General features: G+C 73.6%; 47 protein-coding genes and 2 pseudogenes. 25 read left to right on the top strand and 24 right to left on the bottom strand.

The window, feature by feature from the left end; genetic code table 11:
• Positions 1-155 precede the first annotated feature (155 nt).
• From ABT238_RS28825 to ABT238_RS28810, 4 genes are all read left to right on the top strand, one after another.
• Positions 156-1,310 carry a hypothetical protein gene (locus ABT238_RS28825; protein ID WP_350798744.1) on the top strand — a complete coding sequence of 385 codons (1,155 nt, stop codon included), beginning with the start codon at positions 156-158 and terminating at the stop codon, positions 1,308-1,310.
• Between the two features lie 68 nt (positions 1,311-1,378).
• Positions 1,379-5,212 carry an RICIN domain-containing protein gene (locus ABT238_RS28820; protein ID WP_350798737.1) on the top strand — a complete coding sequence of 1,278 codons (3,834 nt, stop codon included), beginning with the start codon at positions 1,379-1,381 and terminating at the stop codon, positions 5,210-5,212.
• Between the two features lie 529 nt (positions 5,213-5,741).
• Complete coding sequence (locus tag ABT238_RS28815) at positions 5,742-5,951, top strand: hypothetical protein (RefSeq protein ID WP_350566603.1); 210 nt, start codon at positions 5,742-5,744, stop codon at positions 5,949-5,951.
• Positions 5,948-7,501: a hypothetical protein gene (locus ABT238_RS28810; RefSeq protein ID WP_350798721.1), complete on the top strand. Its 1,554-nt coding sequence runs from the start codon at positions 5,948-5,950 to the stop codon at positions 7,499-7,501. The genes ABT238_RS28815 and ABT238_RS28810 overlap by 4 nt, the downstream gene beginning before the upstream one ends.
• A 107-nt stretch (positions 7,502-7,608) precedes the next feature.
• Here ABT238_RS28810 and ABT238_RS28805 read toward each other — a convergent pair whose 3' ends face one another.
• The 9 genes from ABT238_RS28805 to ABT238_RS28765 form a co-directional block, all read right to left on the bottom strand.
• On the bottom strand, positions 7,609-8,898 hold the full coding sequence (locus ABT238_RS28805) for a glycosyltransferase family 4 protein (RefSeq protein WP_350798717.1): 1,290 nt from the start codon (positions 8,896-8,898) through the stop codon (positions 7,609-7,611).
• On the bottom strand, positions 8,895-10,034 hold the full coding sequence (gene rfbG / locus ABT238_RS28800; protein ID WP_350798712.1) for a CDP-glucose 4,6-dehydratase: 1,140 nt from the start codon (positions 10,032-10,034) through the stop codon (positions 8,895-8,897). Before rfbG ends, ABT238_RS28805 begins: the two co-directional genes overlap by 4 nt.
• Positions 10,016-10,816 (bottom strand): sugar phosphate nucleotidyltransferase, encoded by an 801-nt coding sequence (locus ABT238_RS28795; protein WP_350798703.1) that lies wholly within the window; start codon positions 10,814-10,816, stop codon positions 10,016-10,018. The genes rfbG and ABT238_RS28795 overlap by 19 nt, the downstream gene beginning before the upstream one ends.
• 69 nt (positions 10,817-10,885) lie before the next feature.
• Positions 10,886-12,700 carry an ATP-binding cassette domain-containing protein gene (locus tag ABT238_RS28790; RefSeq protein WP_350566593.1) on the bottom strand — a complete coding sequence of 605 codons (1,815 nt, stop codon included), beginning with the start codon at positions 12,698-12,700 and terminating at the stop codon, positions 10,886-10,888.
• Entirely contained in the window at positions 12,697-14,598 is a 1,902-nt protein-coding gene (locus tag ABT238_RS28785) for an ABC transporter ATP-binding protein (protein ID WP_350798692.1), read from the bottom strand. Before ABT238_RS28785 ends, ABT238_RS28790 begins: the two co-directional genes overlap by 4 nt.
• Before the next feature lie 144 nt (positions 14,599-14,742).
• Positions 14,743-15,372: a chorismate--pyruvate lyase family protein gene (locus tag ABT238_RS28780; protein ID WP_350566589.1), complete on the bottom strand. Its 630-nt coding sequence runs from the start codon at positions 15,370-15,372 to the stop codon at positions 14,743-14,745.
• 41 nt (positions 15,373-15,413) lie between these two features.
• Positions 15,414-16,799, bottom strand: coding sequence for a class I adenylate-forming enzyme family protein (locus ABT238_RS28775; RefSeq protein ID WP_350566587.1), 1,386 nt, complete (start codon positions 16,797-16,799; stop codon positions 15,414-15,416).
• Between the two features lie 45 nt (positions 16,800-16,844).
• Complete coding sequence (locus tag ABT238_RS28770; RefSeq protein ID WP_328959074.1) at positions 16,845-17,096, bottom strand: acyl carrier protein; 252 nt, start codon at positions 17,094-17,096, stop codon at positions 16,845-16,847.
• Between the two features lie 64 nt (positions 17,097-17,160).
• The gene (locus ABT238_RS28765) at positions 17,161-18,054 is read right to left on the bottom strand and encodes a glycosyltransferase family 8 protein (protein WP_350566585.1); all 894 of its coding nucleotides are present in this window, start codon (positions 18,052-18,054) and stop codon (positions 17,161-17,163) included.
• 729 nt (positions 18,055-18,783) lie between these two features.
• Here ABT238_RS28765 and ABT238_RS28760 point away from each other — a divergent pair.
• The 11 genes from ABT238_RS28760 to ABT238_RS28710 are packed head-to-tail and all read left to right on the top strand — an operon-like array spanning position 18,784 to position 31,744.
• Positions 18,784-19,638, top strand: coding sequence for a transglutaminase-like domain-containing protein (locus tag ABT238_RS28760; RefSeq protein WP_350566584.1), 855 nt, complete (start codon positions 18,784-18,786; stop codon positions 19,636-19,638).
• Positions 19,635-20,765: a Gfo/Idh/MocA family protein gene (locus ABT238_RS28755; protein WP_350798661.1), complete on the top strand. Its 1,131-nt coding sequence runs from the start codon at positions 19,635-19,637 to the stop codon at positions 20,763-20,765. Before ABT238_RS28760 ends, ABT238_RS28755 begins: the two co-directional genes overlap by 4 nt.
• Positions 20,765-21,607 (top strand): carbon-nitrogen hydrolase family protein, encoded by an 843-nt coding sequence (locus ABT238_RS28750; RefSeq protein WP_350798651.1) that lies wholly within the window; start codon positions 20,765-20,767, stop codon positions 21,605-21,607. Before ABT238_RS28755 ends, ABT238_RS28750 begins: the two co-directional genes overlap by 1 nt.
• Positions 21,604-22,542, top strand: a complete 939-nt coding sequence (locus tag ABT238_RS28745) for a TIGR03621 family F420-dependent LLM class oxidoreductase (RefSeq protein ID WP_350798643.1) — start codon at positions 21,604-21,606, stop codon at positions 22,540-22,542. Before ABT238_RS28750 ends, ABT238_RS28745 begins: the two co-directional genes overlap by 4 nt.
• Before the next feature lie 32 nt (positions 22,543-22,574).
• Positions 22,575-24,224 (top strand): carbamoyltransferase family protein, encoded by a 1,650-nt coding sequence (locus ABT238_RS28740; RefSeq protein ID WP_350798637.1) that lies wholly within the window; start codon positions 22,575-22,577, stop codon positions 24,222-24,224.
• Positions 24,221-25,285 (top strand): nicotinate-nucleotide--dimethylbenzimidazole phosphoribosyltransferase, encoded by a 1,065-nt coding sequence (locus ABT238_RS28735; protein WP_350566575.1) that lies wholly within the window; start codon positions 24,221-24,223, stop codon positions 25,283-25,285. The genes ABT238_RS28740 and ABT238_RS28735 overlap by 4 nt, the downstream gene beginning before the upstream one ends.
• The gene (locus ABT238_RS28730) at positions 25,282-26,976 is read left to right on the top strand and encodes an HAD-IA family hydrolase (RefSeq protein ID WP_350798627.1); all 1,695 of its coding nucleotides are present in this window, start codon (positions 25,282-25,284) and stop codon (positions 26,974-26,976) included. The genes ABT238_RS28735 and ABT238_RS28730 overlap by 4 nt, the downstream gene beginning before the upstream one ends.
• Complete coding sequence (locus ABT238_RS28725; protein ID WP_350566571.1) at positions 26,973-27,908, top strand: NAD-dependent epimerase/dehydratase family protein; 936 nt, start codon at positions 26,973-26,975, stop codon at positions 27,906-27,908. The genes ABT238_RS28730 and ABT238_RS28725 overlap by 4 nt, the downstream gene beginning before the upstream one ends.
• The gene (locus ABT238_RS28720) at positions 27,905-29,125 is read left to right on the top strand and encodes a cytochrome P450 (protein WP_350798609.1); all 1,221 of its coding nucleotides are present in this window, start codon (positions 27,905-27,907) and stop codon (positions 29,123-29,125) included. The genes ABT238_RS28725 and ABT238_RS28720 overlap by 4 nt, the downstream gene beginning before the upstream one ends.
• On the top strand, positions 29,122-30,792 hold the full coding sequence (locus ABT238_RS28715) for a condensation domain-containing protein (protein ID WP_350566567.1): 1,671 nt from the start codon (positions 29,122-29,124) through the stop codon (positions 30,790-30,792). Before ABT238_RS28720 ends, ABT238_RS28715 begins: the two co-directional genes overlap by 4 nt.
• Positions 30,782-31,744: a transglutaminase-like domain-containing protein gene (locus ABT238_RS28710; protein WP_350566566.1), complete on the top strand. Its 963-nt coding sequence runs from the start codon at positions 30,782-30,784 to the stop codon at positions 31,742-31,744. Before ABT238_RS28715 ends, ABT238_RS28710 begins: the two co-directional genes overlap by 11 nt.
• Here the strand turns inward: ABT238_RS28710 and ABT238_RS28705 are convergent.
• Positions 31,707-32,783 (bottom strand): LacI family DNA-binding transcriptional regulator, encoded by a 1,077-nt coding sequence (locus ABT238_RS28705; protein ID WP_350798577.1) that lies wholly within the window; start codon positions 32,781-32,783, stop codon positions 31,707-31,709. The two genes, ABT238_RS28710 and ABT238_RS28705, sit on opposite strands and share 38 nt — an antisense overlap.
• 275 nt (positions 32,784-33,058) lie before the next feature.
• Here ABT238_RS28705 and ABT238_RS28700 point away from each other — a divergent pair, with 275 nt between their 5' ends.
• Entirely contained in the window at positions 33,059-33,331 is a 273-nt protein-coding gene (locus ABT238_RS28700; protein WP_350798564.1) for a phosphopantetheine-binding protein, read from the top strand.
• 5 nt (positions 33,332-33,336) lie between these two features.
• Positions 33,337-35,013, top strand: a complete 1,677-nt coding sequence (locus tag ABT238_RS28695) for an amino acid adenylation domain-containing protein (RefSeq protein WP_350798557.1) — start codon at positions 33,337-33,339, stop codon at positions 35,011-35,013.
• A gap of 193 nt (positions 35,014-35,206) precedes the next feature.
• Here ABT238_RS28695 and ABT238_RS28690 read toward each other — a convergent pair whose 3' ends face one another.
• On the bottom strand, positions 35,207-35,332 hold the full coding sequence (locus ABT238_RS28690) for a hypothetical protein (RefSeq protein ID WP_350798549.1): 126 nt from the start codon (positions 35,330-35,332) through the stop codon (positions 35,207-35,209).
• A gap of 370 nt (positions 35,333-35,702) precedes the next feature.
• On the opposite strand from ABT238_RS28690, the gene ABT238_RS28685 reads away from it, so the two are divergent.
• The 4 genes from ABT238_RS28685 to ABT238_RS28670 are packed head-to-tail and all read left to right on the top strand — an operon-like array spanning position 35,703 to position 41,170.
• On the top strand, positions 35,703-36,506 hold the full coding sequence (locus ABT238_RS28685) for an SDR family oxidoreductase (RefSeq protein WP_350566557.1): 804 nt from the start codon (positions 35,703-35,705) through the stop codon (positions 36,504-36,506).
• Entirely contained in the window at positions 36,506-37,534 is a 1,029-nt protein-coding gene (locus ABT238_RS28680) for a MupA/Atu3671 family FMN-dependent luciferase-like monooxygenase (RefSeq protein ID WP_350798534.1), read from the top strand. Before ABT238_RS28685 ends, ABT238_RS28680 begins: the two co-directional genes overlap by 1 nt.
• A gap of 58 nt (positions 37,535-37,592) precedes the next feature.
• Positions 37,593-40,250, top strand: a complete 2,658-nt coding sequence (locus tag ABT238_RS28675) for a beta-ketoacyl synthase N-terminal-like domain-containing protein (RefSeq protein ID WP_350798521.1) — start codon at positions 37,593-37,595, stop codon at positions 40,248-40,250.
• The gene (locus tag ABT238_RS28670; RefSeq protein WP_350798514.1) at positions 40,247-41,170 is read left to right on the top strand and encodes a transglutaminase domain-containing protein; all 924 of its coding nucleotides are present in this window, start codon (positions 40,247-40,249) and stop codon (positions 41,168-41,170) included. The genes ABT238_RS28675 and ABT238_RS28670 overlap by 4 nt, the downstream gene beginning before the upstream one ends.
• A 400-nt stretch (positions 41,171-41,570) precedes the next feature.
• Here ABT238_RS28670 and ABT238_RS28665 read toward each other — a convergent pair whose 3' ends face one another.
• From ABT238_RS28665 to ABT238_RS28655, 3 genes are all read right to left on the bottom strand, one after another.
• Entirely contained in the window at positions 41,571-41,732 is a 162-nt protein-coding gene (locus ABT238_RS28665; RefSeq protein WP_350798507.1) for a hypothetical protein, read from the bottom strand.
• A 555-nt stretch (positions 41,733-42,287) separates the two neighbouring features.
• Entirely contained in the window at positions 42,288-43,025 is a 738-nt protein-coding gene (locus tag ABT238_RS28660) for a hypothetical protein (protein WP_350798498.1), read from the bottom strand.
• Between the two features lie 123 nt (positions 43,026-43,148).
• Positions 43,149-43,394 (bottom strand): hypothetical protein, encoded by a 246-nt coding sequence (locus ABT238_RS28655; RefSeq protein WP_350798491.1) that lies wholly within the window; start codon positions 43,392-43,394, stop codon positions 43,149-43,151.
• Between the two features lie 879 nt (positions 43,395-44,273).
• Here ABT238_RS28655 and ABT238_RS28650 point away from each other — a divergent pair.
• Positions 44,274-44,621 (top strand): helix-turn-helix domain-containing protein, encoded by a 348-nt coding sequence (locus tag ABT238_RS28650; protein WP_350566545.1) that lies wholly within the window; start codon positions 44,274-44,276, stop codon positions 44,619-44,621.
• 681 nt (positions 44,622-45,302) lie between these two features.
• Here the strand turns inward: ABT238_RS28650 and ABT238_RS28645 are convergent.
• Both ABT238_RS28645 and ABT238_RS28640 read right to left on the bottom strand, forming a co-directional pair.
• Positions 45,303-45,569, bottom strand: coding sequence for a DUF4235 domain-containing protein (locus ABT238_RS28645; RefSeq protein ID WP_350566544.1), 267 nt, complete (start codon positions 45,567-45,569; stop codon positions 45,303-45,305).
• Positions 45,570-46,027: 458 nt separating this feature from the next.
• A pseudogene (locus ABT238_RS28640) lies at positions 46,028-46,390 on the bottom strand (hypothetical protein); the annotation flags it as partial.
• Positions 46,391-46,433: 43 nt separating this feature from the next.
• Here ABT238_RS28640 and ABT238_RS28635 point away from each other — a divergent pair.
• Positions 46,434-47,456: a YihY/virulence factor BrkB family protein gene (locus ABT238_RS28635; protein ID WP_350798473.1), complete on the top strand. Its 1,023-nt coding sequence runs from the start codon at positions 46,434-46,436 to the stop codon at positions 47,454-47,456.
• A 238-nt stretch (positions 47,457-47,694) separates the two neighbouring features.
• Here the strand turns inward: ABT238_RS28635 and ABT238_RS28630 are convergent, their stop codons facing one another.
• The 3 genes and pseudogenes from ABT238_RS28630 to ABT238_RS28620 form a co-directional block, all read right to left on the bottom strand.
• Positions 47,695-48,225, bottom strand: a complete 531-nt coding sequence (locus ABT238_RS28630) for a hypothetical protein (RefSeq protein ID WP_350798466.1) — start codon at positions 48,223-48,225, stop codon at positions 47,695-47,697.
• A gap of 244 nt (positions 48,226-48,469) precedes the next feature.
• Positions 48,470-50,295 (bottom strand): annotated as a pseudogene (locus tag ABT238_RS28625) (catalase).
• Positions 50,296-50,476: 181 nt separating this feature from the next.
• Positions 50,477-51,370 (bottom strand): SDR family oxidoreductase, encoded by an 894-nt coding sequence (locus ABT238_RS28620; protein WP_502891474.1) that lies wholly within the window; start codon positions 51,368-51,370, stop codon positions 50,477-50,479.
• A gap of 231 nt (positions 51,371-51,601) precedes the next feature.
• On the opposite strand from ABT238_RS28620, the gene ABT238_RS28615 reads away from it, so the two are divergent.
• Positions 51,602-52,075: a hemerythrin domain-containing protein gene (locus ABT238_RS28615; protein WP_350566538.1), complete on the top strand. Its 474-nt coding sequence runs from the start codon at positions 51,602-51,604 to the stop codon at positions 52,073-52,075.
• A gap of 233 nt (positions 52,076-52,308) precedes the next feature.
• Here ABT238_RS28615 and ABT238_RS28610 read toward each other — a convergent pair whose 3' ends face one another.
• The 5 genes from ABT238_RS28610 to ABT238_RS28590 form a co-directional block, all read right to left on the bottom strand.
• On the bottom strand, positions 52,309-52,767 hold the full coding sequence (locus tag ABT238_RS28610; protein WP_350566536.1) for a P-loop NTPase family protein: 459 nt from the start codon (positions 52,765-52,767) through the stop codon (positions 52,309-52,311).
• A gap of 147 nt (positions 52,768-52,914) precedes the next feature.
• Positions 52,915-53,241 carry a MazG-like family protein gene (locus tag ABT238_RS28605; protein WP_350798434.1) on the bottom strand — a complete coding sequence of 109 codons (327 nt, stop codon included), beginning with the start codon at positions 53,239-53,241 and terminating at the stop codon, positions 52,915-52,917.
• 145 nt (positions 53,242-53,386) lie between these two features.
• A complete protein-coding gene (locus ABT238_RS28600; protein ID WP_350798424.1) occupies positions 53,387-54,298 on the bottom strand; it encodes a hypothetical protein in 912 nt (303 codons plus the stop codon).
• 295 nt (positions 54,299-54,593) lie between these two features.
• Positions 54,594-55,433: a class I SAM-dependent methyltransferase gene (locus ABT238_RS28595; protein WP_350798415.1), complete on the bottom strand. Its 840-nt coding sequence runs from the start codon at positions 55,431-55,433 to the stop codon at positions 54,594-54,596.
• 161 nt (positions 55,434-55,594) lie between these two features.
• A complete protein-coding gene (locus tag ABT238_RS28590) occupies positions 55,595-56,488 on the bottom strand; it encodes a spermidine synthase (protein WP_502891473.1) in 894 nt (297 codons plus the stop codon).
• A 106-nt stretch (positions 56,489-56,594) separates the two neighbouring features.
• On the opposite strand from ABT238_RS28590, the gene ABT238_RS28585 reads away from it, so the two are divergent.
• Entirely contained in the window at positions 56,595-57,554 is a 960-nt protein-coding gene (locus ABT238_RS28585) for an alpha/beta hydrolase (RefSeq protein WP_350566529.1), read from the top strand.
• Positions 57,555-57,671: the final 117 nt, after the last annotated feature.

Genomic DNA, 57,671 nt, shown 5'->3' with positions numbered 1-57,671 from the left:
CACGTCAGGAACCCGGTGGCCGCCGGCGCGGCCGGTGCGACGCGGCGGCCGCGCTGACGCGCGGGGCGCCGACGCCCTTGCCGCACACCGCGGTTCGGCCCCCGCTCCCGGGCGCGCCGCGCGCACCCCCGTTCGAGAGCAAACCGGAGGAAGAAATGCCCAGCAAGCCGAACACCTTCCGCACGGCGGCGGTGGCGCTCGTCGCCGCCCTGGCCGCCGCGAGCGCCGTCACGGTGCCGGCCACCGCCGGGGCCGCACCGGTCGCGGCCGCACCGGCCGGCACCGCACCGGCCGGGGCCGACGCCGGCATCTCCGCCCTGAGCTTCCCCGGTGAGGGCAGCGACTGGAAGCCGGTGACGTACGCCGGCGGGGCGATCACCAGCAGGTCCACCCCGGGAGAGGCCCGCGACAACCGCGGCAACATCCTGCACGCCTGGCGCGGCGGGGACAACGACACCATCTGGATCTCCTTGAACAACGGGCCCGCCCGCGCGCTGCCCAACGCGCAGACGTGGACGTCCCCGCGGGTGATCTGGACCGACGACGGCGGCCGCGGCAACTTCCGGATCTTCCACACCGGCACCGAGGGCCACGTCTACCAGCACCGCGTCCAGCTCGACACCGGCTACCAGCTGCCCGCCACCCTGCCCGACTGGACCAGGATCCCCAACGACACGCGCACCACCGACACCGTGCCGGTGGCGGCCGCCGCGCTGCCCGGAAACTCCTTCATGCTGGCCTGGAACAGCCAGTCCAACGACGACATCTGGACGATGTACTACAACGGCCAGACCGCCTCCTACGGCACCCCCTCCCTGGTTCCGGGCGCGCTGAGCAAGGACGCGCCGGCCCTGGCCGCCCAGGTGGACACCGACAACAACGATCCCGCGCCCTGGAACCAGGTCGTCCTCGCCTTCACCGGCACTGACAACCGCGTCTACCTGTCCCGCCAGCGGTACGGGACCTCCAGCTGGACGACGCCCCGTCAGATCTTCGCCGCGAACTCCTACGGCTGGACGAGGCAGGCCCCGTCCGTCGCGCTGTCCCGCAACGGCTGGGGCGTGATCAGCCTCACCGAGGACCGCGACTCCACCATCGGCAGCTACCTGATCTCCCGCGACGGCGGGTGGAGCGGGTACTACGAGGAGCCGAGCTTCGCGAGCACGTACGGCAGGACGCCCCTGGCCGTGATCGCCGGCACCGAGCTGTACTACGTCATCAACGGCACGGGCGGGGGCCACAACGGCGTCCTGTGGAAGCGCGTCTACGACCTCGCGGCCCTGCCCAAGCCCTCGGCCCCGCAGTGGTGATCCCGGGCCGGTCTCCCGCGCTCCCCCGCATGCGCGCGACACGACGAGAACGCCGAGGTGGACATCACGTGAAACCGCTCCGACCGGCGGCCGGGCTGCTGTCCGGCCTGCTGCTCGCCCTGCTGATACCCGGGACCGCCGCGGCGGTGCCCGTTCCCGTTCCCCGGGATACGGTTGCGGCGCCCGTCCCGGCGGCGGACCCGCCACCGGCCGGTCCCGGCGCGTCCGGACCGGACCTGAGCTCCGCCAACCGCACCGGCCCGCCCGACGGCATGCCCGACTGGTCCCGCGTCGGCTACCGGGGCGGTCGGCAGCCGCCCAGCGGCGAGACCTCCCGGAGCACCGACGCCGCCTGCCGGATCACCCCGGCCGAGCTCGCCTCCGGCTACCAGGTCCGGCCGGACGACGGGGTCGACGACACCGCCGGGCTGCAGAAGGCGATCGACGACATCAGGAGCGCCTGCTCGCCGACGGCCAACTTCGACCGGCTCTCGCTCATCGAGCTGCCGGCCGGACGCGTCGACCTCTCCCGGCAGGTCTACGTCGACGCCGACTTCCTGACGCTGCGCGGTCAGGGCTCCGGCGAGGGCGGCACCCGCCTGGTGTTCCGGCCCGACCTCAGCACCCGCTACGACACGGTGATCAACGGCCGCTGGGACCAGGACGGCATGGTGGCCGGCACCGGGAGCGACGTCGGCACGGGCGGCTGGATGTGGCCGGGCCGCGGCATGTTCCGGGTCCAGACCCGCGACGTGGCGGAGCGGTACAAGGACGACTGGGCGGCCGCCTCGACCCTCCCGATGCGCAAGGACATCTTCGAGGGCAGCGTCAACCAGCACTGGGTGTCCGGCATCAAGGTCGCCGCCCGGGACGGCGACCCGGGCTTCGCGGGCCGCCAGGGCCACACCGTCGTGCGGCTGGACCCGAAGGCCGACATGAAGAAGTTCCGGCTCGGCGGCTACGTCTGGGTGGGCGCGGCCAACAGCAGGAAGTTCTACGAGCAGCAGGGCGTCACCGACCCGGGCATGATCGAAGCCCTCCACATGCGCCAGCAGATGTTCCGGGCCACCGGCGTGGACGTCAACAACAAGACGATCACCCTGGACCGCCCGCTGGAGTGGGACCTTCCGGTCAACTCCGAGTCGGACGGCTCCGATCCGCTGACCGGCAGCGGCACGCCGTACGCCAGCAAGGTCACCCCGCTGAAGGCGGTCGAGGGCGTCGGTTTCGAGGACTTCGCCTTCACCCAGGACATGAACGGCCTGCCGAAGATCGGCGGTCAGGGAACGTACGACCTGACCCCCGATCAGGCCGTGCACAACTACGGCAACCTGGCGCCCGAGTACGCGATGCACGGCATCGTCTTCAAGTGGGCCGCCAACAGCTGGGCGCGCGGGCTGAAGGCCGAGATGACCGGCTCGCACCCGATCGTCACCGAGAACGCCCGCAACCTCCAGATCGAGCGCAACAGCTTCGACGGCGCCTGGAACAAGGGCAAGGGCGGCAACGGCTACCTGCGCGGCAGCCGCGTCTGGGACTCCCTGTGGGCCCACAACCTCAGCCGCAACCTGCGTCACTTCACCTTCCAGTGGTCGGCCGGCGGCAACGTCGCCTTCCGCAACGACCTCGACTCCGACCTCAACCTGCACGGCGGCTGGGAGCACAACAACCTCTTCGAGCAGAACACCGTACGGATCCCCTACGAACACCGCTCGGGCAGCTGCCGGGCCAACTGCGGCGGCGAGGGCGGCGAGATCGACGAGGGGACCTGGTACCCGATCTGGTGGGCGGCCGGCCCCAAGGCGGGCAAGTGGTCCGGCTCCTCCGGCCCGCAGAACGTCTTCTACAACAACACCCTCGTCAAACAGACCACCCCGGGCGGGCCGTTCGAACCGTACGCCCCGTACGGCACCCGCTCCGGCACGGCCTTCCGGTTCGGCTCCGCCGACGACGACCCCCGCCGGTTCCTGCCGCTCGGCCAGGCCGGGCAGCCCATCGCGGACTGGACCGGCCGGGAGGCCCTGGACTACCGGGGCCAGGGAGTGGCGACCCTCGACGTCGGCAAACGCCATTCCCTGTTCCTGCGCGACACCGGCGGCGAGATCGAGCCCCGTGACGAGGCCCGCCGCAACGCGATCACCTGGAACATGCTCGGCTCGGGCGTCAACCGGGGCAACTTCAAGTGGACCTCGGGAGTGCGCGCCCTGGCGGACACCAACGACGCCGACGTCATCGCGCTGCAGGAGGCCGGCACCCCGCCCCCGGGGAGCGAGTACCAACGGCCGGGGACACTCGCCCTCATCGAACAGTCGGAGTTCGGCCGGACGTACGGGGACGATCCGCGCGTGAACTATCCGCCGGTCCGGGAGTACCGCATCGGCACGGCGGCCCAGACGCACGGCTACGTGTACTGGCTCCACACGGACACCAACAGGCTGGCGAACACCGCCCGGGCGAACCTCGCCGTCTGGACCAGGGACCGCGTCTACGATCCGATCCTGGAACCCAACGCGGAGGGACGCGTCTTCGTCGTGCCCGGAAGGACCGCCGCGGGAGTGCACACCGGCCGGCCGGCGCTCGGCGTCCGCGTCGGCGACGTCGTCTACTTCACCCTGCACGGGGACTCGCAGGCCAACGGCACCGACGTCCCCGTGCTCCTGGCTAACATCGAGGCGCGGATGCGGACCGCGGGCCCCAACGGGACGCCGCTGCACTGGGTCGCCCTCGGCGACTTCAACCGCGAGCCGCTCGGCCTCGCCCTGGAACTCGGCGGCGTCACCGCCCCGTACCGGGTGCGCGCCGGCGAGGAGCCCACGTATCCGGCGGGAAGGCCCGTCAGCCGGTACGACTACGCGGTCCTGCCCCGCACCGTCGGCGACGCCCCGAACGCGGTGAGCGCCGCGCACATCACCCGGCTGGACCTGCCCTCCGCCGGGATCTCGGACCACCATCCCGTCCTCTACGAGTTCAGCAACCTGCCCAACAGCGGTCCGCGGCCCGTGCCCCGGCCCCTGGCCCGGACCGTGCCGACGGACACACCGGTCGTGCTGCGCAACGCCGGCAGCTCCGCTGCCGCCGCCCGCTCCGGCAGCGGCACCGGCCAGGTCGTCGACCTGCCGGTGAACCGGGCCAACCGGGCCGCCCAGGAGTTCACCCTGCAGGCGGATCCCGAGTACCCCGGCTACTTCCGGGTGCTCCACACCGCGAGCGGCGCCTACCTGGGCCAGTCCCTCCCCGCCACCGGAGCACCGGTGGTGCTGCAGAACGAGGACCGGGGGCCCACCCAGCTGTGGCTCGTCGTCGACCAGGGCGACGGGACGTGGGTCCTGGAGAACATGGCCACCAGTCAGATCCTCACCGCCGTCCCCTGGAGCACCGGCGAGGAGCCGCAGGGCCGCGAGTTCGACCAGGCCGATCCCGCCCAGCGCTGGTTCCTCCAGCCGCCAGACGAGGCGGAGGCCGTCGACGAGATCGACCTGGTGGACGCCACCACGGTGCCCCTGGTGCTCAACGTCGAGTACGGGGACACCGCGGAGGGCACCCCGGTGAACGTGAGCCGTGACCAGGACCTGCCCAGCGAGCGGATCCGCTTGATCTACGCGGGCAGGAGCGGCAACGACAGCTGCTACTACCTGACCTACGGCGGGAAGTACATCAACTCGACGGCGGCCGGTTCACCGCCGCAGTCGGGCAACACGGTCACCCTGAACGCCTTCCGTCCCGACGACGACGGCTTCATGTGGCGCGAGTCGCCCAACCGGTCGGGTGTGTCCCTGAGCAACCACACGGCGTCCGGTGAGCGCCTCCATCTGGACACGCACGGGATGGACGCCCAGCTGACCGTCCGCCTGTTCGGCCCCGACGAAGTCCCGCCCGTCTGGAGGTACGAGCGGACCAGCTGACCCGCGCACGCGTGACGGCCCGCCGGCCCCGTCGGCGGGCCGTCACGCGTTCCCGTCACGGCCGGCCGGGGCACTCGGGCCGCTCGGCGAAGTCCAGGACGGTGACGGAGGGACCGCGGACGGCCAGCGGGGGGACCGCCGAGGCGAGCCGCAACAGGGCGCCGAACGGGCCGCGGCCCTGAGGTACAGACCGGTGCGGTTGGCCGTCCTCGCACCTGTTCGGGCGGGCGGCGCGAGAGACGGGCCCGACCCAACGAGCACCCGCCTCAATGAAATGTCACCGGTCACACCTTGACAAGTCACCCACAGCTCGGAATCATCCACCATCAAGAAGTCTCCCCCCAGGCCGCGTCCGCACCCGGCCGCAGCACCGGCGGACGGCGGCGCGATCACGCGGCGGCACCACATCGCACCACGGGAGCGGGTTCGGCCCCACGGCGAAGCCCTCGCTTCTCTGGGCCCGGGAACCTTCGAATTACCCTTCCGGCAGCGATTTCTGACTGCACGGCGCCCGAGAGAGGTGAGTGACATGGGGATCCTCGACGCGGAGTTCATCGACCTGGAGCCACTCGGTGCGGACAAGGCGGCCGACGCACGCGACCCCATCGCCGAGGCCGAGGTGCTCGCCGGCCTCACGGGCTCCGGCCGCACCCTTGTGGTGATGGCCCACCCCCTGAGCGCCGGCCGGGTCATCACCGTCGGGTCCGGGCGGATCCACCGGCCCTCACCCGCCTCATGACCGGGACCCTGCGGATCACGTCGGACTGTGCGCGGCTGGTCGCGATGTTCGACTGGGCGGTACGCACGGCCCGGACCCATGTGTACCCCGCCGGGTGGACCGGCCCGGTGAACGCCGACGAGCATCGGCCGCTCGGCACCGGGACGGCGCCCTACCTCCCCACCTACCACGCCGGCTACCGGCACCGGAGCGCCTTCTACGCCCGCGACTTCGCGCACCAGGCGGTCGGCGCCCATCTGCTCGGGCTGGCCCTGGAGAATGCCACCATGCTCCGGGCCTTCGCCGCGTCGGCCACCGCCGGGCACGGCCACCACCCGGTCTGGGCCTGCAACTTCGACGGCACGTTCCACACCATCGACTACCACGGGCCCGAACGATTCGTACGTGAACTGCCCGCTGTCTTCGAACTCGTGGAGACCGTCCTGCGCCTGTACCGGTGGACCGGGGACCGCACCCTGGTCGACGACCCCGTGCTGTGGGCGTTCTGCCGCACCACCGTGACCGAGTTCGTCCGCCGCCGCACCGCCGGCTCGCCAGTCGCCCGCGGCACCGGCGGCGGCATCTTCGACGGCACCGCCAGCTACCACGAACTGAGCGAGGAGCGGCTGGTGGAGGCGGGCGACGGAATCGCCACCCAGTACCGGGCATACCTCGCGGCGGCCGAACTCGCCACCGCCCGCGGAGAGCACGCCTTCGCCGCCCGGTGCGCCGAGCTCGCCCGAGAGCTGAAGCGCTACTTCAACGAGGAATGGAGCCGCGTCCGCCCTGCGGACGGCCAGGCGCGGCGGAACGGCCGGGGCGAGCACCCGGCCGACACGGTCCGCGGGTACACCGGCGACGGTCGGCCGGTCACCGGCTGGGGCCGAGAAGGCAGTTGGTTCATGCCGCTCAAACGCATCATCGACGCGGGCCCCCGCAACGAGCGGTACCTCGACTACATCGACGAGGAAGCCGCCGGTGCCGACGCCCCGCCCAACGCGGAGGCGTACACCTACCTGCCAGAGGTGTTCTTCGCCCACGGCCGCGCCGAGACCGCCTGGCGCTGGATGACCGCCGTCCACGACCTGCGGGACCGGCCCCACCCGGTGCCCGAACAGGGACGCAACGGCGACTACCCCGAACTCTCTTTCACCCTCGTCGGCCAGACCGTCGAAGGGCTGCTCGGCCTGCTGCCCGACGCGCCCGCACACCGCCTGTCCACCCTGCCCGGACTGCCGGGCGCCATCGGCCGGGTCGAGGTTCGGGACATCCCCTTCGGAGACGGTCTGTTGACGCTCCGACACGACGGCGACGGCAGCACGCTCACTCGCTCGACCGGCGCCGAACTGAGCTGGGAGGCCCGGCTCCCCGGTGCGCACACGGCGCTCACCGTGGACGGGCAGCCACGTACGCCGGAGGTCAGGACCGATGGCGGGGTGACATACAGCCGCACCACCGTACGCGTCGCGCCCGGCCGGGCGTGCACGGTGCGCGTCGCGCGCCCGGCCGAGGCCGTCCCTCCGGTCGGCCCAGGTGGTCGGCGGCCGCGGGACGCCGACTCCGGGCGGTGAGCCTGCCGAGAGCCAGTAGGGCTGGAGGCGGCCTTTGTGCTGTCCTGGCCACAGTGCGGCCACAAGCACCGGCTCGCCCCGGCGGGCGCGGGCCGGGTGGTGCCCGCTCAGTCGGTGGCCTCTGCGATCAACCGGTGTCCCAGGGCTGACATCTCCCGGCCGAAGCGGTCGTTGGTGAAGCGGTCCAGGACTCGGTCGCGGGCCCGGGCACCGCGGGTGGTGGCCTCGTCCGGGGTCTCCAGGGCGAGGCGGAGCGCTGCTGCCAGGTCGGCCGGGTCGAGGCGGCGGCTGCCCGACGGGCCCCCGACCGGGACGGGGTAGCCGACGGAGTCGTCCGGGACCAGTTCGCGCAGGGAGTCCACGGCGGTGGCCACCACCGGGCGGCCGAAGGCCATCATCTCGGCGCACACGTAGCAGAACGACTCCCAGAGACTGGGCACCACCGCCACGTCGGCCACCGACATCCAGCCGAGCGCCTCCGCGCGGCTGATGTCGCCGAGGAAGGCGACCTGCCCGGTCAGGTCGAGCTCCGCGGCGCGCCGCCGCAGGTGCTCCTCCTCCGGGCCGACGCCGACCAGCGCGAGCCGGACCGGGACGGGGGCCGGGCCCAGGTCCGGCCGGTGCACGGGACCCAGGCGGGCCAGGGCCGTCAGCAGCGCGTCGAAGCCCTTCACCGGGACCAGCCGGCCGCAGGCCACCACGAGCGGCTGCTCCCAGGCCCGGGCGCCCAGCAGAGCGGCCCGCCGCTCGAACCGGCCCGGGTCGGCCTCGACGGCGGCGATCTCGGCCGGGTCGACGCCCAGGTGGACCACCGACCGGGTGGCGTCGTCGGCGCCGTAGCGGGCGGTGATGGCGTCGCGCAAGGCGTGGCTGATGAAGACCGTGTGGTCGCTGCCGTGCAGCGCCTTGGCCTCGATCGCGAGCAGGTCCGCGCGGTCGGCGGTGGTGCCGTTCGTCACCCGGTGGCCGTCCCGGTCGTAGGGCGTGATCGCCTCGAAGTCCTGGAGCAGCACGTTGACCAGCGGCGCGGAGTGCTCGCGGGCCAGGACCGCGGCCTCCGGGAAGCAGAACAGGTCGGGCAGGGCGACCAGGTCCGGCGGGCCCACCTCGCGGACGAGCTGCTTGGCGGCCACGAGCAGGCGGTGGTGGGTCCGCAGGCTCTGGTCCCGCAAGCCGGTCTCGCTGTTGTAGAGGACCCCGGTGCCGGTCCGCAGCACCCGCACGCCGTCCACCTGCTCGTGGATGTCACCGGATCCGGTGTGGCTGGTGACGACGTGGACCTGCCACCCCTGGGCGGCCAGGCCCGTCGCCAGGCTCCTGGCCACCGTGCTGGTGCCGCCGACGGTGAGCGGCGGGTACTCGCGGGAGAAGACGAGGACGCGGGGTGCGGGACTCATGAGCGGTTGCCTCCGGCGGGGTCGGCCAGGTCTGGGACGCGGGTGAGGAACCGGTCGATCTGCGCGCGGGTCGCCAGGTCGGCGCCCATGCCGCGGTCGACCGTGCGGTGCCACTCGACGATCGCCGCCGCGGCCCCGTGCAGGTCGAAGTGGTGCTCCCAGCCGAGTTCGGCGGCCGCCCGACGGCCGTCCAGGCGGAGCACCGCCTCCTCGGCGAAGCCGGGATCGGACTTGGCCAGGACGGCCGGGGCGTCGAGTCCGGCGGCGGGCGCCGCGGTGCGCGCCCAGTGGGTGCGGAGCGCGCTGACGAGCTCGTGGACGGTGGCACCGTCGCCGGGCGGGGCGAAGTTGAACACACGGCCGGCGGGCACCCGGCCGGCGGCCAGGGCGTCGGCGAGGCGCAGCAGGCCGGCCGTGACGTCGAGGACGTGCTGCCAGGGCCGCACGGCGGACGCGTTGCGCAGCTCGATCGGCGCCCCGGCGGCCAGCGCCGCCATCGTGTCGGGCACCAGCCGGTGCGCCGCGTGGTCGCCGCCCCCGATCACGTTGCCGAACCGCACCGAGGCGGCCAGGGTGCCCTGCCGACCCCCGGTACCCTGCTGGTCGAAGAGCGCCGCGTACCCCTCGAAGACGAGCTCGGCCGCCGCCTTGGAGACGCTGTAGGGGTCGCCGCCGCCGATCTCGTCGGTCTCCCGGTAGGGCCAGGGCCAGCCGAAGTTGCGGTAGCACTTGTCCGAGGTCACGTGGACCAGGACGCCGGGCCCGGTGCTGCGGGCGGCCTCCAGGACGTTGACCGAGCCGCCGATGTTCGTGGTCAGGGTGGTCCGCGGATCCTCCAGGCCGGCGCGGACCAGGGGTTGGGCCGCCAGGTGGAAGACGCAGTCGTAGGGCGCGCCGCCCATCAGCCGGTGCACGGTGTCGTAGTCGCGGATGTCGCCGACGTGGCCCTTGACGCCGTGCTCCGCCAGCCAGCGGGAGCGGGTGCGGGTCACCGGGTCGGCGTTGTGGGCGATCCCGTCGACCTCGGCGCCGAGTCGACGCAGCATCAGGGCGAGCCAGGAACCGACGAATCCGGTGTGACCGGTGATCAGCACCCGGCGGTCGCGCCAGGCTCCGTTCAGCTGGGTGTCGGCCACGGGAACTCCTCTCGCGCGATGAGGTCCTCGACCTCGGTGAAGTCCTTGAAGGTGTCCAGGGGGTGCCAGCGGCCCTCGTGGACGACCGCCCGCAACCGGCCACCGGCGGCCAGCCGGGGCAGCACGGTCTCTTCGAACTCACCACACGGCTCCGCCAGTTCGTCGAAGACGGCGGGAGTGCACAGGAAGTAGCCGGCCGAGATCAGCTCGGGGCGCAGCGGTTTCTCGACGAAGGAGGTGACCAAGGCGTCCGGTCCGACGGTCAGTTCGCCGTAGCGCGCTCTGACCCGGGTCGCGGCCATCACGGCCATCGCGCGGGTGGCCTGCTGGACGCTCTGCAGCATACCCAGGTCGAAGTCGGAGAGGACGTCGGCGTAGCCCAGGAAGAAGGAGCGCTCCCCGATGTGGCCGCGCGCGTCCCGCAGGCGCCGGGACTTGGACGCCAGCGGGCCGCTGTCCACCAGGGTCACCCGGACCCCGCTGGTGAACCGGGTCCAGCCCGGACCCGACTCGACCGCCTCCGCGGGGACGTGGAACTCGGCGAGCAGGGCCCGGCGGATCGCGTCCGCGCCATAGCCCACGCAGAGCACGAACTCGTCCGAGCCGAAGGCGCGGTAGTAGTCGATCACGTGCAGCAGGAGGGCGCGCCCGTCCGGCAGCGGCCGCAGCGGTTTGGGGGTGTGGTCGTCATGGGTGCGCTGGCGCAGGCCGAGGCCTCCGCACAGCAGCAGGACCGGTGGGCGGCCGTCCGCCCTCGTCGCCTGCCCGGGTGTGGCGGTCATCAGGGATTCCCGTTCTCGTTGATTCCGGTCCGGCGCCGGGGCGAGTCCGGCGGGGTCGCCGGACTCGCCCTAACGCAGACCGGTTCGGTAGGCCTCCGCCTGGATCCCGTACAGCTGTGCGTAGTGCCCTCCGAGTGCGATCAATTGGTCGTGGGTGCCGAACTCGGTGACGCGGGCGCCGTTCAGCACGAGGATGAGATCGGCCGCCCGGACGGTGGAGAAGCGGTGCGACACCAGCAGGGTCACCCCGCCCGTGCCGGACCGGGTGCCGCTGCGGGCGAGCACGGCGTAGCGGTCGAAGAGCGCGTGCTCGGTCTCGGCGTCGACCGCGGAGGTCGGCTCGTCCAGGACGGTGAGCAGCGGTTGTTCCCGCATGAAGCCCCGGGCGAGGGCGACCCGCTGCCACTGGCCGTGCGAGAGGTCCACTCCCCGCGGCCAGCCGGCGCCCAGCCGGGTCTCCGCTCCGTCAGGCAGGGCCCGCGCGATGTCGTCCGCCCCGGCCCGCTCCAGCGCCGTGCCGACGGCCTCCGGGTCGTCCGCGCGCGGCAGGTCGCCGATGCCGACCGAGGTCCGCAGCCGGAACTCGAAGGCGAAGAAGTCCTGGAAGGTGCCGGTCACCCGGCGGCGCCAGGAGACCGGGTCGGTGCGCGCGAGGTCCTGGCCGTCCAGGGTGATCCGCCCGGAGGTCGGCGGATACAGACCGCACAGCAGTTTCACCAGGCTCGACTTGCCGGCGCCGTTCTCGCCCACGACCGCGATCACGGCTCCGGCCGGCAGCAGCAGGTCGATCCCGTCGAGGACCGGGCGGTCCGTCCCGGGGTAGGCGAAGGTGACCGCGTCGAGCCGGATGCCCTCGGCCAGGCGCTCCGGTGCGGACCACTCGGCTTCCGCCCGGTGCTTCGCGGCGTAGTCCTCCAGCCAGGCCAGCTTGCGGGAGCAGTCGAGCCAGATGGTCCGGAAGAAGTGCAGCTGGGTCATGGTCTGGCCGATGTACCCGGAGAGCCGGCTGCCCGCCGCGAGGACGAGCAGCACGGCGGCCGTGCGGTTCGCGGCGTGCGCCGCCGTGTAGGCCAGGGCCGCGATGAAGGCCGCCGCGAACAGGGCCTGCGCGCCGGCCTGCCAGGCGGTGCTGACCCAGCGGGCGCGGGCGAGCGGGCGGTGGCCCTGCTCCCAGGCCCGGTGCCGCAGTCGCCGGATCAGCGGGCCGGTGCGGGCGACGCGCAGTTCCTTGCCCGCCGTCGCGGAGGTGGCCAGCAGGAACAGGTGGCGGGCGAGCCGGTCGTGCCGGGCGCCGGCCTCCTCCACCCGCTTCTCCGCGGCGGCCCGCCGGCCCGAGACGAGGAGCGTCGGCAGCGGGAAGAGCCCGAGCAGCACCAGGAGCGGGTTCACCGAGGCCAGCAGGCCCAGGGTGATCGCCGCCCGGAGCAGCACTCCGATGAGGGTGAACAGGTGCCGGTACAGGTCGCTGAGCGCCGAGGCGTGGTCGCGCAGTACCGAAATGCGGTCGAGCTGGGCGGGCCGCTCGTGGTGCTCGATGGTGGCCACGCCGGCCTGCAGCTCGGCGATGTGCGACTCGACGACGACGGCGGCCCGGTCGGCGAAGCGCTGGTTCACCCGCGAACTGACCGTCTCTAGCAGCCAGTTGCCCGCCGCCATGGCGGCGAGGAGCCCGCAGCCGGCGGCGATCTGCGTACCGCTGTGGGCGATCACCGCGGTGGCGAAGGCGGTGAGTCCCCAGGCGAACATCGCGTCCGGCACGGCGCTGAGCACCTCGGTGCAGAAGGCCGTGGCGATCATCGCGGGGCTGGAGCGCCAGCCCATGCGCAGCGAGCGGCCCAGGGAGCGCCAGGCTCCGGGCAGCGGGTCGAGTTCGTCGGCGGTCACGGCCGGACCTCCTGTCCGTGGTCGTCCTGGGCGCTCCCGGCCGAGCGCGTGGCCGGCACCAGGCCCTCTGCCGGCTCGGTGCCGTCCGACGACTCGATGCCGTCGGCGGCCGGCTCGTCGAAGCGGGAGGCTTGCAGGGTGTAGAGGTCGTGGTAGCGGCCCTGGGCGGCCATCAGCTCGGCGTGGCTGCCGAGTTCGACGATCCGGCCCTGTTCGAGCACGCAGATCCGGTCGGCCTGGCGCACGGTGGAGAACCGGTGCGAGATCAGCAGGGTGGTGACGCCACGGGTGGCGCGCAGCAGGCGTCCGAAGATCTCGGCCTCACCGCGCACGTCGAGCTGCGCGGTGGGCTCGTCCAGGATCACCAGGCCCGCCCCGGAGCGCACGGCGGCCAGCGCTCGGGCGATGGCCACCCGCTGCCACTGGCCGCCGGACAGCTCGGTGCCGCCCTCGTACTCGCGGGCGAGGACGGTGTCGAGCGGCGCGAGCCCGAGCCCGCCGGCCTCCCGCAGCACGTCCTCGACCACGTCGTCGTCCGCTCCGAGCGGGGCGACGTTGTCCCGCAGCGGCAGGTGGTAGCGGAGGAAGTCCTGGAACACCGCCGCGACCTGCCCGCGCCAGGCCTCCAGGTCGAACTCGCGCAGGTCGGCGCCGTCCACCTCGATGGCCCCGCCGGTCGGGTCGTGCAGCCGGCAGAGCAGCTTCGCCAGCGTGGTCTTGCCTGCCCCGTTGACGCCGACGACGGCGAGCGAGGTGCCCGCCTCGATCGTCAGGTCGACCCCGTCGAGGACCGGTCCGGTGCTCCCGGGGTAGCGGAACTCGACCCCGCGCAGCCGGATCCCGGCGGCGGGCAGGCCGGCCGCCGCCTTCGTGCCCGACGGCAGCCGGCCGATCTCGGCCATGGACTCCCGCAGGGCCAGCGCGGTCGCGACCGATTCGGCGGTCGGCGGCAGTGCCCAGTTGATCCCGCCGAAGGCCACGGCCGAGACCCCGAGGGCGGCCTGGGCGAACATCGCCGCCCGGCCGACCGACAGATCGCCGGCGGTCGCACGCTGGGCCAGCGACCAGAACAGCAGGCCGTTGGCGGCCAGCAGGACGAGCACCGCCCAGCGCACCGGCCTGCGCCGCAGCCGGGTCGCCTGCCCGCGCAGGTCGCCCAGCTTGCGGCGGTGCGCGGTGAACCGGGCGACGGTCCATTCGCTCAGCCCGAAGATCCGCAGCTCCTTGGCCGCCGGCGCGGCCACCGCCAGGCGGTAGGAGTAGTCGGCCTCGCGTTGGGCCGCGAGCACCTCCTCCTCGGTCCGGTCCCAGGAGCCGCTCTCGCGCAGCAGCCAGTGCGTGGACAGCCAGGCGCCGGTGAGCAGCAGGGCGGCCCACCAGCTGTAGGAGAGCAGGACCACCGCCTGGGCCAGCCCGGCGGCCGCCTCGACCAGGCCGCCGGCGATCAGCCCGATCGCGATGACCATCGGCGGGCCGGACATGCCCTGGTCGAAGTCCTTGGCGAGGGTGAGGCGTTCGGTGAGCTCCCGGGACTCCAGGTGGGCGAGCGCGGGCGGTTCGGTCGAGGCGCCGGCCAGCACGTCCTGAAGCCGGTCGGACATCCGCTCGCCCAGGCTGCTGCTGACCTGGGCGTGCACCGGGGCGAGCAGTTGGACGAACACGAACGCGACGCCGACGGCCACCAAGGGGCCGAGGTAGGACCGGCCGACGTCGAGCGCCCCGACCAGTCGGCCGGTCAGGACGGCGAGGACCGCCGGCAGTGCGCCGCGGCTCGCGATCAGGCACCACCAGGCAATGCCCAGGCGTAGGTGGGTCCGGGTGAGGAAGGCGAAGAGGACGGGCTCCTGCCGCCGCCGGATCGCGGCGATCACCGCTGCCTCGCGGTGAAGGGGGTGCACATGCGGTTCGTCGGTCCTGTCTGGGGAGGAGGCGGTCGGTACGGTTCCCGGACGGCGCCGGGGGCCGCCCGGGTGGCAGCGCGTGCGCCGGTCGGCACGTCGGCCGGCGGCACGTCACGTGGTGACACGTCACGTGGTGGCATGTCAGGTGACTTCCCTTGCGGCGGACTGGTGCCGATCCGGCGCCGGGGCGTCGCCCAGTCGCAGGCAGGCGGCGGTGAAGACCTCGCCCACGACCATCGCGGGGCGCCCGCCGATGAACACCCGGTAGACGCGCTGAGCACCGGTCACCGTCCGGTCCGGTCCGCGGTTCGGCCCACAGTCCGGCCCACAGTCCGGCCCGCGACCCGGCCCCGAGGCCCGCACCCACGCCTGCGCCTGGTCCAGCGGGTCGGCGCCCTCACCACCGAACAGCACGCGGATGCACAGGAGTTCACGGAAGGTCTCGACCCGCCGACGGCGCAGCACCCGGCCGATCGGCTCGCTGGTCGTGGTGAGGTCGCGGTGCACCGGTCCGGGCAGCGCGTCGGTCGACAGCACGGACCGGGCGCGGACCAGGGTGGTGCCGGAGCCGGCGGCGACCAGCTGCGTGGAGCGGGTCAGCACGGGGCCGGTGCCGGGGCCGGGGCCGTCCGCCAGGGCGGCCAGCGCCCCGGCGGGCGCCGGACCGCCGTGCCGCAGCTCGGCGAGCCGGACCGGCCCGCCGAGCAGCTCCTCCAGCAGCGTGGTGACGGTTCCGTCGGTGGTCACGAGCAGCCGGCCGAACGCGCTCAAACGGTCGACCGGGAGCTGTCCCGCCGCAGGCCCGGCGGGGCTCACCGGTCGTCCTGCGGCGGCTTGCGCAGCGCCTTCCCGGTGGCCGACCGCGGGATCCGGTCGACGGGTTCGAAGGCGCGCGGCATCTGCTGGGGGGCCAGTTCGGCGCGGCACCAGTCGACGAGACCGCTCAGCACCGCACCGGGGCGCAACACGACCCGGGCGACCGGGACCTCGCCGCGCACCTCGTCGGCCGCGGCCGCGACGGAGACGTCGAGGACGCCGGGGTGCCGGGCGATCACCTGTTCCACCTCGGCCGGCGAGACCTTCTCCCCGGCGACGTTGATGACGGCGGCCGCTCGGCCGTACAGCAGCAGCCGCTCCGGTGAGGTGACCGACCGGCGGGCCAGGTCGCCGGTGCGGTACCACCCGTCGGGTCCGGCGACGGGCACCAGCCGGCCACCGGTCCCGGGTCCGAACCGCCCGAGGGCGAGTGAGGAGCTCTGCACCTGGAGCTCCCCTTCCGTGAGCCGGACCCGCACGCCGGGCAGCGGCTCCCCGAGGTCACCGGCTTCCTGACCGGGCTCGACCCGGGTGAGGGTCATCGCGCCGGCTTCGGAGGATCCGTAGCAGTTGTAGAGGGGCAACTCTGCCATGCCGCCTGCGCGTTGCCGAACGGCCGGGGGCAGGGCGGCCCCGGCCGAGACCGCGGCGTTCAGCCGGGCCAGGTCCTGGGCGACCGTCCCCTGCCGCCCGGCCCCCTGGGCCAGCAGGCCGTAGTGGGCCGGCAGTGCGATCAGGGTCCGGGCGTCGACTGCCCGCACCGCTGCGGCGCAGGCCGAGGGCAGGCACCTGCTCGGCAGCAGGCGCACGGGGGCACCCGACACGAGCGGTCCGAGGAGGCCGTAGTTGAAGCCGTAGGCGTGGAACGTCGGCGCGGCGCAGACCACGGCCGCGTCGGGCCGGTAGCCGAGGAAGTCCGCGACCCGCCGGGCGTCCGCGAGCACGGCGGCGCTCGACCGGACGACCGCCGTCGGCACTCCGGTCGAGCCGGAGGTGAAGAACACCTGCGCGTCGGCCGGCAGGCCGCTCGCCGCCTCCGGGCCGTCGGCAACGCGGACGGACCCCAGGTACGGCGACTCGTCGGCGCCGGGCCGGACCGCGGCGCCGGGCCCGGACGGGCCCGCCCCGGTCGCCGGGTCGCGGTGCAGCAGCGGGAGGCCGGCCCGGTCCGCGGCGAGGGTCAGCAGGACCGTCGCCACCGGATCCCGGGTCTCGACGACCACGGCGCCGCCTGCGTGGCGCCGGAGCAGCGCCTCGGACAGCTCCGCCGCCACGGCCAGCAGCTCGTCACGGCTCCACGAGCGGTCGCCGGTGATCAGCGCGGGATCGGTGGCGCGGCCGGCGGCCGCGGCGACCGCGGCGAAGATTCCCGGCGACATCATGACGGCTCCTGGAGTGCGGTTTCGGCTGGGGGCGGACCGGGTCGGTCAGCCTCGCGCGACGATGTAGTCGGCGATCTTCGCGGGCGTGCTGAAGCTCTCCACCGTGAGTTCCTCGTCGGGGATCGTGAGGGAGAACTCGTTCTCGATCCAGACCAGGAGTTCCAGGACGCCGAGCGAGTCGAACTCGGGGTAGTCGCGCAGGTCCGTGTCGGCTTCCGGGGCGGCGTCGCGCAGCGCGGGGATCACCTCCCGCAGGCGCAGCGAGATCGCGTCGAGGACGTGCTGACGTTCTGCCATTCCTGGTGACCACCTGTCTGGTTGGGTGTGGTGGGGCGGGGGTGGGGCCGGGGCGGGTCCGCGTTCAGGCCGTGGCGGTGAACCCGAGCTCGGCATCGCGCACGGCCGACAGCAGCGCGCGGTACGCGTCGGCGGCCGGCCCGTCCGGCAGCAGGTCCTTCCAGGGCTTCGCCGGGCTCGCGAAGTGCAGCACCGCGGCCGTCTCCTCCAGCCGGGCGAGGTCCTGCAAGGGCACCAGGTCCTCCGTGGTGTAACGGACCCAGGGGGTCCGGACCAGCGCCGACAGCGGGAAGGCGTTCCAGTGCGGGTCCAGCCGCTGCCACCGGTCCGCCGCGGCCCAGTTGAGTGCGTCCTGGTCCCAGAGTCGGATGTGCTCCGGGTGGGCGGCGATGAACTCGACCGCCCGGGCGAACAGCCGTTCCTCCCGGCAGCGGGCCGGATCGATCAGCAGCACTCCGGAGTTGAAGTACTCCTGCCCGGGCGGGATGCCGAGCCTGGACCAGCCGGGCAGGGCCCGGCCGCGTCCGACGACCGGGTTGAGCGGGTCCCGCACGGCGGCGATCGGCCGGCCGTCGAGCCCGGTGTCGAGCAGCGCACGCAGGTCCCCGCGGACGACCAGGTCCGCGTCGAGGTAGAGGACCCGCTCGCCGTCGAGGTACAGCTCGGGAATGACCAGGCGCAGGTAGTTGGCCTGGGCCCCGCCGAACGCGGTCGGGTAGCGGATCGGCTCCAGCCGGACGGGGCGCAGCCGCACCCGCAGGCCGAGGAGTTCCGCGTGCCACCGCAGCCGCTCGATCGTCGGCGGTGAAAGCTCCTCGTAGAGCACGTCGATCGTCAGACGATCCGTCAATTCCGAATTCGACGCACGGAGCGAGTGCCATGCCACGGTGAGCGGGAGGCTGTAGGCCTCGTCGATGGCGAAGACCAGGCGGGTCGCTTCTCCGTCGCTCGAAGGCATTGTTTCGGGCACAGGCGCTCTCCCCCGGATTCACGGCAAAGGATGGGTTCCGCAGCGAACACCGCCGGGCTCCGCCGACCGGCCCCATCACGCGGCCGGAGTCGCAACTACGCCTCCACCTGCGTCGGCTGACTGTTCGGCGAGCCTCGTGAGCGATCACGTGAACCTTCCCGGAAACTATGATCCGGGCCGTCCGCCGCTGTCAACAACCGCTTGTGAAGCATTCGCGGACGGGTTGGTCGTCATCCGAACTGACTGATTGACAGCTCTCCCGGCCTGAGCCATAGTTCCGTGAACGGTCACGTGAACGATCACGGATAGCACTGTCCACTCACTCCGATTACCCGCTCCGCGTGTTCCGCACGTTCCGCACGGTCCACGCAGTCCGGAAGAACGGGCCGGATCGCGGACCCGCCGGAACACCGAGCCGGATCGCGCCGCCGCAGACCCCGCGACCGGACCGCGCCGTGCGAGGCGCGCCGCACGCCGGACCTGCTCACCATCCCTTTCCCGCCGCGGACACCGGTCGCGTTCGGGCACGTCACGAGAATCGAGGGAGTCATGACACGGCCTCGGACGGCACGGGCTGACCGGCCGCTCCCCGCTCCCGGCCCCGCCGCCCCGCCCTCGCCGCCGACAACAGCGACAGCGACAGCGACGCCGGCGACGGCAACGGCGACGGGTGGGCCGGCCGACCGGCTCGCCGAGGCCGTCGCCCGGGTCCGCCTGGTGCCCGACCGGTACCGCGAGTTCCGCCAGGACGGGCGTCAGGCGGCCCGCGAGCACGGCATCGGCCCGGCCCTGATCGAGGAGCTCGGCGAGGCCGGACTCCCCTCCCAGGTCCGCGACGGCGTCGGCTACTTCGACCGGGTGGACCTGGCCAACATCGCGCTGGCGCTGCGCCTGCCCAACGCGCGCACCCTGGCCATGCGCGGCTGGGCGAAATCGCTGCGCACCGCGTCCGGCGCGGCCGCCGGCACCTTCGAGGTCGAGGTGCGCGCGCACTGCCCGCAGCCGGGGCACCCCGGCGAGTGCGAGTACACCCGCAGTGAGGCCCTGCGCTCCCTCGACGGCTACACCCCGGCGGCCGTCCCCACCCTCGGGCAGCTGCGCCACCGGGCCACCGCAACCGAGTCCACCGGGCGGCTGCCCGAGGCGGTCGCCGGTCTGCTGCGGCCCTTGCACTTCCACCTGCTTCCGGAGCCGCTCCGCGCCGACCTCGGCTTCCTGGCCGAGACCGGCCTGGCCGACTGCGACCTGGCCGCCCTGTACCTGACCCGCGAGGCCGGCCGGCTCGGCCTGGCCGCCCGCTACGGCTTCGGGTTCTTCCTCGCCGCGCCCTACTCGATCATCCACGCCTGGACGGAGGTGCTCGACGGCGGCGAGTGGCACGCCTTCGACCCGCACCTGCTCAACCTGCTCGGCGACTGGTCACTGCTCGACCCCGAGGAGTGGCCGTCCCACCGGTCGATCGGGAGCTGCACGGCGCGGGTCAGCAACCACCACCTCTGGTTGACCACCCATCACGGGGCCTGCGCCCCGCTGTCGCTCGCCACCCACTGGGCCGAGGCGGACGCCGCATGAGCGACCGACCGCGGAACGCGGACCGGCCGGTCCGGATCGTCCTGGTGGGCGCCGGTGCGATGGGCCAGGCCTGGGCCCGGGCGCTGCACGGGCACCCCCGGTGCCGGCTCGCGGGGATCGTGGACGCCGATCCGCGCCGGGCGCGCGGGCTGGCGCTGCGCCTGCGGCTGCCGGAGCTTCCGGTCGGCACCGCGCTGGACGCGCTGCCCGGAGTGGCAGCGGACGCCTGCGTCAACGCCACCCCGCCGCAGGTCCACCGCTCAGTGATCACCGAAGCCCTCGGCAGCGGCCTGTCGGTGCTGACCGAGAAGCCCTTCGCCATGGACGCCTACGAGGCGGCCGAACTGACCAGGGCGGCCGAGCGCCACGACCGACTGCTGATGGTCAGTCAGTCCCGCAGTCTCCAGCCCGGTGTGGCCGCCTTCCGGGCGGCCATCGACCGCCTGGGCGGCCTGGACCGGCTGGAGGCGCGGTTCAGCCGCGGCTACCCCGCCGACGGGTTCCGCGCGGACCTGGACCAGCCGCTGCTGCGCGACATGGCGGTGCACGCCTTCGACACGAGCCGCAGGCTCACCGGGAGCGACGCGCGCTCCGTCTACTGCGACGCGCCCGCGCGCCCCGGCACCGGCTACCGCGGCCCGGCCGAGGCGACCGCCCTGTTCACCATGCTGAACGGCGCCCGCTTCCTCTACCAGGGCAGTTGGTCCGCCCCGGCGATGCCCACCGCCTGGAGCGGCAGCTGGCGGGCGACGGGCCGGCACGGCACCGCGACCTGGAACGGAGCGGGCACCGTCCGGCTGGCGCTGGTGAGCGGTGCACCGGCGCCCGTCCCGGGAGCGGGAGCTCGCCCCGAGCCCGACCCCGGCGCGGCCGGGACGGTCCTGGCCGAGGCCGAGGCCGACGACCAGGGCTTCGACCGGGACCCGGTCCGCCAAGTGACGCCGCCGCTCGACGAGTTCCTCGACGCCCTGGCCACCGGCGCACCGGGCTGGGGCAGCGCCCGCAACAACCTCGCGACGATGGCGATGCTCGACGCCGCGATCGCGTCCGCGCGCTCCGGCACGCCCGTCGCGGTCGCACCGGTCGCAGAGGTCACGGCGCGGCCCTCCGCCGGACCGGGCCGCTGATGCGCCTCGCCCTGGTGCAGAGCGCCGCCAGCCCCGGTGATCCGCAGGAGAACCTGCGGCGCGGGCTGGCACTGTGCGAGGAGGCCAAGGCCGGCGGCGCCGACCTGGTGGTCTTCCCCGAGCTGTGGCAGACCGGGTACGCCCCCTGCCCGGGCGACGCGGCGGGCGGGCAGCGCTGGCACGACCAGGCCACCTCGGTCGACGGTCCCTGGCTGGGCGCCTTCCGGGCGGCCGCGCGGCGCCTGCGCCTCGCCGTCGTCACCACCTTCGTGGAGGCGCACAGCACCGGCCCGGGCAACGCGGCGGCCGTGATCGACGCGGCCGGCCGGGTCACCGACGTCTACCGGAAGGTCCACGTCTGCGACTTCGGCTGGGAACGGGTCTTCACCCCCGGTCCCGGGTTCACCGTCAGCACCGTGCGGACGGCCGCCGGACCGGTCAGGCTCGGGGTCATCATCTGCTTCGACCGCGAGCAGCCGGAGGCCTGCCGGGCGCTCGCGCTGGACGGCGCGGAACTCGTCGTCTGCCCCAACGCCTCGCTGCTCTGCGACGACCGGATCGGACAGGTCAGGACCAGGGCGTTCGAGAACTCGGTCGCGGTCGCGGTCGCCAACTACCCGCTGCCGCGGATGAACGGGCGCTCCTGCCTGTTCGACGGGCGGGCCGTGCACCGAAACCGGCCGCGCGACCACACGGTCGCGCTCGCCGACGGCCGCAGCCGGCTGGTCCTCGCCGACCTGGACCTCGCGGCCCTGCGGGAGTACCGCACCGGCTCCATCTGGGGCGCCGCGCACCGCCGTCCCACCGCCTACGCCTCACTGACCCGGGAAGTGGCCCGATGACCCAGTCACCCGAGATCCGGCCGTTCCGCTTCGGCGTGCTCGCCGGCCGTGCCGCCGACGTCGCGCAGTGGGAGGAGCTGAGCCGGCGGCGCGAGGAGCAGGGGTACGGCTCCCTCCTCGTCCCCGACCATCTGAACCGCGAATGGGGCCCGCTGGTCGCCCTGACCCTGGCGGCGCGGGCGACCCGGACGATCGCCGTCGGCCCGCTGATGCTCGGGGCTGCGCTGCGGCAGCCGTCGGTGCTCTACAAGGAGCTGGCCACGCTCGGCCTCGTCGCCCCCGGGCGCCTGGAGATCGGGGTCGGCGCGGGCTGGCTGGCCTCGGACTTCAGCCGGGCCGGCGTCGTGATGGCGTCCGGCGGCGACCGGGTCCACCAGGCCGTGGAGGCGGTGACGGTGCTGCGCCGGCTCTGGGAGGAGGGAAGCGTCAGCTTCGAGGGGCGCACGCAGCGGGTCCTCGACGCGGTCGGCGAGCCCCGGCCCGGTCCGGCCCGGTGGACGATGGGCGGCGGCGGCCCGCGGATGCTGCGCGCGGCCGCCGAGCTGGCCGACATCGTCTCCTTCTCCGCCCGGCTCTCCTCCGGCAGCAAGGACAACCGGTTCGGCCCGTCCGCCCTGGCGGCCGAGTTCGACCGGCGGGTGCGCTGGGTGCGGCAGGCCCGGCCGGGCGCGGCGGCACCGGAGTTCCAGTGCCTGCTCTTCGCCGCCTCGATCTGCGCCTCCAGCACCCGCTACGCCGAGCGGGTCCTCACCCACATGTTCGGCCTGCCGCCCGCCGAGGCGCTGGACTCCCCGCTGGCCCTGGCGGGCAGCGTGGCGGAGGTCTGCGAGCGCCTGGAGGAGCGGCGGCAGCGGTACGGGATCTCCTACTGGGTGCTCCCCGCCGCCCAGGCGGACGCCTTCGCGCCGGTGGTCGAGCGACTGGCCGGCAAGTGACCCCTGCCCGACGAGAACGATCAGGAGCAACGTTGCGTGTCCTAGGACTGGGCGGATCACACCACGACTTCTGCGCCGCCCTGGTGGTGGACGGTCAGGTCGTGTCGGCCATCGAGGAGGAACGGCTCACCCGGGTCAAGATCGCCTACGGGCTCGGACCGCGGCTGCAGCGGTGCCTCGCGGCCGACTACGTGCTGCGGGAGGCGGGCCTGGGCGCCGACGAGGTCGACCTCGTCATCGCCAACGACTTCGTCAACCCCGTCTACACCCTCCGCCTGCGCGACCGGGTGCGCTGGATGGGGCACCACCTCGCCCACGCGGCGAGCACCTTCTACACCTCGCCCTTCGAACAGGCCGCCGTGCTGGTCATGGACGGCCGCGGTTCGACCGTGGTCGAGCACGGGCAGCCGCACGGCGAGACGGTGACCTGCTACCAGGCCGGAGCGGGCGGTCTGGAGGTGCTGCGCGCGCAGCACGGCCGGGTCACCCTCACGGACCGGCGCTCCGAGGACCCCTACGAGGACTCGGTCGGCTGGATGTACGAGGCGGTGTCCAAGGCCATCGGCCTGTTCACCACCGGAGGCATGGGCGCGCCGGGCAAGACCATGGGGCTGGCCGCCTACGGGACGCCGCGCTACGTCGCGCGGCTGGGCGGGTTCTTCCGGCTCTCCTCCGGCGAGTTCCGCCAGTCCACCGCCGAGCAGATCGCCATGCGCTCCTTCATCGACCGGGAGCTCGCCGAGGCCGGCGGCGCCGCCGAGCTGGCGGCCCGGCGCGCCGACCTGGCCTACGCCGTCCAGCACCACACCGAGCGGATCGTGATCGAGTTCGCCCGCTGGCTTCACCGGCGCACCGGTCTGACCGACCTCTGCCTGGCGGGCGGGGTGGCCCTCAACAGCGTCGCCAACTTCAAGCTCCTGTCGGAGACGGGCTTCGAGCGGGTGCACGTGGTCCCGGCCGCGGGCGACGGCGGCACGGCGCTCGGCTCGGCCCTGTACGGCTACCACGAACTGGGCGCGAACCCGTGGAAGCCGGCGGCGGGGCCGTTCTCCCCCTACCTGGGGCGCGCCTACGGGGCGGACCGGATCGAGGCGGCGCTCGCCGCCGAGTCCGGCCGGCTGCGCATCGTGCGCCCGGACGACCTGTCCGCCCTGGTGGCTCGCGAGATCGCCGACGGCGCGATCGTCGGCTGGTTCCAGGGCCGTTCGGAGGCGGGTCCGCGGGCCCTGGGCAACCGCAGCATCCTCGCGGACCCCCGGGACCCGGGCATGAAGGACCGGATCAACGCCCGGGTCAAGCACCGCGAGGCCTTCCGGCCGTTCGCCCCGGTCGTCCTGGAGTCCCGCCAGGCCGAGTACTTCACCACCGCCGTCCCGGCCCCCTACATGCTGATGGTCCCGGACGTGCGACCGCAGATGCGCGCGGTCATCCCGGCCGTCACCCACGAGGACGGCTCGGCCCGCCTCCAGACGGTGCTGCCGGAGCTCAACCCGCGCCTGGACGCCCTGCTGCGGGCCTTCGACGACCGCACCGGCGTCCCCGTGCTGCTCAACACCTCGTTCAACGACAACGAGGAGCCGATCGTCGAGACGCCCGAGGACGCCGTGCGCTGCTTCCTCAAGACCCAGATCGACGTCCTGGTGCTCGGTGACCTCGTCGCCTACAAGACCGCGGCCCCGTGACCGGCGGGCCGGCCTCGATCGACGCGCTCTGCGCGCTGGTCGGACCGACGGACCGGCAGGCGGGCCGGCTCGGGGCGCTGCGGCTGCGGACCCTGGCCCGCCCGCACGGTGCGCTCGGCCGGCTCGACGACCTGGTGCCCAGGATCGCGGCGATCCGCAGCGACCCGGACCCCGGGCCGCTGCCCGCGCTGGTCAGCGTGCTGGCGGCCGACCACGGGGTGGCCGGGCAGGCCGTCTCGGCCCTGCCGCAACCCGCCGGGGGGCGGATGCTCGCCCTCGTGCGGTCCGGGCGGGCACCACTGAACCTGATCGCCGACCGGGTGCCCGCTCGGGTCGTCAGCGCCGACTTCGGCCTCGTCGAGCCGGTCGGCGAGGCGGAGTTCCGGATCGGACCGGGCACCGGGGACATCTGCCTGCGCGACGCGATGACGCGGGCCGAGGCCGAACGCGCGGTGCTGAACGGCGCCCGGTTCCTGCGCGGCCGGCTGGACGCGGAGACCGCGGTCGCGGTCGGCGAGATCGGGGTCGGCAACACCACCGCGGCCGCCGCGCTGACCGCACGGCTGCTGGTACTCCCGGCGGCCGAGGTGGTGGGAGCGGGGTCGGGCATCGCCCCGGCCGCCGCGGCCCGCAAACTGGTGCTGGTCGAACGGGCGCTGGCCCGCACCGAGGGCGGGCCGGCGGCGGACCCGCTGGCGCAGCTCGCCGCCCTGGGCGGCTACGAGATCGCCGGGAACGTCGGGGTGATCCTCGCCGCCGCGGCGGCCCGCCGGGTGGTCGTCCTCGACGGGTTCATCACCGCCGTCGCCGCCCTGATCGCGGTCCGGCTCTGCCCGCCGGCCGGCCACTACCTGGTGGCCGCCCACCGGTCGGCGGAGCCGGGCCACCGCCCGCTGCTGCAGGCGCTCGGCCTGGACCCGCTGCTGGACCTGGGCCTGCGGCTGGGCGTGGCGAGCGGCGCCGCCCTCGCCCTCGGCCTGGTCAACACCACGCTGGAGCTCGCCCACCGGACGCCGCGCGCCCGTGACGTGGGCCTCGCCCTACCCGCGGAGGACCGATGAACCACCCGGCCGCCGGACCAGCGGGACCGCACGGGGTCGTCTTCGACCTCGACGGCACCCTGCTGGACAGCTGGCAGGTCCACGAGCACTGCCTGCGCGAGGCCGTCCACCAGGTCACCGGGTCGCCGCCGGGCCGGGTCGGCCTCTGGCGGGCCCAGCGGCCGACCGACCTCGCCACCCTCGGCGAGCTGGTCGGCGCCGACCGGGCCGAGCAGGCACTGTTGGCCTATCACACATTTCTCACACGGGAACTGACGATCCGCCATGTCCTGCCGATGCCCGGGGTCGAGGCGGCGCTGGCCGGGCTGCGGGCCCGCGGGATCCCGGTCGGCGTCTGCACCGGACGGTCCCGGGAGGACGCGCAGGCCCTGTTGAAGGCCGCGCGGCTCGACATCCCGCTGCTCGTCGCCCGCCAGGACGCGCCGCCCAAGCCCGCCCCGGACGCCCTGCTGCTCGCCCTGCGACGCCTGGGCCCGGCCCACCACGACGTGCTGTTCGTCGGTGACAGCGAGTGGGACCGGTCGCAGGGGCGGGCCGCGGGCGTCCGCACCCTGATCGTCGGGCGGGCCGGCCTGCCCGACGAGCTGGCCGCCGCGAGCTGGCCCGCAGGCACCCATCCAGCCGCTGCCGCCGTCTCCAGCAGCGCCCCCAACCCCCACTGGGAGTCGGACATGGAGATCAGTACAGGGAACAGCCGGCCGGCCGACGCCCCCGCGGGCGAGGGCCCCATCGCCGTCCTCGACCTGGCGCAGGCGCACGACCCGGCGGGCCGGGCTCGGCTGGCCACCCGGATCCGGGAGGTCTGCGAGGACCTCGGCGCCTTCCTCGTCGTCGGGCACGGCATCCCCGACCAGGTGGTGACCGGGGTCCGCGACGCGACCGCCGCGCTGTTCGGCGGCCCAGAACGGTTCGCCGCCGAGCTCGCGGTCGACCCCGACGACCCCTTGCAGCGCGGCCTGGTGGCCGGCCGGATCGAGCCGCTGCTGGCCTTCACCGTGAACAGCCTCGGCGAGTCGGGCCGGGCCGCCCGCCTGCCGGAGGACGTCCCGGCGGCCCTGACCGCGCCGAACAAGTGGCCGCGGATCCCGGGCTTCGCCACGGCATACCGCGCCTACCTGGCCGAAGTTCGGCGGCTCGCCGATCAGTTGATGGAGCTGTTCGCTCTCTCACTCGACCTCCCCGAGGACTGGTTCCGGTCCGGCTTCACACCCGACATGTCGGGGCTGAGCGCCAACTGGTACCCGGCCCCCGCACCGGGCGGTACCTCGGGCCTGCTCAAACTCGCGCACCGGGACTGGAGTTCGCTGACCGTGCTGCACCGGGACCAGGCCGCCACCGGGCTGCAGGTCCTGGACCGCGACGGGGCCTGGCACGAGGTGCCGCTGGTCCCGGGGGCGTTCGTGATCAACGTCGGCGACCTCATGGCGCACTGGACCGGCGGGCGTTGGCACAGCGCCGTGCACCGGGTGGCCGGCCCGCCGGCCGGCCACCCCGCCGGCGACCGCTTCTCGCTCGCCTACTTCCACCAGCCGGGCCCGGCCACGATCGTCACCCCGCTGGCGGGACCGGGCGACCCGGTGGCCGGGCACGCGTACCGCCGGGTCCGGGTCGACGACTACTTCGCGGCCAAGCGCCGCCTCGCGCGCGCCTACGAGCGGCTGGTGGCCTCCTCCGACAGGCGCCGGCCATGAGCGGGGAGCTGGTCCTGGTCACCGGCGGTGCCGGCTTCATCGGCAGCCACCTCGTCGAGGCGCTGCTGCGCGACCGCCCCGAGGCGCTCGTGGTGTCCGTGGACTCGTACGCCACCGGGTCCACGGACAACCACACCGACGATCCCCGGGCGCGCTACCTGACCGGGGAGACCGGGGAACTCGGCCGCCTCTGGGCCGAGAACGGCCTGCTCTCCCCCGGCACGGTCTTCCACCTGGGCGAGTACTCCCGCGTCGACAGCTCCTTCGACGACCTCGACCTGGTGTGGCGGTCCAACCTGCACGGCACCAAGGAGGTCGTCGACTTCTGCCGCCGGCACGGCGCCCGGCTGGTCTATGCCGGGTCGAGCACGAGGTTCGGCCAACCACCCCACGACGAGCACTCAAGCCCGTACGCGTGGATGAAGGCGAAGAACGTCGAGTACATCCGCAACACCGCCCGCTGGTACGAACTCGACTACGTCATCACGTACTTCTACAATGTGTACGGACCACGGCAGATCCGCCAGGGACCGTATGCGACGGTCATCGGCGTCTTCGAGGAGCAGCGGCGCCGGGGCGTCGACCTGACCGTCGTCGAACCCGGTTCCCAGCTGCGCGACTTCACCCACGTGGACGACATCGTCTCCGGGCTGCTGGTGTGCGCCGCCCGCGGTGCGGGGGACGGCTACCTGCTCGGCCGCGGCGAGGAGCACCGGATCATCGACGTCGCCCGGATGTTCGGCGGCCCGGTGTCCATGATCCCGGCCCGCCGCGGCGACCGCGTGCGCAGCGCGTCGGACTTCTCGAAGGCCCGCGCCCTGGGCTGGACCCCGACGATCCGGCTGCGCGACTACATCTCCGGGCTCGACCACCCGGATCCCCGGCCCGGGCCCGGCACGGCCACAGAACTCGACCGAGGAGCGTGCGAGTGAGCATCACCGAGAGCACCGAAGCACCGGCCACCTGCCCGGTGCGGTTCCCCGCCGCGCGGGAGAACCCCGTCGCCCCGCCCGGCGCCTACCGCCCCGAGGGCCACGACGGCGGACCGATCGAGGTCGACCTGGCCTACGGGGGCCGGGCCTGGCTGGTCACCCGGCACGCCGACGTGCGGGCGCTGCTCGGCAACGGCCGGTTGAGTTCGGACGCCACCGTCGAGGGCTACCCGCAGATCCCGCTCTCCTACGGCCGGCAGCGGCCCGGCGTCTTCCTCTCGATGGACCCGCCGGAGCACGAGCGCGTCCGCAACCTGCTGAGCCGGGAGTTCAGCGCCGGCGCGGTGGCCGCCCGCCGGCCGGCCGTCGAGCAGCTGGTGGACCGGCTGCTCGACCGGTTCACCGCGGACGGCCGCCGCTCGGGCGACCTGGTCAAGGAGTTCGCCGACCTGCTGCCCTGCTACGTCTCCGGCTACCTCTACGGCGTCACCGACGACTACGAGGGCTTCGTGCGGCAGTGCATCAACGCCCGGGCCACCCACGACGGGTCGCTGGCCAAGCGGCTGGTCGCGGGAGAGCGGATGCGGCGCTTCCTCGGCGAGCTGCTGGACGCACGGGACCGGGAGCCCGGCGACGACCTGCTCTCCCGGCTGCTCGCCAACGCGCGTACCGCAGGCCTCGGCCGGGAGGACGTGGTCGGCGCGGCCACCCTGCTGCTCGCGGCCAGCCTGGACGCCACCGCGGCCGTCACCTCGATGACGGTCCTGGCGGTGCTGCGGGACCCGGCGCTGACGGAACGGCTGCGAACGGACCCGCGCCGCTGGGCCGCCGCCGCGGTCGAGGAGAGCCTGCGGTACTGGACGGTGATCCAGCACGGTCCGGTGCGCGCCGTCACCGAGGACATCGAGCTGGCCGGCCGGACGCTGCGCAAGGGCGAGTTCGTCATCCTCCACCTGCACTCGGCGAACTGGGACCCGGCGGTCTTCCGGCACCCCGAGCAGTTCGACATCGACCGCCCCGCCAACCCGCACCTGAGCTTCGGCCACGGCATCCACCGCTGCCTGGGCGGGGGCCTCGGCACCCTGGAGGCGACCATCGCCCTGGAGCGGATCTTCACCGCGCTGCCCGGCCTGCGGCTCGACATCGCCGAGGACGACCTGGCCTACCGTCACGACGACCTCGTCTACGGGGTCCGCGGCCTCCCGGTCGCGTGGTGACCGGGGCCATGGGCCTGCCGGCGGACGGCGCCACCGGCGGAGTCGAGCGGATCGGGCCGATGACGCTCGGTCAACTCGCCCAGCTGGTTGAGCTCGAAGAGATCGCCGACCGCGCACCCGATCGCACCTGGACCCGGGTCCTCGCGATGCGCTGGCCGCTGCCGGACCGGGTCGCGCCGGAGACGGTGCGCGAGGCACTGCGGATCCTGGTGCGGCGGCACGAAGTGCTGCGCAGCACCTTCACCCGCGACGCCTCGGGAGCACCCGTTCAGCTGGTGCACCGCCCCGGCCGGGAGCGGATCACCCTGCGGGACCTCCCGCCCGGGGCGGGCGAGGAGTGGTCGGCCGCCCTGGCCGACCGCGCCTGCCACCGGCCGATGAACGTGGCGGCCGAGCCCCCGGTCGAGTTCGAGGTGCTCAGCGACCGCGCGGCCGCCCGCGAGGTGCTGGCGGTCCTCCACCACGTGGTCGCCGACCTGCGGACCAGCCAACTGCTGCACCGGCAGCTGGTGGAGCTCGTCGAGGCCCTGCGGGACGGCGCGCCACCGCCCGTGCCGGGCCCGGTGACGCAGCCGATCGAAACCGCGCTCGCCCAGTGGGCCGGCGCCGGCCGGAGCACCGGGCTGGCGCGCTGGCGCGAGGTGCTCCGGGCCGCACCGCCCAGCCAACTGCCCGTGCTGGACGACCGGCGCCGCGACAGCAGCTACACCGCGACCTTCACGTCCGGGAGCCTGTACGGCTCGGTGAAGGTGCTGGCGGACCGTCACCACCTGCTCCCCGCCCAGGTGCTGCTGGGGCTCTACAGCTTCGTCATGGGCCGCTACACCGGCCTGGACACCTGCGTGATCTGCGTGATCAGCTCCAACCGGTTCGCCTACCCGTCGGCCGTGCACTGCTGCGCGCTGCGCTACCCGTGTGCCGTGGCGGTACCGCGCGAAGCCGACGAGGCCGCCCTGATGGCGGCGGCCCGCGCGGCCACCGGCGGGCTGCTGCGCAACTGCGACCACGACGTCCGGGAGCTGCGGGCCCTGTTGGAGGAGCACCAGCGCAGCACGGGCGGCAACACCCGGTTCCGGCTGGAGTACAACTACATGGTGCTGGAACCGTTCCCCGATGCGCCGGCCCCGGAGCGGGCGGAGCCGGCGCAGCGGCCCGTGGAACGGTTCCGCAGCGACCCCACCGACCCGGCCGACCCCGCGCTCAGCTACCTGCTCGCCGTCCCGGACGCCGCCGCGGGCCTGATGATCCTGGAGCTGGAGTCGAACGAGGCCGTCATCCCGCTGCCCGCTGCCCAGGACCTGCTGGCCGGTCTGGAGTCCCTCGCCCGGGAGCTGGCCGAGGGCGTCCCGCACGGCTGGTCCGACCAGCTGGCGAACGCCCGGCGCCGAGGACCGGTCGGCACCGACCTGGTGCCGTACCGCAACGGCGTGGTCGACGCGTCGCGTGCCGCGCGGGCGGTGGCGGCCGAGCTGGGCCTCCCGGACGGCGTCCGGGTGCTGGTCAGGGGGCGCGGGTCGGACCGGGAACGCCTGGTGGCGCTGCTCCCGGTCGAGCTGCGCCCCGCCGAACTCGACGCGCTGGTCGACCGGTTGCACCACCGGACCCGCAGCGACCCGGCACTGGTCGTCCCCGTCGAGTTCGTTCGGGAGGCGAACCGTGCACCCTGACACCCGTCCGGCCGTCGCGGTCGAGCGGGCCCGCCTGGTCCCGGACCGGTACCGGACCTTCATCGCCGAGGCCGCCCGCGACGCCCCGGTGTTCGGCCTCCAGGACGCACTGCTCCAGGAGCTCCTCGACCTCGGGCTCCCGCACGAACGGCGCGACGGGCGGCTGTTCCTCGATCCGATGGACCTGGAGAACACCACCAACCTGCTCGGCCTGCCCTCGCCGTACCGCAGTGCCCTGGAGCTCTGGGCCAGGTCGATGCGCGCCCCCGCCGCGCTGACCGGGAGCCGCTACGAGATCACCCTGCGCTGGACCTGCCCGGCCCCCGGGCACGCCGCCCGCTGCCGCTTCGTCCCGGCCACGCCGGCCCTGGCCGGGGCGGTCCCCGGGGACGGTTCGCTCACCGTGCGGGTGGACACCCCGGACAGCCGGCACGACTTCGGCGCGGCGATCGAACCGCTGGTGGCCGCGGCCGCGGAGCTGACCTTCCACAAGGTCCGCTGGCCGCTCGCCGGCGACCCCGGTTTCGTCCGGGAGACCGGGCTGGCCGAGTGCCGGCTGGCCACCCGGTGCCTGCTGCGGGTGGCCGAGGAGGCGGGCATCGCGACCCGCCCGGCCTGCGGCTTCTTCCTGGGTCTGCCGTTCCCGGCCCCGCACTCCTGGCTGGAGGTCCGCACCGGGGACGGCTGGGCCGCCGCGGACCCGTTCTTCCTGGCCACGCTGCACGGGTGGGGCGTGCTGGACCCGCAGGACTGGCCGGTCCGCGGTTCGCCGCGCCAACTCCTGTGGCGGACCGGAGCGGAGTTCCGCTCGCACGTCCCGCTGCTCACCCACGACGGGCGGCCCGCCGCGGTGCGGGTGACGGCGCGGCGCACCGGGCGGCTGCACCGGCCGGGTCCTGCGGGCCGGGGCGGGGTCAGTCCGGGACCGCCGCGCCCGCCGTCGATGCCCTGACCACGAGTTCGGGACGGACCACGGACACCCGCGGCTCGCGATCGGACGGCCCGCGATCGGACCGCCCGAACTCGGCCGCGACCAGCCGGACCGCCTCGGCGCCGAGGCTCCGCTTGTCCACGTACAGGGTGGTCAGCGTGGGCTCCACGAGTTCGGCCAGCCCCAGGCCGTCGAAGCCGGCGACGGCGCAGTCGTCCGGCACCGACCGGCCGAGCGCGCGCAGCCCGCGCACCGCACCGACCGCGACGATGTCGTTGTAGGCCAGCACCGCCGTGACGCCCGGCCGCTCCTCGGCCAACCGGGCGACGGCGCGCTCCCCGCCGGCGACCGAGTTGGCTGCGCGCTGCAGGCACCCGGGGTCCGCGGCGAGTCCGGCCTCCCGGAGCAGGTCGAGCATGATCCGCCCGCGCGGGCTGACAGTGCCGCCCGGCTCGACCGGCCGGCCCGCGTCCAGTATCCCGATCTCGCGGTGGCCGAGCCCGACCAGGTGACGGATCGCCGCGGCCAGACCGCTGCCGAGGTCGATGTCCACCCGGTTGACCGCGGCCGCCGCGCTGCCCGAGCCCTCATAGCCGAACAGGGCGAACGGAATCCCGATCTCCGTCGCCCGGCGCACCGACTCGTCGAACTCCAGATAGCCCACGAACGCGTCGGCCTGACCGGCGAACAGGTCCAGACCCACCTGCTCGCCCTCGGGCGTGGCACCGGTCTGCTGGATGACGACGTGCCAGCCCCGCTCCGCGGCGGACTCCAGAATGCCGTTCGCCACCTCGGGGAAGAACGGATTGGTGATGTTGGGCAGCAGCAGGCCGAGGGTGACGGTCTCCTGCCGCACCATGGCGCGCGCGAAGCGGTTCGGGCGGTAGCCGAGCGACCTGGCGACGTCGAGCACCCGCTGCCGCGTGGCCGGGTCGATCTCGCCCTTGTCGTTGGTCGCACGGGAGACCGTCTGCCGGGACACTCCGGCGGCCCGCGCCACGTCCTCGATGGTGACGCGCCGAGCGGTCGGCTCGAAGACTCCCGCACGCGAAGTCTTCAACTGGGGCGAACTCTTCAACTGGAACTCCTGGCGAGCGGCCGGACACCGCCCCTCTGGCACGGGCTGCGACGTCGTCGACGCAGCACCAGCATACGCGGCCGGCCATTCCCTCCGTGGCCGCCCTCGAATCCCGAACTACGCCCACGAACGGACCGGCTGACAGTTGTTGACAACATTTCAGGGCATGGGTGAGACTCTGATCCACGTGAACGCTCACGTGAACGCTCTCAAATCCTGTCCTGCTCGGCTGCACCGCTCAGAGACGAGGTATCGCAGTGACGTTGGAAGCGGACATCACCCCGCCGTGGGACCCGGCGTTCGAGGAACTGCTCCGGGCCACCCTGGTGGACCTGCCGGCCGGGCCCGCGCTGCACGCCGACCTCGACCTCCCGGCGGCCGGCCTCGACTCGATGCGCATGGTGGTGCTGCTGAGCCGGATCGAGGAGCGGTACGGGCTGGTCCTCCCCGACGAGTACCTGGCCATGGAGACCTTCGCGAGCCCCGGGGCGCTCTGGCAGGCGCTGGTGGCCGCCGGCGGGCGGGGCTGAGGCCGGTGCGGCCCGAACTCCCCGACGCCCCCCGGCCGCCGGCCCGTGCCCTGGCCCGGCTGCCGCTGCACCCGGGCACCCTCGACGCGGCCCGGGCGAGGGCGCTGCGCTCACCGCTCCCCCGGACCGACCCCTCGACCGGCGTCTGGGCCCACGTGCGGGAGTGGGCGGAGCGGGACCCGGACCGGGTGGCCGCCGTGTCGGACGCCGGGACCACCACGTACCGGCAACTCGCTCACCGGGTCCATCAGTTGCGGGCGGTCCTGACAGCCGGGTCCTGTACCCCCGGGAGCCGGGTCGCCGTGGCCGGCCCCCGCAGCACCGACACCATCGCGGCGTTCCTCGCCATCGAGAGCCTGGGCGCGGCCTACCTCCCGCTCGCCCCCGACTGGCCGCAGGCCCGGGCGGAGGCGGTGCTCCGCACCGCCGGGCCGCACTGCGTGCTGGTGCCCGACACGGCCGACGCCACGTCGGTGACCGCCGCCCGTGCGGCGGCCGGCACCGCCGTCCCCCTGCTGGTGTTCCCGCCGCCCGCCGCCGCGCAGCCGGGCGAGCGACTCGCACCGGCGCGGGTGGCCGCGGGCGACGAGCCCCGCTACGTCATCCACACCTCCGGGAGCACAGGCGGCCCGAAGGGCGTGATCGTCGACCAGCTCGGAATGCTGAACAACCTGCGGTTCCTGGTCGGCCGGTTGCAGCTGACCGGCGCGGACCGGGTGGCCTTCACCGCCCCGCCGGCCTTCGTGATCTCGGTGTGGCAGATGCTCGCGCCGCTGCTGGTCGGCGCCACGGTCGTGATCGTCACGGACGCCGACCAGCGGTTCGCCCGGCGCCTGGCGTCGACCGTCGAGCGCACCGGGGTCACTGTCCTGGAGCTGGTGCCGACCGCGATCGACTGGACCGTGCGGGAGGCCGCGCGGCGCGGCGCAGGCCGGGAGTTCGCGCGGCTGCGCTGCCTCGTCTCGACCGGCGAGCGGCTCGACCCCGGGATCGCCGGCGCCGCCCTGCGGCTGCTCCCGCACGTCGAGCTCGTCAACGCCTACGGGGCGACGGAGTGTTCGGACGACGTGGTGCTCCACCGGATCACCGCCGACGACCTGGCCGCACCGCTGCTGCCGGTGGGGCGACCGGCTCCCGGCGTCGTCCTCTACCTCCTGGTCCACGAGGACGGCGCGTGGCGCGCCGCGGAACCCGGCGAGGCGGGCGAGCTCTGGGTCGGCGGCGACGCCGTCAGCGCGGGCTACCTGCACGATCCGGAGCGCACCGCGGCGGCCTTCTACGCCGACGGGTTCGACCCGGCCTCGCGCACCGGGCGGCTCTACCGCACCGGCGACCTCGCGCGGTTCGCCGACGGGATCGCCCACTGCCTCGGCCGGACCGACCGGCAGGTCAAGATCGGCGGGGTCCGGATCGAACTGGACGAGGTCGAGGCGGCCCTCTCGGCCCTCCCCGGCGTGCTCGGGTGCGCCGTCCTGGCGGAGGTCCAGGACGGTACGGCGGGGCTCGTCGCGTTCTTCGTCGCGGCACCGGGGGTTTCGCGCGACACGGCGTCCGACGCCCTGCGCGCCGCCCTGCCCGCGGCATTCGTCCCGCGCCGCTGGGTACGGCTGGATTCCCTTCCGGCCAATGGCAGCGGAAAGATCGACCGGCTCGCACTGCGCAGCCTGGCCGGAGCCCCGTGAATTCCTTGGCCTCGTCAATTCCGAGGCCTCGCCGATGTCGATGACAGACGCCCGGGATATTCCGGCGGAATTCTGCTCTCCGGGCCCGTGCACCGGGCCGCGCCGGCCGTGCTTCCGCGCGGGGATTCCCGTCACGGAAGCACGGCCGGCGGTGGGACGCGTCAGCGCCGGCGAAGGAATTCGCCGGTCACCACTACGGCTTCCCCATGGTGAACTTGCGCTCGTCGGCCTCCTCCAGCTCAGTGATCCAAGCCTCGAAGTCCGCGATCTCCTCGACGGTCAGCGCCGTCCGGGTCTCCTCGACGAGTGCGACGGACATTTCTTCCACCCCCCTTCTCCTCGAAGTTGGGATCGAGATTAGCAGTTCGTTCCTGAATTGCAAGGATTGATTCGGGGCCGCCGGCCGAGCCGCTTCAGGCATTTCGGGCCAATGGCCCGCGGCACGGCTCGCGATGCGGGCCATCGACAGGACGACCCCGATCATCTATCGTGACTTCCGGCCCCGGCCCCGGGCGCGCCGCGCGAAGGGGAATTTCCGGAATGCCGCAACAACGGGGCAATCGGAATTCCCGTGCCGGATTCCCGGATTCCCGTGGAATCGAATCGCATCCCGCAGCACGCGCCGCCGAGGCAGGCGGACCGCCGGCCTCCGGGGTGCGCCGCACGGGTGACTCGGAAGGGTGGAGCAGGTGACGGGTGCGAAGGACGTCGAGGAAACCGGGGCCGGCCGGCCGGGGGCGCAGCGCCCGGCGCCGGCGCCGCTGACCGGCAAGTCCGCCCTGGTGACCGGTGGTTCGCGCGGTGTCGGCCGCGGGATCGTCGAGCGCCTGGTCCGTGACGGCGCGGTGGTGGTGGTCGGCTTCCGCCAGGACGCGGACGCGGCCGCGGCGTTGGCGGCCCGCCTGGCAGCAGCGGGCGGCCTGGTCCACCCCGTGCGGGCCGACCTGACCCGGCCCGGCGCGGTGGCGCGCCTCTTCGCCGAGGCCGAGGAACTCACCGGCGGGATCGACATCCTGGTGAACAACGCCGCCACCATGCTCCGGGGCAAGTTCGCCGACACCACGGAGGAGGACTTCGACAGGATCATGGCACTCAACGTCAAGGCTCCGTTCCTGGCCATCCAGCAGGCCGCCCACCGGCTCCGGGACGGCGGGCGCATCGTCAACATCTCCTCCACCGCCACCGCGCTGGCGCACCCGTCGCAAGCCGCCTACTCGGCGAGCAAGGCGGCACTCGACCAGTTGACCAGGGTCGCGGCGAAGGAGTTCGCCCGGCGCGGCATCACCGTCAACACCGTGTCGCCCGGTGGCGTGGAGACCGCGGAGGTGACGGCCGGCGTCCGCCCCGAGGTACTGCAGCAGTGGCGCCGGGCGAGCGCCTTCGGCCGGCTCGGGCTGCCGCAGGACATCGCCGACGTGGTCGGCTTCCTGGTCGGCCCCGACGCGCGGTGGCTGTCCGGCCAGAACCTGCAGGCCGCGGGCGGGGCGGTCTGATGGCGGCGGACCGTGGCGAGCGCTCGCTGGGGCTGTACTTCTTCTCCGCCCTGCAGGACGGCGCCGCCGACGACGCCGCGGGCTACCGGCTGCTGCTCGACGCGGCACGGGCCGCCGACGACGCGGGGCTCGACTTCCTCTGGCTCCCCGAGCGCCACTTCACGCCGTTCGGCGGCGCCCACCCGAACCCGTCCGTGGTGGCGGCCGCGGTGGCGGTGGCCACCCGGCGGATCCGGATCCGCGCGGGCAGCGTGGTGCTCCCGCTGCACGATCCGCTCCGAGTGGCGGAGGAGTGGGCGGTGGTGGACAACCTGTCGGGCGGGCGGGTGGAGATCGCCTCGGCCGCCGGCTGGAACCCGCGGGACTTCGTGCTGTCGCCGCAGGCCTACCAGGACCGGGCCGCGCTGGCCGACGAGAACCTGCGGACCGTGCGCGAGCTGTGGGCCGGCGGTGAGGTGCTCCGCACCGGCCCGCTCGGCGAACGGTACGCCGTGCGCTCCTACCCGCGACCGGTCCAGGCCGTGCTGCCCCACTGGGTCACCGCCGCCGGCAGCCCCGAGACCTTCGAGTACGCCGGCCGGATCGGCGCCGGAGTCCTCACCGGCTACGGCGCTTTCACCACCACCCAGCTCACGGAGCGGATCGCGCGCTACCGTGCCGCCTTCGCGGAGCACCACGGCGGGACGGGCCGGGTGTCGGTGATGGCGCACGCCGCCATCGGGACCCCGGGGCAGCAGATCCGCAGCGAGGCCGAGCAGCCGCTCCGCCGCTACCTGGCCGGCTACGCGAGCCAGCAGGAGGCCCGCAGCGACCAGCGGACGGTCGACAAGGGCCTGGACTTCGCGGTGCAGCGCTACCTGCGGGGCCGGTCGCTGATCGGCGACCGGGAGGAGGCGCTCGCGGTCCTGCACAGCGCCTTCGCCGCCGGCGCCGACGAGGTGGCCTGCCTGGTCGACTTCGGCGTGCCGCGGCGGACCGTGCTCGGCACCGTCGACGAACTCGCCGCGATCCGGTCCACCCTGCGCTGACCCGAGCCCCGCACCGTGTCCGGCAGGGCCGTGACCGTGCCGAGAGGAAAGGACCACCATGCCCCGCGAATCCCGAGCCGCCGACCCGGTCGAACCCGGGCAGCCGCTACCGCTCCCGTCGGTGCGGTCGTACGTGCGAGAGGTCGTGGCGGCCGTCGTCGGCGGCGCGGCGGCGGACCTGACCGGCCCCGACGCACTGCGGGAGCTGGACATGGACTCGCTCACCCGGCTGAACATCACCCTGCGGTTCGACCAGGACCTCGGCGAGATCCCGACCACCCTCATGTTCGAGCACCGGACCGTCGACGACCTGGCCCGCTACCTCCTCGCCGAGCGCGCCGACGGCCTGCGCCGAGTGCTCCCACCGCCGCCCGGACCGAGCCGAACGCCGGACCACCCGCGCCCGGAGCCGGCCGTTGCCGTGGACGCCCCGGCGACCGGGTCCGCCGGGTCCGCCGGGTCCACCGACGACATCGCGGTGATCGCGGTGACCGGGCGCTACCCGGGCGCGCCCGACCTGGAGACGCTCTGGCGGAACCTGCGCGACGGCGTGTCCAGTATCGGCGAGGTGCCGGCGGACCGCTGGGACTGGCGCGAGTTCGCCGACCCGCACCCCGGACAGCCCGGCCCGAGCCGCGGGCGCTGGGGCGCCTTCATCGACGGGGTGGCCGAGTTCGACGCCGAGTTCTTCAACATCCTGCCGGTCGACGCGGTGAACACGGACCCCCAGGAGCGGCTCTTCCTCCAGACCTGCTTCCACCTCCTGGAGCAGGCCGGCCAGTTGGGCCCGACCACGCACGAGCCCTCGACCGGTGTCTTCGTCGGGACGATGAACGCCACCTACGGCCGGATCGGCGCCACCGCCTGGCCGTCCGGCCGACTGACCGGGGCCAACTCCGCGCCGTGGTCGATCGCCAACCGGGTCTCCTACTTCTTCGACCTGCACGGCCCGAGCTTCGCGGTCGACTCGGCCTGCTCCTCCTCGCTCACCGCCGTCCACCTCGCGGTGCAGAGCCTGCGCAGCGGGGAGTGCCGCACAGCGATCGTCGGCGGGGTGAACCTGATCCTCCACCCCGCGCACCTAGCCGGCCTCGCCGCGGCGGGCATGCTCTCCTCCGACGAGGCCTGCAAGGTCTTCGACGCGGCCGCCGACGGATACGTGCCGGGTGAGGGGGTCGGAGCCGCGCTGCTCAAGCCCCTCGCCGCGGCAGTGGCGGACGGCGACCGCATCTGGGGCGTGATCAAGGGCACCGCGCTCAACGCGGCCGGCCGGACCTCGGGCTACGCGGTGCCCAACCCGGCCCGGCAGGCGGAGGTGGTGGCCGCCGCGCTGCGGGCCGCCGGGGTCACGCCGGGATCCGTCTCCTACGTCGAAGCCCACGGCACCGGAACCGGGTTGGGCGACCCGCTGGAGGCGGCCGGGCTGGTCCGGGCGCTCGCCCCGGACCGGGCACCGCGGGCCCCGTGCGCCGTCGGCTCGATCAAGGCCAACATCGGGCACCTTGAGGGAGCCGCCGGCATCGCCGGCCTGACGAAGGTCCTGCTACAGCTGAAGCATCGCCAGATCGCCCCGAACGCACAGGTGGCGACCCTCAACCCGAAGATCGTCGAATCCTCGGCGCTGCGCTTCCCGCGCGCCCTGGAGGACTGGCCGGCCGACGGCCCGCGGCGGGCCGGTGTCAGCTCCTTCGGCGCAGGTGGCGCCAACGTCCATCTGGTCGTGGAGGAGTACCAGTCCGTACCCCCGGATCCGACGGGCGAGCCGGCCGAGCCCGCCGAGTCGGCTCACCTGGTATTGCTCTCCGCCCGCACAGAACCCCAACTACGGCACCTGGCAGCCGCGTTAGCCCGGCAGCTGGCGGATCCCGGCCAGCCGGACGACCTTGCGGCGCTGGCGCACAGCACCCAGACGGGACGCCGGGAGCTCCCGGTGCGACTGGCCGTGACCGCCGCCGACACGGCCTCGGTCCGAGCAGCCCTGACCGCCTTCGCCGACGGTGACCGGACCCCCTCGGTCCGCACCGGCCGTCTGCACCCGGACCGCGCCCCCGGCGAGCTGCTGGACGACGAGGACGGGCAGGCGTACGTCGACTCCCTGCTGGCGAAGCGCCGGCTCGGCAGGCTCGCGGACCTGTGGGTGGACGGCACCCCGATCGACTGGTCCCGGCTCTGGGCCGGCCGCCCGCCCGCCCGGGTCGAGCTGCCCCCCTACCCGTTCGAGCCGGTGCCCTACTGGGTCCAGGCCGCCCGGGAGCCCGCACGGACCACCGATCTCCAGCCCGCCGCCCCGGCGGCGACGGTGCCGCCCGCCCGCACCACGCCGAGCGGGCCGGGCGGGCCGGGCGGGCCGGGCGGGACCGACGGCCGGGCCGGAACCGACGGCCGGGCCGGAACCGACGGCCGCCGTGCGCTGGTCGAGAGCGACCTGCGGCTCGCGGCCTGCGGCTTCCTGCTGATCGACCCCGCCGACGTCGACCTGTCGGCCGACCTGATGGAGCTGGGCTTCGACTCCGTCTCCCTGGTCCAGCTGACCGGCCGGATCGGTGACACGTACGGCGTGGAGGTGGAACCGGTGGTGGTGTTCGACCACCCGACGCTGGCCGACCTCGGCCGCCTCCTGCTGACGGGCTTCGCCGACGCGGTCGACGCGCGCCACCGGAAGCTGACCGACGGGACGGCGGACGCCGCGCCGGCCGTCGGGGACGAGCGGCCGTGACGGTCCAGACGACCGCCCAGGTGGTGGAGCGAACCCGGTGGATCCCGGACCGGTACCGGAACTTCGAGGTCCCGTCGGACATGGTGCTGACGGTCTACCGGGTCCCTCGGCCGCTGCTGGACGAACTGCTGGAACTCGGCTTCCCGCACCGCGACCGGGACGGGGAGCGCTGGTTCGACGTCTTCGACCTGGAGAACCTGACCAACGCGCTGGAGCTCAACGCGCCCAACTGGCTGCTGATGCGGGCGCTGGGCCACACCTACGACCGGGACCTCGGCCGGTTCGACGACGCGTACCACCTCCAAGTGACGGCCCGTTGCCCGGATCCGGGCCACCCCGGCGACTGCGAGTTCGGCCCCGGCCGGCTGCTCCTCCCCGCGCCCGGGGAGGCGGACGGCCTCCACCGGACGTCACCGGGGGCCTTCGTGCGGCGAGTCACGCTGCCGGCCGACGAGTACCACTTCGACGACTCGCTGCTCCCGCTCTTCGAATCCGCTGCGCGGCTGACCTTCCACCTCATCCCCACCGACCTCGCCGGCGACCTCGGCTTCGCCACCGAAACCGGCCTGGCGGACTGCCGCCTGGCCAACCGGCTGCTCCTCGACCACGCCCGGAGGTCCGCCGTCGAGTGCCGGATCGCCAGCGGTTTCGTGATGGCCGCCCCGCTCCCGCTGCGCCACATGTGGATCGAGCTCAGGGTGGGCGGGCACTGGATCGCCGCCGACCCGTTCTTCATCGGGACGCTGACCCGCTGGCGGATCATCAGCCCCCGCGACTGGCCGCTGCGGCGCTCCCCCCGGCGCATCTACTGGCCCGTCACCGGCTCGCCCCTGCCCGAGGACATGGCCCTGCTCACCCACCGCGGCGCGGACCTGCGCGGATCCGCGCGGATCACGAACTGGCGGCAGGCGCAAGCCTGACGGCCCCGCCCCGCCGCACCGGCTGCTGATCGTCACTGCGGGCGGCATGCTCGTCGACGACCGGGAAGTCGTCGCCCAGCCCGGTCGGCGAGCCCGCGAGCGCGGCGACGGTCGGGCGGTCCAGCAGCCCCCGTCCTCGGGGGGACCACCGCGGCGGCGTGGGTCCGCGCCCGGGCCTGGTCGCCGGCGCCCCGCATGCTCATCACGGCCGCGACCAGCCTCGCCGCCACCACCCCCGGGGTGACGGTGGCGGCGGTTCGGCGCCTGGCGTTGAGGGTGTTCTGGCGGACGATCGGCGGGCCGGCGGCGGGCCGCAGCAGCACCGGCGCGAGCAGGGCGAGGCCGCGGTGATCGTCCAGCCGGTGGCGACGGCACCGGCCGGCAGGCCGACGGCCAGTACTCAGCGCAGCGGCGTCGGCCGGTTGAAGAATGTCCCGCAGCGGTCCGCCTGCTGCGGCAGGCAGTTGCCGCGGCTGAAAGCGATCACGTCTGTCGGGACCTCGACATGCCAGCCAGCCGGGCCTGTTCCTGCCGTAACGCCGGAATCGACCGCTTCCACCAACCCCCCGATCTTGAGCGGTGGCACGGGTGGCCGGCAAGTCTTCGAACCATATCCGCCACGAGGGAGGTAGGCCGTTGAACACCGCATCCGCCCCACAGCCGAGCCAATTGGTACAGCACCCGGCTGGCCGCGACGGCGAGTCGCGGGAGGCTGGCGTGGAGCAGGTTGCCAGTGCCGGGAGGAGCGGCCCCAGGATCACCGCGTCTACCCGGCCGCTGTATCACCCTGCTGGCTTGGAAGATGCGTTGCGGGCTGCGGTGGACGACCTGCGGGTGGGGCGCTGGTGGTCGACCGGCCGGTTGCTGGCGGCAACTGGCGAGGCCTGGGAGCGTCGCACCTCTCGTACGCAGGTGCTGGCACTGGTGGCCGCCGGTCCACCGTGCTCGCCGACCGGGGGCGCGAGGACCCGGAGAACCCGGGCCTGGCCATCCTTCGGGCGCGGGTCGCGGTCGAGCTCGCCTCAACTTCCGGGATGGGTGAGCTTGCCGCCGTTGCCCCGCGGCTGGAGGGCATGGACGGTCATCGACCCGTCGACGGGCAGTTCCGTGCTGAAGATCAGGGCGGGTGTGTCGGTCCACCCCCGATGCGCACGGCGTCGGCATGGACCGACGCGGAGGCCAGTTGGGTGTGGGAGGCGGAGGCGCCGCTGTGGTCACCTTTGCAGACGATCGGGAAGACCCGCGACGGCTGGCCGGGCTTCCACACTTCGGCGAAGTACTGCGGCCGGTGGCGGTAGCCGACGGATGTCCCGGCGTCCCTTCCGGTCACGGCGAATCCGGCCCGAAGTGCGGTGTCGGCGGGAACGATGGACACGCTGTGATCCGGATAGCGCCTGGTCAGCACGGACTCGGCCAGGGCGAGTGCGAAGCCGACACCGAGCTCGTCGGACTGGAGAGCCTTGTAGTGGTCCGCGGTGTCGCGACCCTCGGCCGACAGCGCCATGAAGGTGCCGAGAGCGCCCTCCAGGGCCTGGCTGCACGTGAGGCGGCCCCAGTGCTCCGCGAGCCCGCGGCCGGCGCCACGCCGCGAAAGCGCGATCGCCCACCCGAGGGTGTGCAACACCTCCCACGGCGTCAGCTGGACCCCGTCGCCGAGCTCCTTGACCGGGACGGGCTGGAGGCCGGGCTTGCGGCGCAGTGCATCGAGTTCCTTCGCCGCCCGCTCCTCGTCGTCCTTCGCCGCGACCGCCTCCACCTCACCGAGCAGCTTGGCGCTGGAATGGACTGCGACATTCGATCGCTGGGCAAGCTGCCGGAACACCTCTCCCAGGTCCTTCAGTTCGTTGCCCTCCATACGGTTCCCCAACTCTCCAGTCCCGCAGAGCAGATGCCGCACCTCAGGCCGCACTCGCAGGGCGCATGCCAGGGGCGTATACGAGCACGGACGCGCTTTGGGCCACCGCGCGCGTGCCGCTGGTCACGGTTCGGAGCCGGCCCCGGGTGGGCATGCGCGCGCGGGGCGGTCGCCATGCTGACCGTGGGCGTCGAGGGCGTCCCGCAGGGCGGGCAGGTCCGTGAGGGCGGCCTGTTCGGCGAAACGTGCCAGCAGTCGGCGCAGGACCCGCTCGTCCCGGTCTCGTACCGCCTCGGCGATGGCCGCGGTCAGCGACGCCTGGGTATGGGGGTCGGGGGTGCGCGCCGCCGCGCGGCCTTGCCCTTCCACCGCTCTCCTCCCTTTCACTCGCGGTCCTGGCCGCCGGACGCGGCGCCCTCCGTCCTGGTGCGGCTGCGGCCACCGGCCGCTCCACCGCGTGCGGGCGCAGACTACCTCCCCGACCGACACCGGAAAATCTATGCCCGCCGGAGTAGACATTGCCGTGCACCGCGGTTAGTGTTTCTCTCGTAGACAGCAGTCGATCGGTACCCGCCAGACATGAACTGGCGGGCAGCAGTACAGAAGTGCGCAGGTCGGCACGGTTGCAGGGTCCTGAAGCCAGGGTTGGTGCAGTAAGGCGACAGGGCCGGTGGCCGGGCCGGGCGGCCCGCAGGCATCAGGGGCCGCCATCGAGCGGTACCGCGGTTCAGCAGGAGCAGTACCCGTAGGTGAAGCTGAGTCGAGTGGTACCGGCAGTCGCAGTACGCGGTATCCCGGTGAAGGCGCCCCCAGACTGCGGGCGCGCGTGCCGGGAGTCCGGCAGCGGGGTTCCAAGCCGAGCAGGTTGAGCAGGACGGGCGACGGGGCTGGCTGCCGGAGTCGGCGGGACCGCCAGGGACCGCCACAGCAGTACCGGGTAGTTGGCACGACCAAGCAGTTCGCAGTAACCGGCCAGTACAGAGGATGAATGGAGGGACAGCGCGCCATCAGGATCGCCCGGCCCGCGAGGAATCAGCCCGGGCGGACTCCGTAGACCCCAAGGCAAGGACGGTGGTTTCCGGTCACGCATACGCGATCCCCGCACGCCCCCTCCCACGGGGCTGTGCGGACATAAGGAACCCGGCCCCAGAGCCGGTAGATGGTGTAAAACCCTTCGGGGCCCCGGGAGCCGCTATGGCCCCGGGGCCCCTCAGCGCGTCCCCGGACACAACAGCAAGAAGAGGTGCAGTGACCACGGCAACCATTCGACCGCACACCCCCGACTCCCTCGACGACGACGACTACCCCGCCTACACCATGGGCCGCGCCGCCGAGATGACCGGCACCACCCCCGGCTTCCTACGCGCCCTCGGCGACCAGGGCCTCATCACACCCCTGCGCTCCGAGGGCGGGCACCGCCGCTTCTCCCGTTACCAACTACGGATCGCCATGCGCGCCCGCGACCTCGTCGACCAGGGCACCCCCATCGACGCCGCCTGCCGCATCATCATCCTCGAAGACCAGCTCGAAGAAGCCCTGCGCATCAACGAACAGCTCCGCCGCGACGCCGGACAGGAACCCGCCACCGACACCTGACCCACCCGCCAGGCCGACGAGACCGGCCCGCGGTGAGCGGCACCGTGCTCACCGCAGGCCGCCCCGGACACGAGCACCCCAGCCCTCCGACCGCCGGCACCGTCCGACACGACGGCTCATCGCCCCGTTGGAGTGCCCACCCGGGGGTGTCCAGTACCGTTCCGCCCGGGTCATGAGGTGTACCCCGCCGCGTGGGCCGGACCGGTCTCCCCCTGACCAGACCGAGCCCACGCCCCCACCACCTCCACTCCCGGACTTCGCGTTGTTCAGGGAGCGCACGAAGCCTCACACGGTGGCGCTCACGGCACAGGTCCGACGTCTTGAGGCCGAGCAGCCTCAGCCCTTGCAGCGGGTCGTCCGGGCGTTGTGCGCTCTCAGCAAGGCGGGGGGCGTGGCGGGGCGGGTTGCACCCGGCGGACATCGGTCGCCGCGGGCAGATCGCTGTCACCGATCGCCTGTTCGCAGCCGGTCCTGCTGCCGTCCTCGAGTTCCCGGCGCGTGCCCGGGGCGAGCGCCCCTGAAGGCCCGCCCACCTCCTGCTCCGTCCGCACACCACGAAGGAAAGTCGACCACGCCGCGCCGCGCACGCTACTGACGCCTGGCCGTCACAGGGCCGAACGAGTGGCCTGCCACGGGCCACGCGCCTGGACCGGGCGCCGGGCGTAGGGAGCCGGGCGGAGGTCAGTCGGGCCAAGTGCCGGTGAGCCGGCGGGCCCCGGCCGCGCCCCCGCGGTCGATCGCCGCCTTGACCAGAGCGAAGACCACCCCTTGCAGGGCGGCGGCGAGCAGCACCTCTCTCCAGCTGCGGTCCTCGTCGGTGGCCCGGGGCGCCTCCTCCTCATGGCCGAGGACCGCCCACAGGCGCTTGAACACGGCGCCGGCCACGACGCCGCCGAGTGCGCCGAACAGCAGGCCGAGCGGCTTGTACAAGATCTTGCCCATCGTCATCATCTCCAATGTGGACCGCACCGCCGCTTCGCGGTTCGGAAAGCACAGCCGAGCGGTCCCCGAGAACGGCTTCGCTTCACCGGCGGTGTCGGCGCGAGCCCGGCACCGCCGCGTCGGCGATCCTGGTCGGCGGGGTCTCACAGCCTCTGGGAGTCGGCAGGTCGGGCATAAGCGGTGCCGGCCGGGGCGGTGGCCGCCCCGGAAGGGGTGGCGCGGGCGGCAGCGGCGCTGTTGCTGTGGTTCCGGCGGTCATGGTGTCTGCTCTCCTCCGGGTCGTCCCGCCTGCACCGCGTCTACCCGGGGCGGGTGCCGCCACGCGCCGCGGCGGACGTGGCCTCACCGCGACGGCCCGCGCGACCTGTGCACGGCGGGCGTGCGACCCGGACCGCCGGCCTGCGGCCCGGGTTTCGCCCCTGCAGGCCCGGGACACAGGGCTGCCCTCCCGGCACGGAAGGCGTGAGGGGTGCACGACGGTCGACGACGGTGAGCAGGGGAAGCGGGTCGGTCATGCCGCCGTACTCGCCGGACAGCGAGATGGTCCCGCTCCGTCGGACGATGTCGATGTCGATGGCGAGGCAGAGGGCGTGGAGGCGGTCGACCCCCACGTGTTGCATGATCCTGGCGGCCAGTGCGCTGGGCAGCAGGGCCGTGGACTGCTGGGCGAGCGCGGCGGCCGTCGGGGACGGCGGCGTACTCGCCGGCCTGCCAGGCGGAAGGACGTCCGAGAGGACGACGTACCGGTCGTCGGGAGGGCCTTCGGGGACCTTGATCGGCAGGGTGCTGCCGAACGACACACGAAGCAGTTCGGCCTGCCCGCCGGGTCTCCCCGTGGTTGGCCGGCGGCATCGCGGACAGACGCCCGGCATGACTCCCTTGTTCAGACGATCACACCGGAACGGCAATGGGGAGGACGGCAACCGCCCGGGCCCGAGCCGTCGCGTGGAGGCGGCCGCCCCTGACACACTCGGCGAATTGCCCCGGCGATCCTGGTGGGCGGTACTGCGGCGGACCGGCAAGGAGTTCTTGGAGGACGAACTGCCCGACCGCGCCGCCGCCCTCACGTACTACAGCGTCCTGGCGATCTTCCCGGCGCTGCTGGTCCTCGTCTCCGTGCTCGGCGTGGCCGGCACGTCGGCGACCACCGCCGTCCTGGACCACGTGGAGAAGCTCGCGCCGGGCGCGGCCCGGGACATCCTGCGCAGCGCCGTCGACCAGTTGCAGAACAACACCGGCACCAGCGCGGTCCTGCTGGTCGTGGGCCTGGCGGCCGCCCTGTGGTCGGCCTCCGGCTACGTCGCCGCGTTCATCCGCTCCTCCAACGCCGTGTACGACATCCGGGAGGGCCGGCCGGTGTGGAAGACCACCTCGTTGCGGCTCTGGCTGACGCTGCTGCTCATGGCGCTGCTGACGGCCAGCGCGGTCATCGTCGTGTTCACCGGGCCGCTGGCGGACCACGTCGGCCGGGCCCTGGGTCTCGGCAGCACCGCGCTCACGGTCTGGTCGATCGCCAAGTGGCCGGTCCTGGTGCTCCTGATCGTGCTCATGATCGCCGTGCTGTACTGGGCCGCACCCAACGTGCGCGACCGCGGTTTCCGCTGGATCTCCCCGGGCAGCGCCCTCGCAGTGGCCCTCTGGATGGCGGCCTCGGCCGGGTTCGCCCTGTACGTCGCGAACTTCTCGTCCTACAACAGGACATACGGCACGCTGGCCGGCGTCATCGTCTTCCTGGTCTGGTTGTGGATCTCCAACCTCGCCATCCTGCTCGGCCTGGAGTTCGACGCCGAACTCTCCCGCGAACGCGCCATCGAGGGCGGCCTTCCGAAGGACGAGGAACCGTATGTCCGGCCCCGGGACACCAACACCTGGCCCGAGGACGAACAGCCCTGATCGGAGCACCGGCGTTTCGGACGTCGCAGGGCCGGCGCAGTGCGCGGCCGAAGTCTCCCGCCCCTGGCGTTCCGCGCGGTTTCCACAGGAGGATTACTCCCAAGGTGATCACGATGGACTCCATTGTCCGTCCCCCTCAATTCTCGCTCTCCGGGCCGGGCGCTTCAGACCGCGAGCGTCACCCGTCACGACCGGCGGCAGCTGCCACTCCGCCCCCGTACGGTGCTCGTCGTCGGCCTCACCCGGTGGGCGCGGAGCGGTGGTACCCGGCGCCGTGCGGGGCGAGGACGTTGACGCTGACCTCGTGATGCCATCCGTTCAGCAGACGGGCCTGTTCGTCGGCCCGCTGTGCGAGGCGGTCCAGGTCGTCCGGGTCCAGGCGTGCGTCCTGGTCGGCGATGGCACGCAACGCCCGCCACAGCGCGGCCTTGCCCTCGACGCCGACGCGCATCGTCTCCAGCTCGATCAGATCGCTCAACGGGGATCGGCGCACCAGCGTGCCGTTCGGCTTGAGACGCGCGAGCCGTTCGCCGGCCACGCCCAGCCAGGTGCGGTAGTGCCGGACCGGTACGCCCAGCCGGTTCATGATCCGTACGAGGTCGTCCCGGTCCTGCTCCACGTCTAGGGCCAGCTGGCGCAGCGCGGAGGCGCGCGTACGGTGGGGATGGGTGTCGGCCATGCGGCGGGCGAGCGCGCTTCCGCCGAAGGCGCCCGTGAGATGGTCGTTCAGGTAGACGTTCAGCGGATCCGTCCGCAGCTGCGCAGTCATCGCCTGTCCTCCGAAGACCTGGGACTGCTGAGTGACAGCCCCGACGGGGCTGTCACTGTCCATCGTTGCGCACACGGCCGATGGACGCCTGCGCACCGGGGCCGCCGCCGGGGAGGCGGCCTGGGGCCCAGCCGCCTGTTCTCCTGTTCCTGACCCGCTCGTCCGGGGGCGCCCGGGCGCGACGTGCCCGCCCGCGCGGGTGGTGCTTCAGCGCGCACGCGGGGCACGTCGACGGACATCAGGCCTACGCCGGAAACCGCTCCCAGACGCGGTGGGTGCCGAGCAGGTCCACGAGCTGGGGGACGGCGTCGGTGTCTTCCGTGGCGGTGATCACGCCGGGTGCCTGTGGGTCGACTCCCGCGGCTGCCCACAGGGCGCGGGAGTCGGCGAGGCCGGCGATCGGCTTGGCGTGCCGCCAGGCCTCGTTGACGAGCAGGACGGCGCGGGAGTCCAGCGTGGACTGCCCGCCCGCGACGGCGCCGGACTTGGCATCACGTGCCCCTCGGTCGTCCGCGCCCGGCGCGGGTGCGCCGGCCACCAGGAGCGCGTCGAACTCGACGGACCGGGCCGCGGCGTAGGTCCTCTGCACGGCGAGGCCGCCGGCCAGGGGGGCACCGGTGGGGGCGATGATCAGCGGGAGCAGTCCGGCGTCGAGGGCGGCCTCCCGCAGCTGCCGGACGACGGCGGGGTCGCTGGTGGCACCGGTGAGGATGCCGAGGACCCGGCCGGTGGCCGGCCAGCGCCGTCCGACCTGTGACAGCGCCGCGCTGGGCGCGACCTCGGCATGGACGGTGACCGCCCGGGGCGCGGGCAGCCCGAGGCCTGCGGCGACCTCCGCGCAGAGCACCTCGTCGACTCCGGCGAGGACGGTCAGGACCCGCTCCCTGATGGCCGGCTCGTGGACCTTCGACAGCTCGAAGGTGTAGGCGGCGATGATGTGTTCGCGCTCGACCGGGCTCATGCTCAGCCAGAACAGCCGCGGCTGGCTGAAGTGGTCGGCGAACGAAGCAGGCGCTTCGCGGACCTTGGCTGCGGCTGCGATCGGGGTGGGGTGTTCGATGAAGGCGTGCTCGGCGGCACCGGCGAAGAACGGGCAGCCGCCGTCGAGGGAGTTCGGCTTGTAGGGGGCGACGCCGCTGTGGACGGCGTCCTGGTGGAAGCCGTCGCGGAGCATGTCGTTCACCGGGGCGTGGGTGCGGTTGATCGGGATCTGCGCGAAGTTGGGGCCGCCGAGGCGGGTGATCTGCGTGTCGAGGTAGGAGAACAGGCGCCCGGCGAGCAGCGGGTCGTCGGTGACGTCGATGCCGGGCACGAGGTGCCCGGGGTGGAAGGCGACCTGCTCGGTCTCGGCGAAGAAGTTCGTCGGGTTCGCGTTCATGGTCATCAGCCCGATCGGCCGCACCGGTGCGAGCTCCTCCGGGACGAACTTCGTCGGGTCGAGCAGATCGATGCCTTCGAAGGTCTGCTCGGGAGTGTCGGGGAAGGCCTGGACGCCGAGTTCCCACTGCGGGAAGTTCCCGGTCTCGATGGCGTCCGCGAGGTCGCGGCGGTGGAAGTCCGGGTCCATGCCGTTGATCAGCTGCGCCTCCTCCCAGACCAGGGAGTGCACGCCGGCCTTCGGCTGACGCCGGCGGCGGTGCCGTACCCGCGGAAGATCCCGTGCGCGGCGGCGCCCCGGGCGTGGACCACGCGCTCGGGGATCCGCTCGTGGTCGAAGTGCGTGATCTTCTCGCGCAGGTGGTGGTCCTGCAGCAGCACCGGACCGCGCGGCCCGGCCTTCAGCGAGTGGTCGGAATCCGGCAGCCGCGTACCGTTCGCAGTCGTCAGGTAGCCGCCGTTCTGCGCGGCAGCGTCCGCAGGAGCGCCGGTCTCCCGGCCGGTCGGGGACTGCGAAGCGGGCGCCCGCTGGTCCGGCTTCGACGGCAGCGGCGCCCTCGGCTCGGTGGGCTCCGCGAGCGGCGGCGGCTGGACGCCGGGAGCGCCGGGCACCTCCACGGTCGGCCGCTCGTCGTCACGCACCGCTTCGGAAACTGCGTCGATGATCTTCTTCACCGGTCCGGGCTTGGACATGGTTCCTCCGATGCGGATGGGGTGCCCGGCGGCGCGGTCCTCGCCGGGAGCGGGGGATGTGGGTCTGTGGGTTCCATACGAACGCATATCGCGACGGGCGCGGCCTCTCCGAACGGCGACACAACACGGAGCCTCTCGGCCGGGGGCCGCTCCCGCGCCTCACCGTCGAGGGGGCCGGGGCTCAGGGCAGGGGGGTGCCGCCGGTGGCGTTGACGATCTCACCGGTGATGTAGGAGGCCTCGGGGGACGCGAGGAAGACATAGGCGGGAGCCATCTCGGCGGGCTGCGCGGCACGCCCCATCGGGGACTGCTCACCAAAGCGCGCGACCTTGTCCTCGTCCATGGTGGCCGGGATCAGGGGCGTCCACACCGGACCGGGGGCGACGGCGTTGACCCGGATACCGTCGGGGGCGAGCTGCACGGCCAGGCCCTGGGTGAACGCGACGATCGCGGCCTTGGTCATCGCGTAGTCGAGCAGGTGCGGGCTGGGCTTGTACGCCTGCACCGAGGCGGTGTTGACGACCGACGCGCCCTCCCGCAGGTGCGGAAGTGCCGCCTGGGTGAGCCAGAACATGCCGTACAGATTGGTCTTCATCACGCGGTCGAACTGGTCGCTGCTGATCGCGGCCAGGCCGTCCGGCTGGGACATCTGGTAGGCCGCGTTGTTCACCAGGACGTCCAGGCCGCCCAGTTCCCGGACACACCGCTGTACGAGGTCCGCGCAGAACCCCTCCTCGCGGATGTCACCGGCGACAACCACCGCACGACGACCGGCCTCCTCGACCAGACGGACCGTCGCGTCGGCGTCCTGCTGCTCGGCGGGCAGGTGACAGAACGCCACATCGGCGCCCTCCCGGGCGAACGCCAGGGCCACGGCCCGCCCGATCCCGGAGTCACCGCCCGTGATCAGGGCAACCCGACCCGCGAGCCGGCCCGACCCCCGGTAGCTGTCCTCCCCGTGATCGGGTACCGGCTCCATGGCCTCACCGCGTCCCGGGTGTTGCTGGGACTGCTGCGGCATCGGCGGCTCCGGCCGTCGGCGCGCCGGTTGGGACGCGGTCGGCTGATCGCTCATCACAGGACTACGGCCTTTCCGGTCTCCGGAGGGACGTGCATCACGGTCGCGGCTACCCGTCGGCCTTCGCCCCAACCCATCCCGCTCGATCCTGGCGCCCGGGCCGGACCGTGGCGCGGCGGACTGCTGCACCCGGGTGGCCCGGCCGGGCGGGCGGGGTGAGCCGACCGATCGCGGGTACGCGTGCCCCACACACCGACCCACCCGTTGCCCACCTCACCGGAGGACCGTATGGACGCGATCGTGTTGCTCAAGGACGACCACAAGACCGTGGAGAAGCTCTTCAAGGCCTTCGAGAAGGCCGGCGACCACGCGTACGCGGAGAAGCGGAAGATCGTCGACCAGGTGATCGAGGAGCTCACCGTCCACGCCGTCATCGAGGAACGGGTCTTCTACCCGGCCGCCCGCGAGGCCGCCCCGGACACCAAGGACCACGTCCTGGAAAGCATCGAGGAGCACCACGTCGTGGTGTGGATGCTGTCCGAGCTGGCCGCCATGGATCCGAAGGACGAGCGGTTCGACGCCAAGATGACCGTGCTGATGGAGAACGTGCGCCACCACGTCGAGGAGGAGGAGAAGGACTGGTTCCCCGAGGTCCGCAAGGCCATGGGCCGCAACCGCCTGGTCGAACTCGGCGAACGGCTCCAGGAAGCGAAGGAGGCCGCCACCCGGGACCCCCTGAAGGTCCCGAGCGCCGACGCCTGACTGCCGTGGGCAAGACGACGTCCCGGTCGGCCTGGTCGACCGACCGGGGATGGGGGCCTCCCATTCTCCTCCTGCCGGCGCGGCCGCGGCCCCGCTCGGCAGGCCATGGTTCCCCGCATCGTTGCCGGCCGACCGGGTAGCGGCTCTGCGGCGGCCGACGCTGTCGGAGCCGTTCATCATCGCGGGCCCGGACCGCGTACCCGGGCCCAGCGGTACGGACCGGTGCCGTATGGTCACGCGGGCACTCGCCGACGCGGCAGCGCGCCCGCACCCGGCCACCGCCAGAACCGCCCCGGCACATACCTCATCTGGTCGGCCTTCGCCGTTGCGCCGAGGCGGTGGGTGATCAGAATGACGGTGGTACCCAGGTCGGTGAGCTGGCGGGTCCGCTCGAACGCTTCGACCTCTGCCTGCGGGTCGAGGGCGGAGGTGGGTTCGTCGACGACGACCAGCGCAGGCAGGCGGTTGGCGGTGTCGGGTGTGGTCAGGCGCGGGCGAATGCGGGCCAGGGCGACCTTCTGCCACTGCCTGCCGGAGAACTGGACACCACCGATCCGGTCCGGATGGCCACCACCGCCGTGCCGGCGGCGGCGAGCGGGATCGAGGAACCGCGGCATCTGCCGGGCCACCGCCAAGAACGTCACCTCCCCACTGGCCGTCTCGTGCTTGGCCCAGCCGTAGTCGTACTTCATCGGCCCCCGAACAGCAGCTGCTCGCTGTCGGAGACCTCCTCGGCGGTTTTCGGCCTACTGCTCATCCGGTCCTTCCGTCAGCGGGTGGGCGCGGCGTGGAGCCCGGGGACGGGGGCGAACTCCCTTCCCCGGGCTGCGGACGGGGGCTCAGGCCGGGGCACTGTCGCTCGTGTCGCGGGCGGCGACCGAGCGCAGGTGTTCGTCGAAGAAGCGGCGGGGGTCGCCGCCCATCCGGGCGAGCATCACGAGGGCGGACAGCGCCACGTCGCAGGTTTCCTTGCGCACGTCGTCCCAGTCGTGGGAGAAGCCCTTGCGGGGGTTGGCGCCGAGTGCCCCGATGACGGCTTCCGCGACTTCCCCGGCCTCTTCCTGGAGCTTGAGGGCCTGGACGGTCCAGCGGAGCTCGTCACTGCGGTCGAAGTGGCTATCGAGCCTGCTTGCAAGGGAGCTGACGATTTCCCAGGTCTCTTCCATGGGTGAGGATCCTGTCGCTGTTCGAATGGGGCGATCAAGCCGATTCGTAATCTGACGGTTCCCGGCGAGCCCCGCTCCTTTCGATTCCCAGGCCACACCGGACCGACTCGGTGGCAGCGCGGCTGACTTCGGGGTCTTGCCGCCGTCAGCCGCCGGCCAGGTCGTCAATGATCTTTTCGGTGGTGTCGAGCGCGGTCTCCAGTTCTTCGCGCGGCGGGTCGGGGAGGGTGCCTTCGCCGAGCCCGCACGCGGTGATCTGCCGGATCAGCCGGTCGTGCTGGTGCGCACTGAGGAGGCTGGTGCAGCCGGGGTGGGCGAGCAGGTCGCGGGCGGTGTAGCCGTCGGGCCGGGCGAGGGTGCGGTCGATCAGTTCGACGGCGACGGGATGGGCCCGCGGTGTGGCTCCGGTTCCCGGTCCGATGCGGCCGCCGACTTCGGGTTCCCCTGTCTGCGCCGAGGACATGACGGTGGGCCGGCAACGGTGTGCCAGCCACACCGTGGGAACGCTCCGCGGGCGGTCGCTTCCGTCACTTGACGTGGTTCGGCCGACCCCCGGCGCCTCTTTCCGGTCGTGCGCGTCGCGCAGGGCGCCTCGGGAAGCCGCCCCGAGCTTCGGGAAGCGCTGACGGAGGTGGGTGGAGACCATGCACGGCGAGAGGAACGGCCGTTCTCCGATCTCCCTGTTGGTGAGGTCGGCCGCAGATCGAGCAGACCAGGCCGCCCATTGCTCACCGCACGGTGCTACCGCCTCCGGAGCCATCACCAGCCTCCGGTAGCTGACCCTGAGTTCCGATGGCAGCCCCACCATCGCGGCAACCCGCCTCGCCTCCCAGGCCGACGGGCAACCGCATACGGTGGCGGCCCGCCCCCCGGGGTCAACGAAACGTTCGCCGTCACAGATGTGGTCAATCCCGTGAGCGCCTCGCCGAACCATTCGGGAGGAAATTGCCTCCGGCCCGTCGACGATGACCGAGAGGGCCTTCCGGTCCGTGATCACTCGAAACTTCTGCCCCACCGTCTCCTCGACCGAGCCTCCGAGGGCGGCTGGAATCTCCATCGCCGATTCATGGGTCCTCATCTCAAAGCACCAGGTCATGCCAGGAACGACCCGGCCAACGGCCGTGTTCGCAGGTGAACCTGACCCAGGCGGCGGCTGGGTGGACGCCAAAGTACAGGGCACGGTGCCTCTCTCCTGCGCAGGCTGGCGAGAGACCAATCCTCATGTGACGGTCAGGTTCGGCCCGGCCGTCGATTCCGTGTAGGCCCACCGGCCCGGTGCCAGCGTGAACAACGTCTTCGACTCTGGCCTTCCAGCCGACGCGGCACTCCACCAGGTGGGCATATCCGCTCGACTACGCCGGTTCGGGGCCTTCGGCGAAGTTCAGGACCGTGACCGAGGGACGGTGGGCGGCCAGCCACGGGGCGGTCAGGGCCAGGGGCAGGAGGGCGCCCAGGAGACCGCGTCCGCCCGTCGGGCGGACGTCGCGGACGGCCGTCACCGCCGGGCTCGCGGTGCGGAGCTTGTCGCGTTCGCCGGCGTCCATCGCCCAGGGCATGGCGGGCACCTGGTAGGCGGCAGTACGCATCCTCCCGCTCGTGGCGAGCCGTGCGAACCACCGCGGTACGGCGTCCACGATCATCGAGCCGCCGGGGAACCGGTCCGCGCAGCCCGCGATCAGGGCTTTCACCTGGGCCGGGGGGAGGTACATGCACAGGCCCTGCGTAGTGACCAGAACTGCGCGGGCGCGGTCCACCTCCTCGGACCAGGCGGCCAGGTCGGTGGCGTCGGCGGGCAGGTAGCGCTGGCGTGGGCCGGGCGGGAGGAGGTGCTCACGCAGGGCGATCATTTCGGGGAGGTCGACGGTGAGCCACTGGGCGCGGCCGTTGTCGATCCGCCAGTACTGCGTCTCCAGGCCCTCGCCCAGGCAGACCACCGTGCCGCGCGGCTCGCGGGCCAGGAAGTCCGCCACCTCGCGGTCGAAGCAGCCCACCCGTAGCGCCTGCAGCTGGGAGTGCGGGCCGATGGTGCCGAACCGCTCCTCGAAGGGGTAGTCGATCCGCTCGACGAGTTCGACGGCCTTGGGGTCGTGGAGCAGGCCGTCCGGCCGGCGGGCTTCGACGGACCGCTGCCAGAGGGTCCACAGCGCCGTCTCGGGCACCCCCGACAGGTCGGGCCGCTCCACGCTGCTCATCGCTCGCTCGCTTCCTCCGGTGTGGCGGGTGTGCCCCGTGGGCGCCCCCGCGCGGACCCGCCGATTCTGACACTGCGGGGCGTGCGAACCGGGGTGCGCGCGGCCTCGGCGCGCCGGGGCGCCCGGCCGAAGCGCTCGGCCGACGTGTGCGGCCGGGGCGCTCAGCCCACGCTGAACGCCCCGTCCGGCGGCGGAGGGGAGTCGGTGGCGGTCGCGTCGGTGACCGGAGCCGTGCGGCCGGCGAAGTCCGCGAGGCCGGCGCCCTCGGTGAGCCGGGCCGGAAAGATGTCCCCGGCCAGCCGGCGGGCGAGGTCCGCGACCGGCAGCGGCCCGGCCGAGCCGACCAGCAGGATGTTGCCGTACCGCCGCCCGCGCAGCACCGCGGGCTCGGCGATCAGGCAGGTCTGCGGGAAGACGGCGCGCAGCGTCGCCGCCTGGGCGCGGGCGAAGGCGAGCGGCGGGCCGTCGGCGAGGTTCGCCGCGTAGCAGCCGCCGGGGCGCAGCGCGGCCGCCGCCAGCCGCAGGAACTCCACCGAGGTGAGGTGGCCGGGGGTGCGCGAGCCGTGGAAGACGTCCGCGACGACGAGGTCCAGCGTGCCGGGTGCGGACCGCGCCCTCGCGTCGAGGGCGGCGCGGGCGTCCCCGACCCCGGCGGTGATGTCGACGCCGGGCCCGCGCCACGGGAGGTGCTGCTCGACGAGGGCGAGCAGCGGGCCGTCCACCTCCACCACGTGCTGGCGCGAGCCGGGGCGGGTGGCGGCCAGGTAGCGGGGCAGGGTGAGCGCGCCGCCGCCCAGGTGGAGGGCGTCCAGCGGGCGGCCCGGCTCGGCGAGCGCGTCGACGAGGTGGCCGAGGCGCTGGGTGTACTCGAACTCCAGGTGGGTCGGGTCGCCGAGGTCGACGTAGGACTGCGGGGTGTCGTCGAGGGTCAGCAGCCAGCCGCCGTCGCTGTCGACGTCGGGCAGGAGCTTGGCCTGCCCGAGGTCGGTGCGCCGCGCGACCGGCACGGGGTCGTCGGCCGGGGGCGAGTCGGGAGGTTCGGGCATCTCGGGCATGTCCGCAGCATAGGGGCCCGGCCCGCGTCGCCGTCACGCCGGAGGCTACCTGCCGGTATCGTCGTGGTTCCCCGAGATTCCGAGCAGAGAGCGGGTGCGTGCGGCCATGGAGTTCCGCGAAGACATCCTGGGTGCCCCCTACGAGGCGGCCGAGCTGCCGCTGCGGCCGGACGAGGAGGGCGAGGTCTCGGCGACCCTGGTCCGCCGGCTGGTCCCCGGGTCGGACCGGGCCGTCCTGTACATCCACGGCTACAACGACTACTGGTTCCAGACCCACCTCGCCGACCACTACGCCGCCGCCGGCTTCTCCTTCTACGCGCTCGACCTGCGCAAGTACGGCCGCTCGCTGCGCCCGCACCACTCGCCGAACTTCGTGCGCCACCTCGCGACGTACGACGAGGAGCTGGACGAGGCGGTGCGGATCATCCGGCAGCAGGACGGCCACACCCGGCTGCTGGTCAACGGCCACTCCACCGGCGGCCTGATCGCCGCGCTGTGGGCCGGGCGCCGCACCGGGCGGGGCCTGGTCGACGGCCTGTTCCTCAACAGCCCGTTCCTCTCCATGCCGGCCGCGCCCGCCGTACGCACCCTCGGCGCCCCGGCGCTGGACGCGCTCGGCCGCTTCGCGCCCACCCGGGTGCTGCCCTCCGCGCTCAACCCGCACTACGTGCACAGCCTGCACCGCGACTTCCGCGGCGAGTGGGACTTCGACCTCAGCCTCAAGCCGGCCGAGGGCGTGCCGCTGTTCGCCGGCTGGCTGGCGGCCGTCCAGCGCGGCCACCGGGAGCTGCGGCGCGGGCTCGGGATCGACGTGCCGGTGCTGCTGATGGCCTCCACCGCCTCCATCTCCACCACCCGCTGGCACGCCGCCCTGCACCACGCGGACGCCGTCCTGCGCGCCGACGACATCGCCGCCGCCGGCCCCCACCTGGGCCGCCATGTGACGATCGTGCGGATCAAGGGCGGCATGCACGACCTCGTGCTGTCCGGGGAGACCGCCCGCGCCCAGGTGTTCGCCGAGCTCGACCGCTGGATCGGGGCGTACTTCCCGATCGCGGTGGGCTGAACCGTCCGCGCCCCGCGGGGGGGGGCGGGCGGCCCCCACCCCCCCCCCCCCCCCCCCCCCCCGCGCCCCCCCCCGCGCCCCCCGCGGGGGCGACCGCGACCCCGCCCGCCCCGCCCG

The organism is Kitasatospora sp. NPDC001527, assembly GCF_040298605.1.
Taxonomy (GTDB): Bacteria; Actinomycetota; Actinomycetes; order Streptomycetales; family Streptomycetaceae; genus Kitasatospora.
This window is presented reverse-complemented; position numbering and strand designations above follow the sequence as displayed.

Coding starts and splice junctions, on each gene's coding strand:
- ABT238_RS28825 (WP_350798744.1), top strand. CDS start 156: ATGCCCAGCAAGCCGAACACCTTCCGCACGGCGGCGGTGGCGCTCGTC.
- ABT238_RS28815 (WP_350566603.1), top strand. CDS start 5,742: ATGGGGATCCTCGACGCGGAGTTCATCGACCTGGAGCCACTCGGTGCG.
- ABT238_RS28810 (WP_350798721.1), top strand. CDS start 5,948: ATGACCGGGACCCTGCGGATCACGTCGGACTGTGCGCGGCTGGTCGCG.
- ABT238_RS28805 (WP_350798717.1), bottom strand. CDS start 8,898: ATGAGTCCCGCACCCCGCGTCCTCGTCTTCTCCCGCGAGTACCCGCCG.
- ABT238_RS28795 (WP_350798703.1), bottom strand. CDS start 10,816: ATGACCGCCACACCCGGGCAGGCGACGAGGGCGGACGGCCGCCCACCG.
- ABT238_RS28775 (WP_350566587.1), bottom strand. CDS start 16,799: ATGATGTCGCCGGGAATCTTCGCCGCGGTCGCCGCGGCCGCCGGCCGC.
- ABT238_RS28770 (WP_328959074.1), bottom strand. CDS start 17,096: ATGGCAGAACGTCAGCACGTCCTCGACGCGATCTCGCTGCGCCTGCGG.
- ABT238_RS28765 (WP_350566585.1), bottom strand. CDS start 18,054: ATGCCTTCGAGCGACGGAGAAGCGACCCGCCTGGTCTTCGCCATCGAC.
- ABT238_RS28755 (WP_350798661.1), top strand. CDS start 19,635: ATGAGCGACCGACCGCGGAACGCGGACCGGCCGGTCCGGATCGTCCTG.
- ABT238_RS28750 (WP_350798651.1), top strand. CDS start 20,765: ATGCGCCTCGCCCTGGTGCAGAGCGCCGCCAGCCCCGGTGATCCGCAG.
- ABT238_RS28745 (WP_350798643.1), top strand. CDS start 21,604: ATGACCCAGTCACCCGAGATCCGGCCGTTCCGCTTCGGCGTGCTCGCC.
- ABT238_RS28730 (WP_350798627.1), top strand. CDS start 25,282: ATGAACCACCCGGCCGCCGGACCAGCGGGACCGCACGGGGTCGTCTTC.
- ABT238_RS28725 (WP_350566571.1), top strand. CDS start 26,973: ATGAGCGGGGAGCTGGTCCTGGTCACCGGCGGTGCCGGCTTCATCGGC.
- ABT238_RS28690 (WP_350798549.1), bottom strand. CDS start 35,332: ATGTCCGTCGCACTCGTCGAGGAGACCCGGACGGCGCTGACCGTCGAG.
- ABT238_RS28680 (WP_350798534.1), top strand. CDS start 36,506: ATGGCGGCGGACCGTGGCGAGCGCTCGCTGGGGCTGTACTTCTTCTCC.
- ABT238_RS28675 (WP_350798521.1), top strand. CDS start 37,593: ATGCCCCGCGAATCCCGAGCCGCCGACCCGGTCGAACCCGGGCAGCCG.
- ABT238_RS28660 (WP_350798498.1), bottom strand. CDS start 43,025: ATGGAGGGCAACGAACTGAAGGACCTGGGAGAGGTGTTCCGGCAGCTT.
- ABT238_RS28645 (WP_350566544.1), bottom strand. CDS start 45,569: ATGACGATGGGCAAGATCTTGTACAAGCCGCTCGGCCTGCTGTTCGGC.
- ABT238_RS28635 (WP_350798473.1), top strand. CDS start 46,434: ATGACTCCCTTGTTCAGACGATCACACCGGAACGGCAATGGGGAGGAC.
- ABT238_RS28630 (WP_350798466.1), bottom strand. CDS start 48,225: ATGACTGCGCAGCTGCGGACGGATCCGCTGAACGTCTACCTGAACGAC.
- ABT238_RS28620 (WP_502891474.1), bottom strand. CDS start 51,370: ATGAGCGATCAGCCGACCGCGTCCCAACCGGCGCGCCGACGGCCGGAG.
- ABT238_RS28615 (WP_350566538.1), top strand. CDS start 51,602: ATGGACGCGATCGTGTTGCTCAAGGACGACCACAAGACCGTGGAGAAG.
- ABT238_RS28610 (WP_350566536.1), bottom strand. CDS start 52,767: ATGAAGTACGACTACGGCTGGGCCAAGCACGAGACGGCCAGTGGGGAG.
- ABT238_RS28605 (WP_350798434.1), bottom strand. CDS start 53,241: ATGGAAGAGACCTGGGAAATCGTCAGCTCCCTTGCAAGCAGGCTCGAT.
- ABT238_RS28600 (WP_350798424.1), bottom strand. CDS start 54,298: ATGGAGATTCCAGCCGCCCTCGGAGGCTCGGTCGAGGAGACGGTGGGG.
- ABT238_RS28595 (WP_350798415.1), bottom strand. CDS start 55,433: ATGAGCAGCGTGGAGCGGCCCGACCTGTCGGGGGTGCCCGAGACGGCG.
- ABT238_RS28590 (WP_502891473.1), bottom strand. CDS start 56,488: ATGCCCGAGATGCCCGAACCTCCCGACTCGCCCCCGGCCGACGACCCC.
- ABT238_RS28585 (WP_350566529.1), top strand. CDS start 56,595: ATGGAGTTCCGCGAAGACATCCTGGGTGCCCCCTACGAGGCGGCCGAG.